The sequence below is a fragment of the Ruegeria sp. AL12 genome (assembly GCF_056540885.1).
Genome location: NZ_JBQFXN010000001.1, coordinates 1,517,871 through 1,574,437 on the forward strand (window position 1 = coordinate 1,517,871; position 56,567 = coordinate 1,574,437).

A 56,567-nucleotide genomic window follows, 5' to 3' on the forward strand; every position below is an offset into this window, starting at 1 on the left:
CCGGGCCTTCTGATTTCCGCCCCGTCTTCGGGTACGGGCAAGACAACGGTAATGCTGGGCCTGTTGCGCGCGTTGGCCGAGGATGGCCTGACCGTTCAACCGTTCAAGAGCGGACCGGACTATATCGACCCCGCCTTCCACCGAGCCGCGTCCGGGCGGGCTTCGTTCAATCTTGACAGCTGGGCGATGGGCGATCCTTTGTTGAACGCGATCTCCGCGCAGGCCGAAGGCGCCGACATCGTCGTGGCGGAAGGTTCGATGGGCCTGTTCGATGGCGTGGCCAAGCCGGGTGAGTTGGGTCATGGGTCCAGCGCCGAGACCGCTGCACGGATGGGTTGGCCGGTTGTGTTGGTGCTGGATGTCGGCGGCCAGGCGCAGTCTGCGGCGGCAACCGCGCTGGGGTTCAGGATGTACAACCCCGATCTGCCCTTTGCTGGCGTCATTCTAAACCGCTGTGCCAGCCCCCGGCACGAGCGCCTGACCCGGCTGGGGATGGAACGCGCCGGCCTGCCGGTTCTGGGTGTGCTGCCGCGCCGAGGCGATCTGACCCTACCCGAGCGGCATCTGGGGTTGATCCAGGCCGTCGAACACCCGGATCTGGAAAGCGCCATTGTGGGCTATGCCGCATTTCTGCGTGAACATGTGGATCTCGAGGCGATCAAACGGGCGGCTTCCTCAGGCCCCATTGGGCCATCGTCAGACGCGCTGCCGCGCCCTCCGGCCCAGCGGATTGCATTGGCACGGGATGCGGCTTTTTCTTTTACATATCCACATTTGCTGGAAGGCTGGCGCGCCGCCGGGGCCGAAATCCTACCCTTCTCGCCACTGGCTAATGAAGCCCCGGCGGCGGATGCCGATCTGGTCTGGCTTCCCGGCGGATATCCTGAACTGCATGCCGGGACATTGGCTGCTGCCCAAACCTTCCTCGCGGGTCTGCGCAAGCACGCGGAAACAAGGCCTGTGCATGGCGAGTGCGGTGGATACATGGCGCTGGGTCATGCGCTGATCGACAAGGATGGCGTGCGGCATGAAATGGCTGGCCTGCTGGGGCTGGTGACGTCGTACCAAAAACGCAAATTCAACCTAGGCTATCGCAAGGCCGAACTTTTGGCCCCGATGCCGGGATTTGCACAGAATGCAGCGCTGCGCGGGCATGAGTTCCACTATTCCTCGATCGTGGATCAGCCTGACCCGCCGCTGGCACGCGTGTTTGATGCGGAAGGCGCAGAGGGACCTCAGACCGGCTCCGTTCGCGGCAAAGTCACCGGTACATTCTTTCACCTGATTGCGGAGGCAACTGCATGAGCGGATTTGTCTCTTTCATCGGCTCGGGCCCCGGCGATCCGGAACTGCTGACGCTGAAGGCCGTCGACAGGATGCAAAAGGCCGATGCAATTTTGTTCGATGACCTCAGCAGCGGGCCGATTCTGAGCCACGCGCGCGAAGACGCCGACCTTGTGGGCGTGGGCAAACGGGCAGGTCGCCCCTCGCCCAAACAGGACCATGTCAGCCGGTTGCTAGTGGACTACGCCCAGACCGGCCAACATGTCGTGCGGCTGAAATCCGGCGATGGCGGCATGTTCGGGCGACTGGAAGAAGAACTTGTTGCCCTTCGTGAGGCGGGCATTGAATTCGAGATCATCCCCGGCGTACCGTCTGCGGTGGCTGCCGCTGCTGCTGCAGGCATCCCGCTGACGCGTCGTCTGACCGCACGGCGGGTGCAGTTCGTGACGGGACATGACGTCAGTGGCGCGTTGCCGGACGACCTGAACCTGACAGCCTTGGCCGATTCTCAGGCCACCACTGTCGTATTCATGGGTAAACGTACTTTCCCGCTTCTGGCAGAAGCACTGCATTCACACGGCCTGCCTTTGGATACGCCTGCTTTGATGGCTGAATCTGTTTCGACCCCGGATCAGAAGCTGACGCGCGCCACCATCGGTGCCCTGGCCGAACAGCTGAAATCCGAGATCGGCACGGCTCCGGCCTTGATCCTTTACGGGCCGCTGGCGGAGTTCGAAGATGATTGACCTGAGCCTGATTGGCATCGGCACCGGCAACCCGGATCACGTGACCTTTCAGGGGGCGCAGGCGATCCGGTCGGCCGATCTGATCCTGATCCCCCGCAAAGGCGAAAACAAGGCCGATCTGGCCGGGCTGCGTGAGGAAATCATCGATCGGGTAACCGAGACACCACCAAGGATAGCCTATTTTGACATCCCCAGACGCCGGGCGGATGACGGCTATCTGCGTGGCGTGGACGAATGGCACGACGCCATTGCGCTGCGCTGGCAAGAGGCGATCGCGGCCCACCCGGAGGCGCAGAACATTGCGCTGCTGATTTGGGGCGACCCGTCCCTGTATGACAGTTCGCTGCGCATTGCGGCGCGGCTGGACCCCAAGCCCAACACCAGGGTGATCCCGGGCATCACGGCCTTGCAGGCTTTGACCGCGGCTCATGCGATCCCGATCAATGACCTGGGCGCACCCTATGTCGTGACCACCGGGCGTCGTATCCGGGAGGAAGGCTGGCCTGAAACCGCTTCGAAAGTCGCCGTCATGCTGGACGGGGAATGTTCGTTCCAGTCCCTCAGAATGGCAGAGTATGACATCTGGTGGGGGGCCTATGTGGGCATGAAAGAAGAACTGCTGATCAGCGGCCCTTTGGATCAAGTCGCGCAGCGGATCCTTGACACGCGCGCCCGCGCCCGAGCCGACCATGGCTGGATCATGGATATCTACTTGCTGAAGAAACGCGACGTGCAGCAGCGCGCGGCGAACACGGATTCGTGACTGCGCAGGACACTCAAGTCTGGCACACAGGTCAGAGCAAGATACCGGAGACGCGTTGATGAAAGCCTTCATTCCCCTGCTCTGCCTGATCGCGTTGCCTCTGTGGGCTCAGGATGCGCCCGAGGGCTGGGCCGTATACCCAACCCAGAAACCGTATGCAGAACTGGTTGACGCAACCAAAGCCGCGATCAAGGAAAACGGGCTGATCGTCGTGACTCAGGCGGGCCCGACCAAAGCGGCGGCAGCACGTGGGATATCGATTCCCGGAAATCGCGTGATCGGCGCTTTCAACAATGACTACGCCGTGCGGGTTCTGGAAACCTCGGTCCACGCGATGATCGAGGCCCCGATCCGGTTTTACGTTACCGAGAACAAAGACGGGACGGCAAACCTGTCGTATAAAACCCCCAGTTTCGTCTTTGCGCCCTACGCCTCGGAAGGCGGTCAGAACCTGATGGATATTGCCGCCGAGCTTGACTCGACGTTTCAATCGATCGCTGAACGCGCAGTCAAATAGTCACACTGGCGTGAACCGCCTTGCGTCCGGGAACGTCCTCCGCAATCTGCTTGAAACGGTTTTATCGGAGCATGACTGATGCAAGACCCCTCGCCCCGCGCTGCGGATATTCTGGCCCAACGCCTTTATGAAGCGGGGTGCCGACACGCATTCGGGATGCCGGGGGGCGAGGTCCTGACGCTGGTCGATGCGCTGGAAAAGGCTGGGATCACCTTTCATCTGACCAAGCACGAAAACTCTGCCGGGTTCATGGCCGAGGCCGTTCATCATCGCGACGGTGCACCTGCAATTCTGGTCGCCACTCTGGGTCCGGGCGCAATGAACGGGATCAATGTGGTGGCGAACGCTTTGCAGGATCGTGTGCCGATGGTCGTTCTGACCGGATGCGTCGATGCGGACGAAGCGTTGACCTATACCCATCAGGTCATGGATCACAGCCGGGTTTATCGCGCGATCACCAAAGGCACTTATACGCTGACAGCCAAAGGCGCGGATATCATTGCCGACAAGGCGGTGTCGCTGGCCATGCAGCCACGACCCGGCCCGGTTCATATCGATGTCCCGATCTCGGTTGCCGACACGCCTGTTACCGGCGTGAAACGCCGCCGGCTGGCCAAGGTCGCGCCGGTCAGCCCCGGTGGTGAATGCCTTGAGAAGGCCCGCCGCTGGGTGGCCGAGGCCGAACGCCCCATCGCCATCATCGGCCTGGATGTCCTCTATGACGACTCGCGCAGTGTCGTGCAGGCGTTCCTGGAGCATTTTGGCATTCCTTTCGTAACGACCTACAAGGCCAAAGGCGTCGTGCCCGAGGATCACGCGCTGTGTCTGGGCGGCGCGGGGCTGTCGCCGCTGGCTGACAAGCATCTTGTGCCTCTGATCGAACAATCGGATCTGGTATTGTGTCTGGGATATGACCCGATCGAAATGCGCCCCGGCTGGCGTGAGATCTGGGATCCGGAAGAAAAGCGCGTCATCGATATCTCTGCCGTGGTCAACGACCACTACATGCATCAGGCTGGATTGAACCTTGTTGCCCACACGGGCGAGACATTGGAGGCAATAGCCAAAGGCAACCCGGCCCGTGAAACATGGCCGGGCAACGAACCCGAGCAGATCAAAGCCGCGCTGGCAAAGGACTTCCCCACCGATGAAAGCTGGGGGCCCGCTGCCGTCATTGTCGAAACCCGTGCTGCCCTGCCGCCTGAAACACTGGCCACGGCCGACAGCGGCGCACACCGCATTCTGCTGAGCCAGATGTGGGCGTGCAACGAAGAACGCGGGCTGATCCAGTCCTCGGCGTTGTGCACGATGGGATGTGCCGTACCCATGGCCATTGGCCTGAAACTGGCCGAACCCGACCGCCCGGTGATCAGCTTCTCGGGGGATGCGGGGTTCCTGATGGTTGCGGGCGAGTTGTCGACAGCGGCTGAAATGGGCGGCAACCCGATTTTTCTGGTCTTCGTGGATGCCAGCCTTGCCCTGATCGAGCTGAAACAACGCCAGCGACAGATGCGCAACACGGGCGTGGATTTCGGCCATCATGATTTCGCCGCAATGGGCCGCGCCTTTGGCGGCAATGGCCATACGGTTCGTAACAGGACAGAGTTGCGCGCCGCACTGGAAGCTGCTGTAAAGGCTGAGACATTTACGGTGATTGCTGCTGAAGTTGAGCGTGGAGGCTATGATGGCCGCATCTGAAGGCCCATTGAAGGGTGTCAAGGTTCTGGACCTTAGCCGGATCCTGGCGGGCCCAACATGCACACAGCTTCTGGGCGATCTGGGCGCAAGCGTCATCAAGATCGAAAACCCGGCAACCGGGGGCGATGACACGCGGCAATGGGGCCCGCCCTACGTAAGCGATGCCGAGGGCAACCGCTCGGATCTGAGCGCCTATTTCATGTCTGCCAACCGCAACAAGAAATCCGTCGCGCTGGATATCTCCTCGGTCGAGGGTCAGGCGGAAATCAGACGCTTGGCGTCACATGCGGACATCCTGATCGAGAACTTCAAACCGGGCGGGCTGGCCAAATACGGGCTGGACTATGCCACCCTGTCGCAACAGTTTCCAAGCCTCGTGTACTGTTCGATCTCGGGCTACGGCCAAACCGGCCCGAATGCCAGCAAGCCCGGCTATGACCTGATGGCGCAGGGCTATGGCGGGATCATGTCGCTGACCGGCGACCCCGAGGGCGCGCCCATGAAAGTGGGTGTTGGCATCGCCGACGTGATGTGCGGGATGTATGCAACCGTGGGTATCCTGGCCGCGCTGCGCCACCGCGACTTGACCGGCGAGGGCCAGCAGATCGATCTGGCGCTGGTGGATTCCCAGATCGCCTGGCTGATCAATGAAGGCGTCAACTATCTGACGTCAGGCAATGTTCCGCAACGACGCGGAAACGGGCACCCCAACATCGTCCCTTATGACGTCTACGAAACCGCCGATGGGCACGTGATTCTCGCGGTTGGAAATGACGGCCAGTTCAGAAAACTCTGCAACTTCATCAATGCTCCTGAACTGGCAGACGATCCGAGATTCGCGACCAACCCGGCCCGATTGGAGCATCGTGACGCGCTGAATTCGATTCTTCGCCCCGCTGTGAAGGCGCTGGATACCCTGACCGTCATTTCCGGTCTGGAGGCTGTCAAAGTGCCCGTCGGCCCGGTGCAGACGCTGGATCAGGTGTTCAACACGGAACAAGTGGCCGCAAGACAGATGCAGATTGCCATGCAGGCCCAGCCGGGTCAGGTCAACCTGATCGGGAATCCTCTGAACCTGTCTCGGACGCCTGTAACATATCGCAGCGCCCCACCGGTCTGCGGGGCCGATACTGAGGCTGTTCTGAGCGCCGAAAACCCGTTCGAGGATTGAAATACTTGCACATTTAGGCGGCAAGTCGCTGAAACATGCCCTTGAATCGGCGGTTTTTTTCATCTTTTTCGCACACGTCATTTCACCAATTCGAGAGCAGCGTCGATACTGTTACGTCCCTCTCGCACACTCTGGTACATCGAACAGTGTCAAATATCGCAATCAGATTGGACCCAAGTATGAAACAAGACGTTTTCGGACAGATGAACACCCTGACCCAGCCGGCGGCCGTCGAAGCGTGGAATGGTGTTCTGCTTGGGTTCATGGCTCATGCCGCTGTCACGCCGCAGCACTTGGGCAAAGTGCTGGAACTCGAGCCCGACTTCGCGCTGGGTCAAGCGGTCAAAGGTCTGTTCATGGCGCTGCTTGGGCGGCGCGAGATGATGGCGGTTGCTGTCGAAGCGCTGGCTGCTGCCAACGCGGCGATGGAACGTCAACCTGCAACTGAACGCGAACGTCTCTACGTGGATGCGCTGGCCCTGTATCTGGCTGGACAGCAGGCACAGGCGGTTCAGAAATTCGAAGCGATTCTGCGTGACCATCCGCAGGACACGCTGGCGATGAAACTAAGCCATGCGACCCGCTTTGTTCTGGGCGATGCAAACGGAATGCGCCGCTCGATCGAGCGGGTGATGCCCGCATATGAGCCGGACCACCCCGGGCGCGGCTATCTGCTGGGCTGTCATTCCTTCGCGCTGGAAGAAACAGGCGCTTATGAAAAAGCCGAAATCGCGGGCCGTCAGGCGCTATGGATGGTGTCCGATGATGCCTGGGGCCTGCACGCTGTGGCCCATGTCCATGAGATGACGGGCAATGCGCAGCTGGGCCTAGACTGGCTGGCCGGGCGCGAGGCGGCCTGGGCCCACTGCAACAACTTCCGGTACCACGTGTGGTGGCACAAGGCGCTGATGCATCTGGATCTGGGTCAGGTCGATCAGGTGATCGAGCTGTATGACAATCACATCCGCAAGGACAAAACCGACGATTATCGCGACATCTCGAACGGTACTTCGCTGCTGATGCGGCTTGAACTTGAGGGCGTGAATGTCGGAAATCGCTGGGAAGAGCTGGCTGATCTGAGTGCCGCACGAACGGAAGATGGCTGTCTGATCTTTGCGGATCTGCATTATCTGCTGGCGCTTACCGGTGACAATCGCGCCGATGCCACGGCCAAGATGCTGAACCGCATGAACAAGGATGCGGCCCGCGCCGACGACGACACCACCCGCCGCATGGCAGACCCCGGTATCGCTGCGGCCATGGGCCTAGAGGCCTTTGGTGACGGCCACTATGGAACGGCGTTTGATCATCTGCTGGCGGCGCGCGATTCCATGCAACTGGCCGGTGGCAGCCACGCGCAACGTGATGTATTTGAACGCATTACCATTGATTCCGGCCTGCGCGCGGGTCGCCTGGACGCGGTGGAACGCATTCTGGATGACCGTCGCGCCAAGCGCGCCGGGGGCGAAGACAATTATGCCATCGCGCGTCGCGCCCTGATCGACGCGGCCCGCGACAGCGGTGACGTCCAAAGCGTCCCCGCCGAATAACAAGAAGACCAAGAAGGACAGAAAACGTATGGCGACCATATCGCCCGCTTCTGATTTTGTACCCGCTGCGGCCCCGGCCGCAGCCCCTGCCAGTGCGCGTGACCCGCGTCTGGATTTCTATCGCGGCATCGCGATGTTCATCATCCTGATCGCCCATATTCCCAACGATCCCTGGGCAAAGTGGATTCCTGCCCGCTTTGGGTACTCGGACGCGACCGAGATTTTTGTGTTCTGCTCGGGCATGGCCTCGGCCATCGCCTTTGGCGGGGCATTTCTGCGCAAGGGATGGTGGATGGGCACCGCCCGAGTGGCCTACCGCATCTGGCAGGTCTATTGGGCGCATATTGCCCTGTTCTTCTTTGTTGCAATGACAATGGCCGCGTTGGATCAGACCGGCGCGTTCGAGAAAACCTATGTCTCGTCGTTGAACCTTCAACATTTCTTCAATGATCCGGCCCCGCAAATGGTCGGGATTTTCACACTGACCTATGTGCCGAACTACTTCGATATCCTGCCGATGTATCTGGTCGTACTGGCGCTTATGCCGCTTTACATGGCGCTCTACCGCGTCAGTTTCTGGCTGATGGCGGCAGTTTGCGTGGCCATCTGGTTCATCGCACAAACCGGCGCGCTTGCCCTTCCCGCAGAACCCTGGTCCCAGCGCCAATGGTTCTTCAACCCCTTCGGATGGCAATTGCTGTTTTTCACCGGCTTCGCCTTCATGCGCGGTTGGATTCCGGCCCCGCCCGTGTCGAAATCCTTGATCTGGGTGGCGATTGCCTTTGTCGTTTTGTCAGCCCCGTTCGGGTCATGGAAAGTCTTCACCTGGATCAACACGGCTGCACCCGAGCTTGGCGCAGTGATCCGCAAGGGCTGGCCCCTGACCGAAGAGCTGCGTGGCAAAACCGAGTTCGGCCTTCTTCGATATGTCCACTTTCTGTCGCTGGCCTATCTGGGATGGGTTGCAGCGGGCGAGCACGGCCACCGCCTGATCGCGACGGGTCATGGTGTGGGCGCACGCACCTGGCAATTCCTGCTGGCCGTTATCACCAAGGTCGGCCAGCAATCCCTTGCCGTTTTCGTGTTTTCCATGGCCGCGGCCCGGTTGATCGGCGTCGCGCTGGATCAGGCTGGGCGGGATGTCGCCACTGTCTTTATCGCCAACATGATTGGGTTTGCGATGATCATCGGCGTTGCCTATCTGGCAGCTTGGTTCAAGTCACAACCCTGGAAGTCGAAGAAATGAATTTTACCCGTCGCGCATTCCTCGTCTCGACGACTGCTTTGGCCTTCGCTCCATCCGCCTATGCGACGGGCGGTGAGACGCCTTTTGACCGCGACTATGTGATCGAGATGGCCCGCGATCTGGCCAGCCGCCCCTATGTGGAACGCGAGATGGTACCGCAAGAATGGCAGGACCTGACCTATCAGCAATACCGTTCCATCCGGTTCCGGCTTGACCGGGCGCTGTGGTATGAAACCGAGACGCCCTTCAACGTGGATTTCTTCACCCCCGGCCTGTATTTCCCACGCACCGTCAAGGTGGAAACGGTCGAGAACGGCATGACCAAGCCGGTCGCCTTCGATCTGGATATGTTCGACAAGTCCGAAGACGTGCCGCAACTGCCAATCGATGACACGCTGGGCTTCTCGGGCCTGCGTCTGCGCACTGAAATGCACCGCCCCGGCAAGACAGATGAATTCTGCGTCTGGCAGGGGGCCAGCTATTTCCGCGCCATTGGCCTGCACGAGGTTTACGGACTGTCCGCGCGGGGTCTGGCGTTGAAAACCGGCGACCCGGATGGCGAGGAATTTCCCGAATTCATCCGTTTCTGGCTGGAACGTCCCGAACCGGGCCAACGCAACATGGTCGTGCACGCATTGTTGGACAGCCCCAGCGTGACCGGCGCCTATCGTTTCAACGTCACGGCGGGCGCGGATTGCATCATGGACGTCGAGGCAACGCTGTTCCCGCGCGAAGACCTGCCCCATGTGGGTATCGCTCCGGGAACTTCGATGTTCCTGTTCGACCAGACCAACCACAGCCGGTTCGACGATTTCCGCCCTGCTGTGCACGACAGCGACGGGTTGATGATCCGCAATGGCGCGGGCGAGGTCCTGTGGCGTCCACTGGCCAATCCGACCCGATTGCAGGTCTCATCCTTCGTCGACACAAACCCGCGCGGGTTTGGTCTGATGCAGCGCAAACGACAGTTTTCGGACTATGCCGATCTCGAGGCCAATTACCACAAGCGCCCGGGCCTGTGGGTCGAGCCCCAGGAAGACTGGGGCAAAGGCTCGGTCACGCTGGTCGAGATTCCGGCAGATCAGGAAATCTATGACAACATCGTCGCCTATTGGAGGCCCGCTGAACCCTATGCGGCAGGCAGTCAGGTTGATCTGTCCTATCGCCTGATCTGGGGTGAAGAACCCCAGCGCACACCGATGCCGCGCGTGATCAACACCGCGATGGGCGAGAACACCTTTGGCGAAGGCCGGCTGGCCGTCATCGATTTTGAAGACAGCGAGCTGTTCGAGGACCTGGGCGCAATTACGATCTTTGTGGATTCGCCACATGCGGAAACTTCAGAAGGCGTCTTGCAGCGCAACCCGGATACCGGTGGTCCACGCCTGGCGTTTTCGTTCCAGCCCGGCGAACGCAACCATGTCGAGTTGCGCGCGCAATTGTTGAAAGACAAACAGCCCGCCTCGGAAGTCTGGCTGTACCGTTGGACCACATGAGCCGCGATCTGCATATCATGCCGCCCGAGGCCCCTCTGGCGATGCCGGCGCAGAACTTCAGCGCACGGTTCCGGGATGCCGATGCGCCTTCTGGTCAGCACAAATCCTCTGCCGGTTTCTGGCGCGCGCTGGTTTTTTCGCCTGCTATGGCCGCCACTCTGGCCTTGCTGTGGGTCATGTGCGACTGGTTCGGCGCGGAAGGCATAAACGTGGTCGAAGCCATTCTTTTGGCTTTGATTTCGTTCAACTTCTTCTGGATTTCCTTCACCGTCTGCACCGTTTTGCTGGGCATGGTGTCGCTGGCGAAACAGGAACGCCCCGAGCGCCGGGCCGCGGCGCAACCCCTGCGGGTGGCCCTGCTGACCCCGGTCTACAACGAAGTCCCCTGGAACGTGCTGGGCAATGCCCGCACCATGCTGGAGGATCTTCAGGCGCGCGGCGGCAAACATCATTATGCCATGTTCATTCTGTCGGACACGCGCGATCCCGAGATTGCGGCGCAGGAACAGGCCAGCGTCGAAGCACTGCGCACCACGCTGGCACCCGGGCTCGAGCTGTATTATCGCCGCCGCGAACAGAATACCGACCGCAAGGTGGGCAATATCGCCGACTGGGTCAGCCGTTGGGGCGCGGATTGGGATGCCATGCTGGTGCTGGATGCCGACAGCCTGATGACCGGGCGCGCGATCCATCGCCTGACCGATGCACTGGCATGCGATCCGGGTGCGGGCTTGATTCAAAGCTATCCGCAGCTGATCGGCGCACAGTCGGTCTTTGCCCGGATGCAGCAATTTGCAAATGGCGTCTATGGCATCGCCTTTGCCGAAGGTCTGGCCCGTTGGTGCGGGCAAGAGGGCAACTATTGGGGCCACAACGCGATTATCCGCACCAAGGCCTTTGCCTCCAGCGCCGGCCTGCCCAAGCTGCGTTCGTTCAGCGGTCAGGACAAGCTGATCATGAGCCACGATTTCGTCGAGGCCGGCCTGCTGCGCCGCGCCGGATGGGCGGTGCGATTTCTGCCGCGTATTCGCGGGTCATATGAAGAAACACCGCCGACCCTCATCGATCACGCCATGCGGGACCGCCGCTGGTGTCAGGGCAACCTGCAACACCTGAAACTGCTGGGTTCTTCCGGATTCCGTGCCGTGTCGCGGTTTCACATGTTCCACGGCGCGGTCGGCTATCTGATGTCTCCGTTGTGGTTTGCACTATTGTTGATGTGGGCACTGATCGGTCAGGGTCAGGATGCCTCTGTCCTGCATTATTTCAGCCCCGACAATCCTCTGTTCCCGCAATGGCCCGAGATGTCGGAAACCCGTCACGTGCTGATCATTCTGGTCATGTACGCGATGTTGTTGGCCCCCAAGGTTCTGGGCGTTCTGGCCCTGCCGCTGAGCGGCGTACGCTACGCGGATTTCGGTGGCGGGCGCAAATTCCTTGCCTCTTTCCTGGCCGAGGTTCTGTTGTCGATCCTTTACGCTCCGATCCTAATGGTGCAACAGATGATCGCTGTATTCCGTACGGCTTTCGGCATTCAGCGCGGCTGGTCACCTCAGGCCCGCGACGGTGGCACCTATGGTCCGCGAACGCTGATCCTGTGCCATGCGCTTGAAACCATCATTGGAGTCGCGCTGAGTGTCGGTATCCTGTCCGGTCTGGTGTCGATCTGGCTGGCCCCGATCGCAATCAGTCTGGCGCTGGCTATCCCGTTGTCAGCGCTCAGCGGTGTCTCGGCAGGTGCCGCGCGCAAGATGGTCGGAATGCGGGAAGACTTCAGCGAACCCGCCATTACCCGGTCGGCGCGCCGCTATCGCGATGAACTGAAGCGACTGGTCGAAGGCAAAGGCAACATGACCCCGGCCGAGTGATCAACTGCCGGGAAGCCCTTCGTACCAATCGACTATCATATCGGCCCAGCCCGCGGGAACGGTGTGCCCTCCGGGGAACAGAGCAAATTCCAGCGCGCTGCCTTCGGCACAGGTGGTCCACCGGCGGCGCATGAAATCCCCCGTCGTGCTGAACCCGGTCGGTTTGTGATCGACACAACCGTTCGCATCGCGCCAGATTTCGAGACCCGCATAGATATCACCCTGCTGAAAGCTTCCTCCGCCCAGCAAACGCCCTTCCAGCGGCACCACATTGTCGGTCCAGCCATGCGTATGGAACATGCGGATCGGACCATTGCAGGTTTCAGGGTGCGGACGCCAGAAACCACCGGACACCGGGACATAGGCCGAAAACGTATCGGGGCTCTCGCAGGCCAGATAGTTGACCATGAAGGCTCCGGCGGAAAACCCGCCCAGCAGGACACGGTCAGCGTCGATGCCAAACCGCCGTGCCGCATCTTGCACCGCTTCGGTCAGAAAGGCGGTTTCGTCCCTCTCACCAAAACCGGGATAGAAATTCCAGCTTTTGGTGCCGCCCCGGTCGGGCCGTTCCAACCCCTCAGGGGCCATCACCGCATAGCCGCGTTCCAGCAGCGGCTCGACCATCCCGCGATTGCGCATCGTGCCCGACCCGCTGCCGCCATACCCATGCAGGAACACCACCATGGGCGCATTGTCCGCGTCGGGCAGTTCGATGTGATAGGCACCCATGGGCGTCTCACAGGTATCCTCTTGTCCGGCACACCCCGCGAAAGCGGTCTGCCCGGTCACTGCCAAGGCCAAAACAAGGCTGAATTCCCGGATCATCCTGCATCCTTATCATATTTGCGCACCGGCAATCCGGCCCGAACCCATCCCGGCCCTGCGGCCGAACCCAACATACCCTCGGGCACGTCGATCACATTGGTGAATCCAGCTTCGATCAGGCGGTTGCTCAGGCGTGCCGAGCGCACGCCGCGCGCGCAAATCAAGGCCACCGGGGTCGTCGGATCGCCGCCAGCCAATTCCGTCAGCGCCTTGACAAAATCCTGGCGCCGCATGTCCAGCGGCACGGCGCCCTCGCCTATGCCCGATGCGCGCCATTCGCGCGGCGTGCGGATATCGATCAACAGAACGTTCCCCTTCGAGGCCTGCTCATGGGCCTCGGCAACCGTTATCCGGCCGCCGCCGTGGTCTTCGGGGATCAAACGGTATTCCCTGATCGCAAACCCGCCTGCAATCGCCGCGCATGCGCCGATCAACATCCATCTTCGGGCTCGGTTCACTTTCTCGGCCAAGATTCAGCCTCCTGTTCGCTGACATGTGTTCTATCACAGATGGTCAGAAACCGGGGCGTCGAAAAACCCGGCCCACATCAAGATCACGTCATTTTCTCGAATCCTTGCAGAGTTTTTGATGGGGCCAATAGGACTCTGTAAAAAAGTTACAATATCTGGACAGTCGGGAAAATATCCTTACAAAATTGGCTTCACACTGACCGCCCAGACCGGAGTATCGCACTTGTCCCTATTCCTTATCGCGGCCCTTCCCTTTCTCGGCGCTGTTTTTCCTGCCCTGCTGATCCGGGCAGGCCGGAACGCAGCCGCATCCGCCGCCGGGTTGACCACATTCCTGGCCCTGATGGGCCTGTTGATCCATATCCCTGCGGTGATGCGCGGAGACGTCGTGACCGCCCGGTTCGACTGGATACCGGGGCTGGGGCTGAACGCGAATTTCATGCTGGACGGCCTGGGATTTTTGTTCGCGTTGCTGATCCTGGGCATAGGGCTGCTGATCATCCTTTATGCAAGGTTCTATCTGTCGCGCGAAGATCCGATGGGGCAGTTCTTTACCTATCTTTTGCTGTTTCAGGGCGCGATGGTCGGGATCGTCCTGTCCGACAACATCCTGCTTCTGCTTATATTCTGGGAGCTTACATCGCTCAGCTCATTCCTGCTGATCGGCTATTGGAAGCACCTTCCCGAAGGTCGTCAGGGCGCGCGCATGGCTTTGGCTGTCACTGGCTCTGGCGGCTTGGCGATGATTGCCGGGATGCTGATCCTCGGCAATATCGTGGGGTCTTACGACCTCAGCGTCATTTTGCAGAACAAAGAACTGATCCAGGCCTCACCCTACTACATGCCTGCGCTGATCCTGATCCTGCTGGGCTGTTTCACCAAGTCGGCGCAGTTCCCGTTTCATTTCTGGCTACCGCACGCCATGGCCGCGCCAACACCGGTTTCGGCCTATCTGCACTCTGCCACAATGGTGAAAGCGGGCCTGTTCCTGATGGCACGGATGTGGCCGGTTCTGGCCGGCACGGATGCGTGGTTCTACATCGTCGCCACGACGGGGCTGATCACAATGCTGATTGGCGCGTCTATCGCGTTGTTCAAGGACGACCTTAAGGCGCTGTTGGCGTTTTCGACCGTTTCGCATCTTGGCCTCATCACCATGCTGCTGGGCTTTGGCACAAAAATTGCAGCTGTCGCTGCCGTGTTCCACATCATCAACCATGCGACGTTCAAAGCCGCCTTGTTCATGACCGCTGGGATCGTGGATCACGAAACCGGCACGCGCGATATCAAAAGGCTGGGTGGCTTGCGCCACCTGATGCCGATCACCTTCACAATCGGCACGATTGCCGCCCTCTCGATGGCCGGGCTGCCGCCTCTGAACGGTTTCCTATCCAAAGAGATGATGCTTGAAGAAACCGTGCACACCACATGGCTGCACTCTCATTACCTGGTGCCGGGGCTGGCGCTTTTGGCTGCGTTGTTCTCGGCCGCTTATTCCTTCCGCTTCGTCAGCCACGTCTTTCTTGGACCTCAGCGGGAAGATTATCCGGCACATCCGCATGATCCGCCCGTTGGGTTGTGGATTGCGCCCGCGTTCCTGGTCGTACTTGTCATCCTGATCGGCCTCTATTCCGCGGCCATTGTCGGCCCATTGGTCGCAGTGGTGTCCAGCGCGGTGATTGGCGGCGAGAAGCTTCCGTATTACTCGCTGAAACTCTGGCATGGCTTCACACCGGCCCTTTACATGTCGGTCGTGGCCACGCTGGGTGGTCTATTCCTGCTGGCGTTGCACAGACGAGGTGAGCAGATCTGGAACGCTCTGCCCCGCCCCGAAGCCAAGCAGATCTTTGAAGCAATCATAGAAGCGCTGACCAGGTTGAGCCGATGGATCACGGATGAGATGCACAACGGGGTCCTTAGCCGCTATGCGATCATCTTCGTCGCCTTTACCGTTGGCCTGGGTTATTACGCGTATTCGACCGGAACCATCGGCATTGAAACCCGCGTTCCGCTGCCGGCTCAGATCATTCCTATACTTGGCTGGATCTGTCTTGTGGGTGCGACGCTGGGCATTATGTGGTTCCACCGGAATCGTCTTTTGTCACTGGTTCTGATCGGTGTCGTCGGCCTGATCGTTTCGGTTGCCTTCAACTATCTCTCGGCTCCCGATCTTGCCTTGACGCAGATCTCGGTCGAAGTGGTGACAATGATCCTTTTGTTGCTGTCGCTGAACTTCCTGCCGACCGAAACGCCCTGGGACAGTTCGGCGGCACGGCGCTGGCGGGACGCGGCGATTTCCGTGGTCGCGGGCCTTGGCACCGGTGCGTTGATCTACGCGATGATGATGCGCGATTTCGCGTTCCCGACGATTTCAGAGTTCCATCTGGCCAATTCCTACAAAGGCGGCGGCGGCACCAATGTGGTCAACGTGATCCTTGTCGACTTCCGGGGTTTTGATACCTTTGGCGAGATCATCGTTCTGGGCATCGCCGCGCTGATCATCTTTGCGCTGACGGAATCCGTTCTCGGTACAAATGTCCGCAGCTATCTGCTGAACCGCAAACCGCATTGGCCGCAATCCGGGGATTCGCATCCGCTGATGATGGTTGTGGTCACCCGCGTCATGATGCCGATCGCACTGATGGTCGGGGCGTACATCTTCTTTCGCGGGCACAACCAGCCCGGTGGCGGCTTTATCGCCGGCCTGATCGTCGCCATCGCCTATCTGATGCAATACATGGCCAGCGGCTATACTTGGGCCATCGAGCGGCAGAGGTTCTATTACCACGGCACCATCGGCTGGGGCGTTCTGATCGCCGCAGCAACCGGGTTGGGTGCTTGGTTCAATGAACGCCCATTCCTGACCAGCGATTTCGGCTACATCAACTGGCCTCCGCTTGAGGAATTCGAATGGGCCACCGCCATGCTGTTTGATACAGGCGTATTCCTGGCGGTTCTGGGTGCGGTCATGCTGGCATTGGACAGCCTGTCCCGCTTTGCGTGGCAACCGGGGATGGCACAGGAATTCCCGATGGATATCAACCCCCTGCGAGACAACCCTCCGGAAGAACAACAAGAGAAGGAGCAGGCCTGATGGAAGCGCTCGTAGCCTCTGCCGTCGGTATCATGACCGCTGCCGGGATCTTCCTGATCCTGCGCCGTCGGACGTTTCCGGTCATTCTGGGCCTGTCTCTGATCACATACGCGGTGAACGTCTTCCTGTTCGCGACCGGACGACTGGCGCTGAACGCACCAGCGGTTCTGAACAAGTACGAGGACGTCCCCTATACCGACCCACTGCCACAGGCGCTGGTCCTGACGGCCATCGTGATCTCGTTCGGGATGACCGCCGTGATCGTGATGATCTCGCTCAGCGCATACCTGTCCGCCAAGAATGACCATATCGACATGACCGCCCAGGACAGTGTTGACGCGCCGGGAGATGACGCATGAACCACTGGATCGTTGCGCCGATCGTCCTGCCCGCGATTCTGGCCCCATTCATCATCATGGTCCTGCGATACCATCTGGACCTGCAACGCATCTTCTCGGTCGCGGGCGTCGTGGCTTTGCTTGGGATTGCGCTTACAATCACGGCTCAGGCCTCGGGCGGGGTCATTCAGGTGTACGAGCTTGGCGACTGGCCCGCCCCCTTTGGCATCGTCATGGTGCTGGATCGCATGTCCGCAATGATGGTTCTGCTGACCGCCCTGCTGGCCCTGCCGATCGTGCTTTATGCCATCGCCTCGGGCTGGGATGACCGGGGCAAGCATTTCCACGCGCTGTTTCATTTCCAGCTCATGGGCGTCTGCGGCGCCTTCCTGACCGGCGACGCCTTCAACCTTTTCGTGTTCTTCGAGGTGCTGTTGATCGCGTCTTACGGCCTTATGACTCATGGCGGTGGCGCGGTGCGGTTGAAAGCGGGTGTGCAATATGTGGCGTACAACCTGTTGGGGTCGACTCTGTTTCTGTTTGCCCTTGGCACGATCTATGGCGTGACTGGTACGCTGAACATGGCGGACATCGCCCTGCGCGTTGCAGAGATCCCAGCCGAAGATACCGCATTGCTGCGGGTTGGTGCGGTGCTGTTGCTGCTGGTCTTCTGCATCAAGGCTGCCGTTCTGCCCCTGCACTTCTGGCTGCCCGCCAGCTATGCCAACGCCCCGCTGCCTGTTGCGGCCCTGTTTGCAATCATGACCAAGGTAGGGGCCTATTCGATCCTGCGAATGTACACTCTGGCCTTCGGCCCCGACGTCGAAGTCACGCAGGGTCTGGTTGGCGACTGGTTGCAACCCGCGGCGCTGCTGACGCTTGCCGTCGGTGCCATCGGCATTCTGGGATCGAAGCATATTGCCCGCATGGTTGCCTTTTGCGCCATCGCGTCCATGGGGACTTTGCTGATCGCGATTTCTCAGTTCACGCCCGGCGCGACGGCAGCCGCCCTTTATTATGTGTTCCATTCGACACTTGCGACCGCGTTGCTGTTCCTCATTGCTGACCTGGTCATGGAACGGCAGGGAGGGGCCATAGCCCCCAAGCCGCCGATGCCGCAAAGCGGATTGATTGCTGCCCTGTTCTTTGTCGGCGCCATCGCGATGGCTGGAATGCCGCCGTTGTCCGGCTTTGTTGGCAAACTTTTGGTTCTGGACGCTTCGCGTGATGCATCCGATGCCACCTCGGTCTGGGCCGTTATCCTGATTGGATCATTCGTCACCATCGTCGGGCTGGCCCGTGCCGGGACGCTGATTTTCTGGAAAAGCTACGACGCTGAGGTTGTCACGACCGATGAAACCGCCGAAGGCGAAAACGCGTCTGCCGCGGCCCCCGAACCGCAACCCGGCCTTGCTTTTACGGCTGTGTTCGGGGCCGTGGCAGGTCTGGTCCTTCTGACCCTGTTCGCGGGTCCGGCCCTGGAGTACACGAGCAAGACCGCAGAGCAGTTGTTTACGCCTGAAAACTACATCTCTGCCGTCTTGGGAAGGGAGGAGTGATGAAACTGCTGCGCCGAATTTTTCCGCACCCCCACCTGACGATTTTGCTGACGCTTGTCTGGATTCTGCTGGCGAACAAGCCGTCGCTGAATTCTTTGATCTTTGGTCTGATCCTCGGGATCATCATTCCGTTCGTCACGCAACCCTACTGGCCGGATCGTCCCAAGCTTCGCAACTGGCCAATGGTCGTGGAATACATGCTGGTGGTGCTTTGGGATATCGTGGTTGCGAACGTGACGGTGGCCCGGATCATCCTGTTCAAACGCAATGACAACCGCCAGCCCAACTGGATCTGCGTCCCGCTTGAACTGCGCACACCCGAAGCGATCACGGTTCTTGCGGGCACCATCACGATGACTCCGGGCACCGTCAGTTGTGATTTGTCAGCTCAGGGGCATAATCTGCTGGTGCACTGTCTTGATGCCCCCGACCCCGAAGCCGTGCGGGACCAGATCAAACAGCGCTATGAACGTCGCCTGAAGGAGATTTTCGAATGATCGACTACGCGATTTATTTTGCATTTGCCTGTTTCGGTGCGGCGATCATGATGTGTCTGTGGCGTATCATAACCGCTGACGGGGTCGGCACCCGGGTTCTGGCCTTGGACACTATGGTGATCAACACCATCGCCCTGATGATCTTATATGGGTTGGATCAGGGGACCGAGATTTTTTTCGAGGCCGCCATGATCATTGCCATGCTCGGTTTTGTTTCCACCGTGGCCTATGCGCGCTTCATGTTGCGCGGCAACATTATCGAATGAGGGCGGGATGACATTCATCGTGGAACTGCTGATCGCCTTTTTCCTGATCGTCTCGGGTATCTTCGGCTTTGTCGGCTCTTTTGGCATGATCAAGCTGAAAGACCCGATGTCCCGCCTGCACGCCCCGACCAAGGCAACGACGTTGGGGGTGGGCGGCGTGCTTCTGGCTTCGATCGTGCATTCTGTTCTTCTGGAAGGAAAGCTGTCCCTGCACGAGCTGCTGATCACTCTGTTCCTGTTCCTGACCGCTCCGATCACGGCCCTGTTCATTGCAAAGTGGCACATACACCGGCATGAAAAACCCGAAGACCTGCCGGATGCCGGCGAGGATGAACTTTGGGCCACCCACGCCGTCGAGCAGGTCGAAGACGTTCCGGATCATAGCGCGAATTGAAACCGATGCATATTCCTCCGCTGCCCCTGACCCGCGATCTGGTTCTTGTTGGCGGAGGTCACACCCACGCGCTGCTGCTGCGCAAATGGGGGATGGACCCGTTGCCGGGGGCGCGTGTGACCGTGATAAACCCCGGCCCGACGGCCCCGTATTCCGGGATGCTGCCAGGCTATGTCGCCGGGCATTATGACCGGTGGGAGCTGGACATCGATCTGGTCAGACTGGCCCGCTTCGCAGGCGCGCGCGTCATTCTGGGCGCGGTCGATGGAATCGATACCGATCGTCAGGAAATCCATGTTCCCGGGCGTCCTCCGGTAGGTTTCGATGTGGCGTCGGTCAATGTTGGGATCACTTCGGACATGCCCGCAATGCCCGGCTTTGCGGAACATGCCGTACCGGCCAAACCACTGGGACCATTCGCGGCAGAATGGGCTGCTTATCTGGCGGGCAGCGGCCCTGCCTCGGTCGTCGTGATCGGCGGTGGAATCGCCGGGGTTGAACTGGTCATGGCGATGGCTCATGCGCTCAGGGCCAAGGGGCGGTCAGCGCAGGTTGCTCTGATCGACAATGCCTTTGCCCTGACGGCCACCAGACCCAAAGCGGCAGAGACGATCCGCAGTGCAATGCAGAATCTTGGTGTAGAGGTGATCGAAAACGCCGCGATCAGCCGGATCGCTTCGGATCACGTCGCATTGCAGGACGGGCGCAAAATCCCGGCCGGTTTCGTGACAGGTGCGGCCGGAGCCCGCCCGTATGGCTGGATCGAAAAGACCGGGCTGGACCTTAAGGATGGCTTCATCCGGGTAAACAGCTACCTGCAATCCAGCGATCCCGTGGTTTTTGCCGCCGGTGATTGCGCCCATCTGGCGGACAATCCCAGACCCAAAGCCGGTGTTTATGCAGTGCGCGAAGCACCAGTTCTGTTCGACAATCTGCGCGCGGCGCTGGGGGCTGGACGGATGCGCAAGTACGTCCCGCAGAAAGATTACCTGAAGCTGATTTCGCTGGGCGGCAAATCAGCGCTGGGCGAGCGGTTGGGGTTGTCCCACAGCGGAGCGATGATGTGGAAATGGAAGAACCACATCGACCAGACTTTCATGAACAAGTTCCGGAACCTGCCGCAGATGAAACCCCCTGCGCTGCCGCGCGCACATGCCGCCGGGCTTGTCGAGGCGCTGGGCGAAAAACCGATGTGTGGCGGATGCGGTGCCAAGGTCGGGCGCGGAGCATTGCAGGTGGCGCTGAAATCGCAGCCCGATCCCGTTCGCCCGGATATCATCCCCCTGCCCGGCGACGACGCGGCTCTGCTTCAGATGGGCGGGGTTCGGCAGGTCATGACGTCAGATCACCTGCGGGCTTTTACCAATGATCCCACACTTATGGCGCGCATCGCCGCTGTACATGCCCTGGGGGATGTGTGGGCCATGGGGGCCACGCCTCAGGCTGCCACGGCAACGATCATCCTTCCGCGCATGTCTGTTGCCCTGCAACGCCGTACCATGTCGGAAATCATGTCGATCGCAGGAGACGTCATGCGGGACGCCGGTGCCGATATCGTGGGCGGGCACAGTTCCATGGGTGACGAGATGACAATCGGTTTCACACTGACCGGCCTGTGCGACGCCGCCCCGATTACGCTGGCCGGCGGGCAACCGGGCGACTGTCTGATCCTGACCAAACCCATAGGAAGCGGCGTTCTTATGGCGGCCGAGATGGCAGGCCAGGCCAACGGTGCCTGGGTCGCCGCAGCCTACCGGCACATGGCGCAGCCGCAGGGCAAGGCGGCCCGCATATTGGCCGGGGCCCATGCGATGACCGACGTGACCGGGTTTGGTCTGGCCGGACATCTGCAAGGTATCTGCGACGCTTCCGGATGCGGGGCCATTATGGATCTGGATGCCGTGGAGTTGATGGAAGGCGCGCAGGAACTGACGGACCAGGGTGTTCGATCAACCCTTTTTGCAGACAACCGGGCAATAGGACCTGCCCTGCCCGCCGAGGGCAAAGCCGCCCTGATATTCGACCCGCAGACAGCAGGCGGCCTGCTGGCCGCGGTGGCGGCAAAGGATGCCGATACCGTCTTGAAAGACCTCAGGAACGCCGGATATCCGGCCATGGCAATCGGCGAGCTCACCGATGCACCGGAACTGCGCCTTCAGGACTGATCCAGCAGGGTTTCGATCCGGGTGGCCGCCTCGCTCAGGCCGGCATCGTTTAGAACGGCGATCTCAATATCGGCCAGAACCTCGACGGAACGGGACCGCCGCGACTTTGCGTATGCCGGGTCGTAATGCTGCTCCATCAGGGCCTGGGTCAGCACCTGTTTTTGACCTGCTTCGATCAGCTGCATCCAACCATTCACGACCTCGTGCCCGCGATGAAAGCGCAGCGGCGACAACCGGTCCCGCAAACGGTCGCCGTCAGACAGGATGTCGTCATAGGCCTGAACGAGATAGGCGGCGCGCGCCTCGAGCGGAGCCGTGATGTTCACCCGTGGGGCTGCGCACAAAGCGTTCCACAGGCTGGGCGGCAATATCAGGCTGCCGATCTTGGACGATTCCGCTTCGATGACGACCAGGCGCGCCGTATCCATCGCACACAGCGCCCCTGCCAGGGCCGATTCAAAAGCTTTCTGGCTGGGCTGGCCGCCCGGTCTTTCCCCCAGCAGAGACCCTCGGTGATTGGCCAGTGCTTCGAGGTCAAGAACCTGCACCCCGCGTGACTGCAAAAGTGCCAGCAATTCTGTCTTGGCCGTTCCGGTATAGCCATCCAGCGCCACCAACCGATGCGGCAACGGATCATCGTACAAATACGCATTCACCAGCCTGCGGTAGGTGCGATAGCCGCCCTCGATCATATCCGCGCGCCAGCCGATTTGTTGCAGCATCCATGTAAACGACCCCGAACGCTGTCCGCCGCGCCAGCAATAGACCAGAGGGCGCCAGCTTCCTTCGTGGTGGCTTAGATGTTGCTCGATGTGGTTGGCCGCATTACGGAACACCAAAGCGGCCCCGAGTTTACGCGCCAGAAACGGGCTCTCCTGTACATACATGGTTCCGACACGGGCGCGTTCCTCGTTGTTCAGAACCGGCAGGTTGATCGCGCCTGGCAGATGATCTTCAGCGAACTCTGCCGGGCTGCGCACATCGATGACAGTGTCAAAACCATGCGCATAAAGCTGTGTCAGATCAGAAAAATTCAGGGCCATGCCGATGGTCTAGCTTGCCGCGTCTGCAAAGAAAAGGCCGCACGCCCTCACTCGTGCAAAGGCGTGATCAGATCAGGTCCGCTGGCCCGGTTCGAGTTCACGACCAGATCAACGCGATGAAACGTCAGCACATCCTCTGCCCCCGGCTGCATCAGACGAGCAGCGCCCTTTCCCGCTTCTCCCAGCCACAATGACCAGTGCTCAGGCTCGAGGATCAGGGGCATCCGATGATGGATGGTGCCAAGGTTTTCGTTGGCCGCCGTCGTCACGATGGCACAGGTGCCCTGACGGTTTTCATCCACCCCCCAATCCTGCCAGATCCCCGCAAAGGCAATGGGGGCGCCGTCCCTGCGATGGATGTACCATGGCAAGCGCGTTCCCTCGTCCGTCTTGGTCCATTCGTAGAACCCTGTTGCGGCAATCAGACAGCGACGCAACCGGCAGGCATCGCGAAAGGCAGGCTTTTCCGCCAAAGTCTCGGCGCGGGCGTTGATCAGCAAAGGCCCGGCGGTTTCCGTCTTGTACCAATGTGGCAAGAACCCCCAACGCAGCGCATCCAGACGCCGACCCGAGTCACCACCCCGAACCACATGCACCTGATTTGTCGGACAAACATTGAAGTTCGGCACGGTCGGCAACGCGTTTGCCGGACGCGCGGAGAACAGCTGCGCCATCGCGTCATTGGGAAGAGTTATTGCAAACCGTCCGCACATGGGTAATGAACCACCGGTACTACATTGATACTGGCGCAGGATCTTACGGGGTCATATGGAAAACCAAATAACGCAATCCCTCAAGAGCAAAGCAATGGCCCTTTTGGATGCGGGCAAGTTGCCGCAGGCGCTGAAAAAGGCCCAGCTGGGTATCAAGAAATTCCCGAAGGACTCGGACTACCAAGCCATCGCCGGTTTCGTTTTGACCGAGATGAAGCAGTACAGGAAATCCATTCCGTATTTTGTTGAAGCCTCGCGGATGAAGCCCGATGATCCGCAATTTGCCGAGAATCTGGCTAACGCCTTGATGCAAACGGAACAGATCGCGCGGGCTTTGGCCTATGCCGAGAAAAAGATTGAACAATTTCCTAACAACCGGGAACTCATGCGAGTCATTGACGAGATTCAGCGTGAGGGGAAAAACTGGCGGTCTATCGTTGAATTCACAACGCATAAGCTTGCTTCGGACCCCGACAATCCGGAATTGCTTGCGAAACGCGCCCGGGCTTACGATCAAATGGGTTTTGTCGAAGAGAGTACGCTTGACATTCAACGCGCGTATGAACTTGCCCCTGAAAACACCGTCGTTGCGTTCCAAAAAGCCGTCAATCTGCATCAGGCAGGTGACAAAAAAGGCTCGCTCAAGATTTTTGAGGATATTCTTGCAGCCAAACCCCATCACCCGAATGCGCTCTTGCAGGTGGCAATAATGTCGGCAAAAGAAGAAGTTCCGCAGTTCCTTGCCGCCGTAGAAGACTCCATGGCCGAGCATGACGAGCCTTTGCAAGAACTTGAATTTGCCAAGGCACACCTGATCCAGAGGAGCGACGGTCTTGCCGCAGCGATGCCTCAGTTCGAAAAGGCGAACGCTGTTCAGCACGCGACGCTGCCATATGATTTCCCCGCTGAAGAAGAAAAACTGAACCGGATCCTAAGCATTTTCTCGGACGCATCGATTGAATTCACCGGGGTCGAGAGCAAGACGCCAGTTCCGATCTTTGTCGTCGGGCAACCAAGATCCGGAACCACTTTGATGGAGATGATGCTGAGCTCTACACCTGATATTGCAGGCTGCGGCGAACTGACGTTGATGCCCGAATTGTCGTCCAGGTTTCACACAGCGGACAAGAAATTCGATGCCGAAGCTGCAAATTGGATAGCGCTTCGCTATCGAGAACAGATGCCTCAGGTTACTGCTGGCTCTGTCGCATTCGTCGATAAACTGCCGCACAATTTTCAGCGCGTTGGTTTCATTTTGGCAGCCTTCCCCAACGCCAAGATCATCAACATGCTGCGCGACCCGCGTGATGTAGGTTTGTCGAAATGGATCAGACGGTTCCCTGCCGGCGGCATGAACTACGCCTCAAACCTTGAAGCGATCGCGCATACAGCAAATCTGTATCGCCGCTACATGTCCCATTGGGACAAGCTGTTCGGAGACCGCATTCTGACAATGCCCTATGAAGATCTGGTGGCGGACCCCCTGACCCACAGCCAGCGCGTTGCCGAGTTTTGCGGTATTGACTGGTGCCAATCCATGGTACATCCCGAAAAGAACACCAGACAGGTGCGTACGGCCAGCGTAGATCAGGTGCGCAACAAGATCTCGACCAAGTCAATCGGGGGGTGGCGCGAGGTCGCGGATCAGATCAAACCGATGCTGGATGGCTTTGACCCGGAACTTTGGCCGGAATACGATTTCAGTTGATCCGCAGAAGCAGAAAAGCCGCATCATGATGACGCGGCTTTTTTCATTTTCAAAAACAGAGTCACTTCTGCTGGATGCGTCCGTCGACATAAGGCTGGTACGGCGCGTTTTCGGCCAGATATTCCGCGGTTACATCCGCAAGATCCGGACCGAAGTCATAGGCGTTCTTGTCATCGCCCTCGAACATCGAATACCCATCGCCACCGTTGCGGACGTAGTTGTTGGTTACGACCAGGTAGGTTTTGTTCGGGTCAATCGGAACGAACCCATCACCCTCGGCGACCATCACATCAATGATGCGCCCTTCGTTCGGCGCTACGCTGGGATCCCAGGTAAAGCGCAGGCCCGCCACTTGCGGGAACCGGCCCTTGACCTCTTCCACCTGGCTTACACCGTTTTCCAGCGCGTCAATGACGGTCTGCCCGGTGATCTCAAAAGTGGACAGCGTGTTCTGGAACGGCAGCACGGTTAGCACTTCGCCCATGGTCACTTCGCCTTCATCAATCGACGCGCGCAGACCGCCAGAATTCGCAATCGCAATCTGAGCGCCCTGATCGGCAACCCGCGCCAGCATGGCGTCGGCGACAAGGTTACCCATTTCGCATTCTTGTACACGGCAAACCGCCCGATCGCCTTCAATTGCAGCGGCTGAGCTGGCAACGACGCGTTGCTTCATTTCTTCGATCGGTGCGCCCATTTCGGCCACGCGTGCAGCGATATCCGCATCGGGCGTGACAGACGCATCAAGCAGGATAGGCTCACCTTCCGCTGAAATCAGGTTGCCGTCATCATCAAAGGTCAGTGTGATCTCGCCCAGATATTTGGAATAGGCATAGGCCTGCACGATCGGGACATCACCGACCATCATCGGATATGACCCAGCGGCACCTTCCTGCGTGTTCGAGAGCAGCGTGTGCGAATGGCCGCCGACAACAAGGTCAAGCCCCGGCACCTGCTCTGCGATCTCTAGGTCCTTGGCCAATCCAACATGGTTCAACGCGATGATGATATTGACACCTTCATCGTGCAACGCAGCCACATCAGCCTGCAGGCTTTCTATCTCATCCTTGAAAATTATGTCCTTGCCGGGGCTTGACGTTTCAACCGTGTCCGTTGCCAGTGCTGAAATTATGCCGACCTTCTGACCGCCAACGTCAAGCACAACGTGGTTGCCGACCTTGTCCTTCAACTCGGCCGACGACGACAGGTCCAGATTGCCCGAGATCACTGGGAAACTGACCGCGTCGATGAACGTCGCCAGACCTTCCGGGCCATCGTCGAATTCGTGGTTGCCAACAGCCATGACATCGTAACCGATGGCTTCCATGAACTCGGCCTCTGCCGCGCCCTTATATGTTGTGTAGAACAGCGATCCCTGGAACGGATCCCCCGCATCCAGCAGCAGCACATTCTGATCCGCCAGCGCATCGCGTCGGGCGTCTACCATGGTCTTGAGGCGGGCAACGCCGCCAAAACACTTACCTTCGGCTTCGCCTTCTGCGTCACAGGTCGAGTCGTATTTGTTGATCGACTCGATACGACTGTGAATGTCGTTAGTATGCAGAATGGTCAGCTTGTATTCTGCCGCCGCCACGCCAGCGGTCAGGCCAAGAATTGCAGCCGAAGCCAGGAAACGCGTCAACATATTGAATCTCCCTGTTTTAATTTGCAGGGATCGTGCGCCGATGACGCCAAAGAGTCAAAGAAGAAATCCGGCTTGATTCCAACGCGTACGCGGGGCATCAGGTCCGTATGCTGATTTACAAGATTTTCCGAGCCGAAGAGTGGGCCACCTTGCAGAACCAGGGTGCCTCGGACGGTGCTCCGATCGACGTCGCTGACGGGTTTGTCCACTTTTCCACCGCTGAACAAGCAGCTGAAACCGCAGCCAAACATTTTGCCGGTGTCGATGGTCTTGTTTTGCTGGCCTGTGACGCAGATGCGATGGGCGACGACCTGAAATGGGAGGTCTCGCGCGGCGGTGCCCTGTTCCCGCATCTCTATCGCCAGATCCGGATGAGCGATGTTGTCTGGTCACGCCCTCTGCCGTTTGACGGCACCGCGCACCAGTTCCCAAAGGACATGTCATGACATCCTATATCGACCCGGACCGCGACCAGTTCGAGGCCTTCAAGGCATTGGATCGGGACCAGCCGATCGAAATGCTCAACCTGGTGAAGTTTCGGGCCAAGGCGCAGTACCCACCCGCGCATGAACTGGCGAATGCAGACCTGACCGGAGCGCAATCCTACAAGAACTACGGGGTTGAAACCGCTGCGATCATTGAACGTATCGGGGCGCGCATCCTTTGGCGTGGGGTGTTTGAATCAACCCTGATTGGCCCGGCGGACGAGGCGTGGGATGCCGTCTTCATCGCCCGCTATCCGACGGCACACGCATTTCTGGAAATGGTCACCGACCCAGCCTATCGGACGGCGGTGATCCACCGTCAGGCGGCGGTGGAAACGTCGCGCCTGATCCGATGCGGTTCAGGTGAAGCCGGGGCGACGTTCGGATGAAACTGACAGAGAAACTGGGCCTTGCCGCCCTGCACCGCATGGACCCCGAGACAGCCCACGGGATGTCGATTAGGGCGTTGAAGTCAGGGCTGGCACCCGCACCCGGGCCGGTAACGACGCCGCGCCTGAAAACGGTCGTTGCCGGGCTGACCCTGCCGAACCCGGTTGGGCTGGCTGCCGGGTTCGACAAGAATGGTGAGGTTTTGGCCCCGCTGTCCCGCGCCGGGTTCGGTTTTGTCGAGGTCGGGGCGGTCACGCCGCGCCCGCAACCGGGAAACCCCAAACCCCGTCTTTTTCGCCTGACCAAGGACAAGGCAGCCATCAACCGCTTTGGCTTCAACAACGAAGGCATGGAGGTGATGGCCAAACGGCTGGCACACCGCCCCAAAGACGCGGTCATCGGCCTGAATCTGGGGGCGAACAAGGACAGCGAAGACCGCGCCGGCGACTTTGTCAAAGTGCTGGCCCATTGTGCCGAATATCTGGATTTTGCGACCGTCAACGTATCATCCCCGAACACGGAAAAGCTGCGGGATTTGCAGGGCAAAGCCGCTCTCACCGCGTTGTTGAGCGGTGTGATCGAGACACGTGATGCGCTGCCGCGCCCGCTGCCGATCTTCCTGAAAATCGCTCCGGATCTCACCGAGGCGGAATTGCAGGACATCGCCGAGGTCGCACGCGAAACCGGGGTGGACGCTGTGATTGCCACCAACACCACCCTGTCCCGCGACGGGTTGCGCAGCGCGCAGAAAGACGAAAATGGTGGTTTGTCGGGCGCCCCGCTTTTTGAAAAGTCCACCCGCGTGCTGGCTCGGCTGAGCAAACTGACGGATGGGGAAATCCCCCTGATCGGCGTGGGCGGCATCAGCAATGCCGAGCAAGCCTATGCCAAGATCTGTGCCGGGGCATCGGCCGTGCAGTTCTATACCGCGATGGTGTATGGCGGCATTTCCCTGGCGGCCGACATCGCCAAAGGGCTGGATGACTTGCTGGCGCGTGACGGTTTTGACACCGTATCGCAAGCCGTCGGCAGCAAACGAGAGGATTGGCTGTGATCGAATACTGGCACAACCCCCGCTGTTCCAAATCCCGCGCCGGTCTGGCGCTTTTGGAAGAAAACGGTGCGCAGGTCTGCGTTCGAAAGTACCTGGAAGACGCGCCTTCAATCGACGAGTTGCGCGCTGCGCAATCCGCCCTTGGGCTGCCGCCCATCGAAATGATGCGCACAGGAGAAAAACGGTTCAAGGAACTGGGGCTGGCCAAAACCTCGCCCGACGAAGACCTGATCCGTGCCATGGCCGAAAACCCGATCCTGATCGAGCGCCCTCTTGCAATTGCCGGAGACAAAGCCGCCATCGGACGTCCGCCGGAAAACCTGTTGACGTTGCTCTAGGCCACCTGGGCTTCAAGCTTGGGATAGCGCCAGCCCATTGTCACACCACGTGCGATATTGAGAACCATCAGCGCGGCCCACAGGCCGTGATTGCCGAAGACAGGCACCAGCATGAACAAAGCGACCACATAGATCGCCACCGACTGAACCATCGCGTTTCGCATGGCGCGGGTCCAGGTGGCGCCGATGTAGATACCGTCGAACATCCAGCTTGCCACCCCGATCACCGGGGCGATCGCGGCCCAGAACAGGTATTCGCGCCCGGCTTCACGCACCTGCGGTGAAGTTGACATCAGATCGATCAGCGCCGGACCGGCAACGAAGAAAACCGCAGCCAGCAACAGCGCCCCCCCAACACCCCATTGCGAGGCCATGACAGAGGCGCGACGCACCTGATGCCTGTCTCTGGCACCGACTGCGCCTCCGACCAGCGCTTCGGCGGAAAAGGCGAACCCATCAAGCGCAAAGGCGGTGATTTCAAGAAATTGAAGCAAGACTTGATTGGCCGCCAGATTCACGTCACCCAGATCCGAGCCAACAAAAAGGAATGTCGTGAACGATCCGGTCAACAGAACCGATCGCAGCATGATATCACCGTTGACCTGCAACATGCGCCGCAGCCGGGCGGCATCGAAAACCCGAGCCCAATCGCGCCAGATTCCATCTGCGAACCCATCCCGGCAAAGCCACACCCCCAAGGCCAAACCGGTCCATTCTGCGATCAGGGTGGCAATGGCAACCCCTTCGACCCCCCAGCCAAGGCCCAGAACGAACCACAGGTCGAGACCGATATTCAACCCGTTCATCCAGACCTGAAGGATGAACACGCCGCGCGTACGCTCGACGGCGATCAGCCAGCCGGTAACGGCATATAACGCGATGGTGGCGGGCGCCCCCCAGATGCGGATTTCCAGATAGGATCGGGTCAGTGCTTCGACTTCGGGGCTTGCCGGGGAAAGCGCGAATGCACCCGCAAACACAGCCACCTGCGCAAGGATAAAGAACAGTCCCGCCGCGCCTCCAAGGATCAGGCCGCGCATCAGCAGCGCCCGGGTTTCCACGGTGTCGCCTGCCCCGCGTGCCTGCGCCGCCATCCCGGTTGTGCCCATCCGCAGGAAACCGAATATCCAATAAATTGTGGACAGGATCACAGCCCCGATGCCGACCGCCCCGATCGGGGCCGCCTCGCCCATCTGACCGACAACGCCCGTGTCCACCGCACCCAGTATCGGCACGGTGGCATTCGACAGAACTATGGGCACCGCGATCTTCAGCACCCGCCTGTGCGTGATGGGCGCCGAGGCGTCCTGCACGGTCAGCTCTTGTCTCTGGGAGGTTGCGGCATCAGGAAATGTCCGGAAGCCTGCGCAAACAGTTTCGCATGGTTATCCTGCCAGGCTTCGACCCGGACCGAGGCGTACCGCCGCCCGGATCTGCTGATGAAGGCCCGTGCATATGCGTCCCGTGGAAGGCCCGAACGCAGATAGTCGACGGTAAAGTCGATGGTCTTGGGAAAGCGGATATTCGGGTCGGTCACAATGGCCTCTCCGTCGATCTCGCCACTTTCGATACGCGGGAACATATGTTCCCAACTAAGGGTGATGACAGCGGTCACTTCGAGGAATGCCGCGGTTACACCGCCGTGAATCGCTGGCAGGAACGGGTTGCCGATCAACTTGTCATCGAAGTTCAGAACGCCGGTCAGTTCATCCCCGCGCCGGTCGAAGCTGATATTGAGAAATCGGATATAAGGGACACCGTCAACCAGCGCACGCAACGCTGCGTCGCGTCGCTGCTTGACCACCTGCATTGGTTCGGGACGAGGTCTTGCCATGTTATTTCCCCTCAACCGTAAAGGACCCCGAGGCCGTGGCCACCGGCAGGTCTTGGTCATGGTCCATAGCCGTGGCTCGTACAAACGCCACGTTCCGCGTGATGTGATAGCAGACGGCATGCGCTGTCACCGTCTGACCCGGTGTCGCTGCGCGCATGTAGTCAATGCGCAGATCGATCGTGGCTGTCCCGCCGGGGGCCGACGGGTGGCTCATCACAGCAGCCCCGCAGCATGTGTCGAGAATTGTGGAAATCGCCCCACCGTGAATCACCCCTGTGCGCGGATCCCCGATCAGATCCTCATTGTAGGGCAACGTGATCTCTGCCTCGCCCTCACCGATCTGCGTGAGCTTGAGGTTCAATGCCCGCGCATGGGGTATCGCCTCAATAAACTGGCGGGCTAAAACTGTCTTGTCGACCATTGGTTTGCGTCCTGTTCTCTGCCCGTCCTTTATGAGCCGCTGTTTCCGCAAAGGGCAAGCCCACCTGTTGCGCTTGGGATCGGGACCGCCTAGGTTGCTGACAAGGAGATCGGGAATGTCCAACAACCGTTTGTCATTCAAAGAGATGTGCGCCGAGTTCGACGTGACCCCGCGCACTCTGCGCTATTACGAATACATCGAACTTTTGCAACCGGACCGTGAAGGTCGGTCCCGGTTTTACGGCCCGCGCGAATGCGCGCGGATGAAGCTGATCATGCGCGGCCGCAAGTTCGGATTTCCCCTGGAAGAGATCCGCCAATGGCTTTTGATCTACGAAGATCAGGGCAATGAGGCGCAAATGGCCACCTTCGTCGAGATGGCGGATCGCCAGATGAACGAGCTTCAGCAGCAGCGCCAGCAACTGGACGAAGCCATGGACGAACTCAAGCGTCTGCGCGACCAGACGGCCAAGTCCTTGGGATAGCCGCCCCCCATCCGAAAAATCGAATTGATCACCCTGAATCTGCGCAAGCAGATGCGCGGTGTTTCCGCAATTGCGACAGCTTTGGCGGGAAATTCCGCATGACGCTACGGAAAGAAAATTGCGTCAGACCGTGCTTACGTGACCGGATGTTACGTCAACTTTGAAATGACGCAGCGTCTGGATTACGTAAACGTCACTCTCATGTTGTAAAGCGCGTACCAACTGCGCAACTCATATCTCATGACGCCAGTGACGAGAGTATGACGAATGACCGAAGATGTGATGACCATCCGTGAGATGTGCGAGACCTATGATGTCACGCCACGCACCTTGCGGTTCTATGAGGCCAAGGAACTTCTGTTCCCGATCCGTGAAGGCCAGAAACGTCTGTTCACCAAGCGTGATCGGGCGCGGCTCAAACTGATCCTGCGCGGCAAACGATTTGGGTTCAGCCTGGAAGAAATTCGGCAACTGCTGGATTTGTACCATGTCGGCGACCAGCAGGTCACGCAGATGACCCGCACCTATGAAATCGCGTGCGAGCGTCTGGAGGACATGGAAGCGCGCCGCGAAGAGCTGACGCAGGCCATCGACGATCTGAAAGAGCAGTTGCGCTGGGGCGAGAAAGTCATCGCCTCGATGAAACAGGAAAAGAAGGCAGCCGAGTAACCTCGACCTGTCATCCGGACATATGAATTAAGGGAGCTTCACATGCCCGTTTACAACGCGCCAACCAAAGACATGCATTTCATCCTGCACGACGTGCTGAATGTCTCAAAGTCGGACATACCCGGCTATAACGAACTGGAAGCCGAGTTTACCGGCGCGGTTCTGGAAGAAGCCGGCAAGGTTGCCACAAATGTTCTGCATCCGCTGAACGTTGTCGGCGACACCGAAGGATGCCGGTTGGAAAACGGTATTGTGTACACCCCGACCGGGTTCAAGGAAGCCTTCGAGCAGATGAAGGAAGGCGGCTGGACTGGCCTCGACATGCCGGAAGAGTATGGCGGCCAAAACATGCCCTATGTGTTGGGCACTGCTGTGGGTGAGATGTTCTCGGGCTCAAACCAGGCTTTCACCATGTACCAGGGCCTGACGCACGGCGCGGCCTCGGCGATTCTGGCGCACGGAACGGACGAGCAGAAGAACAAGTACCTGCCCAAAATGGTCAGCTGTGAATGGACCGGTACCATGAACCTGACCGAACCGCATTGCGGCACCGATCTGGGCCTGATGCGCACCAAAGCGGAACCGCAGGGCGACGGCAGCTATAAAATCTCGGGCCAGAAGATCTTTATCTCGGCTGGCGATCACGACATGGCCGACAACATCATCCACCTGGTGCTGGCAAAAATCCCCGGCGGACCCGAAGGCATCAAGGGCGTTTCGCTGTTCATCGTGCCCAAGTTCATCGTGAACGAGGACGGTTCGCTGGGCGAACGCAACGGCGTCTCGGTCGGCAAGATCGAAGAAAAGATGGGCATCCACGGCAACTCGACCTGCGTCATGAACTATGACGAGGCCACCGGCTGGCTGCTGGGCGAAGAGCACAAAGGTATGCGTGCGATGTTCACCATGATGAACGAAGCGCGTCTGGGTGTGGGCATGCAAGGCCTGTCGCAGGCCGAAGCGGCGTATCAGAACGCTCTGGAATACGCCAAAGACCGCCTGCAGGGCCGCGATGTAACCGGTGTAAAGAACCCCGATGGCCCGGCTGATCCGCTGATCGTTCACCCTGACATCCGTCGCAATCTGATGGATCAGAAAAGCTTCACCGAAGGCGCACGCGCGTTCATCCTTTGGGGCGCGACCATGATCGATAAAGCGCACCGATCGGGTGACAAGGACGCGGACGGGCTGATCTCGCTTCTGACCCCAGTCATCAAGGGCTTCCTGACGGATGAAGGTTACGACATGACCGTTCAGGCGCAGCAGGTCTATGGTGGGCACGGCTACATCGAAGAATGGGGCATGTCGCAATACACCCGCGATGCCCGGATCGCCATGATCTATGAAGGCGCCAACGGCGTTCAGGCGTTGGACCTTGTTGGCCGCAAACTGGCGCAGGATGGCGGCAAGCACGTCATGGCCTTCTTCGATATGGTCAAAACCTTCTGCAAGGAAAACGCAGGCCAGAACGAGGCTTATGACAAAGCCTTTATCGAACCGCTGAAGGCTGCGTCCAAGGATCTGCAGGCGGCTGGCATGTATTTCATGCAGGAAGGCATGAAAAATCCGAACAACGCGCTGTCCGGTTCCTATGACTTCATGCACATGTTCGGTCATGTCTGCCTGGGCCTGATGTGGGCGCGTATGGCCAAGGCCGCACAAGAAGCGCTGGACAGTGGCACGTCGGACAAAAAGTTCTACGAGACCAAGATCAACACCGGCCGCTTCTACATGGCCCGCCGTCTGCCCGCCACGGCGTTGCATCTGTCGCGCATTCAAACCGGCGCAGATACGGTCATGGCGCTGGAGGCTGCAAACTTCTGATCTTTCTCCGGTTCCGGGGTCCCGCCCCGGAGCCGGTTTTCGGAGGAGATACAATGCCAAAACGATTTCGCCTGACCCGCCGATTCCCGGTCGCCATGACCGAGGACGGATATCGCAAGCTCAGGGCTTTTGCCCGTGAGGCAGGATTAGATGAAGGCGAAGCGCTGTCTTTTCTGTTCGAAAATTTCAACAGCGTCATTGATGAGGACAACCTTACCCACCGATTGCGTCTTTTCAATTCCGAGCTGGAGGCGCGCAAGCGCTAGGCACCAAAACCGCCGAGCTAGGGTGAAAGACGCACAAAACGCCACGGGAGGGGCGATTGCATGACCATTAAACTGCACTGCTTCGGAGAAAGCGGCAATTCCTACAAGGCCGCTCTGGCGCTGGAAATGTCTGGCCTCGATTGGGAACCGGTCTTTGTCGATTTCTTCAACGGCGTCACCCGCAGCCCCGAATTCCGTTCGGAAATCAACGTGATGGGCGAAGCGCCCTTCATGGTCGATGGCGATTTCCAAACCTCCCAATCCGGTGCCATTCAAGCCTATGTGACTGAAAAATCCGGCAAGTTCGGCGGCAAGAGCCGGGAAGAGAATTATGACATCCTGCGCTGGGTGCTGTGGGACAATCACAAGCTCAGCTCGATGGCGGGCCTGACCCGGTTCCTGATCAACTTTCTGCCCGAACAGCACCGCAACCCGGATGTGATCGCCTTCAACCAGGGCCGCCTGAAGGCTGCCTATCAGGTGCTGAACGCGCATCTGGAAGGCCGCGACTGGATCGTCGGCGACGGCGTGACCAACGCCGATCTCAGCTGCTGCGGCTATCTGTATTACCCCGAACCATTCGGCTTTGACCGTGCCGACTGGCCCAACATCGACGCCTGGCTGACTCGCCTGTCCGAACAGCCCGGCTGGAAACACCCCTATGACCTGATGCCCGGCAACCCGTCGGATCGAGCTTGAGGAGAAGACCCATGACCGAAGCTTATATTTATGACGCCCTGCGCACCCCGCGCGGCAAGGGCCGCAAGGATGGCAGCCTGCACGAGGTGACCTCGGTACGCCTGTCCGCCCTGACCCTGAACGCGATGAAGGAACGCAACAACCTGGAAGGCCACGCCGTCGAGGACGTGATCTGGGGCAACGTCACGCAGGTGATGGAGCAAGGCGGCTGTCTGGCGCGCTCGGCTGTTCTGGCCTCGGATCTGGACCAGTCGATCCCCGGCCTGGCGATCAACCGCTTCTGCGCGAGCGGGATGGAAGCCGTGAACCTGGCCGCAAACCAGGTCAAGGGCGGAGCTGGCGACGCCTACATCGCCGGTGGCGTCGAGATGATGGGCCGTGTTCCCATGGGCAGCGACGGGGCGGCGATTGCCGTTGACCCCTCTCTGGCGATGGAGACCTACTTTGTGCCGCAGGGCATCTCGGCCGACATCATTGCCACGGAATACGGGTTCAGCCGCGATGACGCGGACGCTCTGGCGGTTGAGTCGCAAAAGCGCGCGGCGGAAGCCTGGGCGGAAAACCGGTTCGAAAAGTCGATCATCACGGTCAAAGACCAGAACGGCCTGCCCATTCTGGACCGCGACGAGTACATGCGGCCGGGCACCGACATGCAAAGCCTTGGCGCGTTGAACCCGTCCTTCCAGATGATGGGCGAGCAGATGCCCGGTTTCGACAAGGTGGCGATGCTGAAATACCCACATCTTGAGCGTATCAATCACATCCACCATGCGGGCAACAGCTCGGGCATCGTGGATGGGGCTGCGGCCGTGCTGATCGGCAACAAGGAATTTGGTGAAAAATACGGCCTGAAACCCCGCGCACGCATCAAGGCCACCGCCAAAATCGGCACCGACCCGACCATCATGCTGACCGGCCCGGTTCCTGTGACCGAGAAGATCCTGGCCGATAACGGCATGAAGATCAGCGATCTGGACCTGTTCGAGGTCAACGAAGCCTTTGCCTCGGTCGTGCTGCGGTTCCAGCAGGCCTTTGATGTGGATCCGGCGCTGGTCAACGTCAACGGCGGCTCGATCGCGATGGGTCACCCGCTGGGCGCAACCGGTGCGATCATCATCGGCACCTTGCTGGATGAACTGGAGCGTCAGGACAAGGAAACCGGTCTGGCCACGCTCTGCATTGCGTCCGGCATGGGTGCGGCAACGATTATCGAGCGGGTCTGATGCCCAAGCTGGATCTCTCTCAGATCCCGTTCAAGGGGGGCTCGTCCTATCCGGGCAAGCTGGCCGAGGCGACCGCTGGTCGTTTTGTGCAGCGCGTCGGGGATGCGGGCGGGCTGACCCAGTACGGGGTCAACATCGTGCGGCTGGAGCCTCGGGGCCTCTCGTCGCTGCGCCACTACCATATGGAGCAGGACGAGTTTGCCATCATGCTCAGCGGCAAATGCGTGCTGATCGATGACGATGGTGAGCATGAGATGCTGCCCGGTGACTGCGCCGCTTGGCCCGCTGGTGAGGCCAATGGCCACCACCTTGTGAACAAGACCGATGCGCCCGCGACCTTTCTGGTGGTGGGCACACGGACCCCGACCGAGACCGGCTATTACAGCGACATAGACATGATGGTGAAGGATGATGAAAACGGATTCTCTTTCACCCGGAAAGACGGCAGCCCGCTGACGGCTGACCAGATTGGAGATGACAATGACTGATTTCACTCTGACCAAAGACGCGGACGGCGTCGCCTTTGTGACCTGGGACGCCCAGGGAAAATCCATGAACGTGCTGACCCGCGAGGCTTTTCAAGAAGTCAGCCAACTGATTGATCAGGCCCTGAGCGACGACGAGATCAAAGGTATTGTCATTACCTCGGGCAAGGAAGGCTCGTTTGCCGGCGGAATGGACCTGAACACATTGGCCACCATCCGTCAGGAAGCCGGGGACGAACCTGCGCAGGCGTTGTTTGATTTCGTCATGGGCGGACATCACATCCTGCGCAAGCTGGAATTGGCGGGCATGGACCCCAAGACCAAGAAAGGTGGCAAGCCCATCGCCTGCGCGATCAACGGAACCTGCGCCGGGATCGGGACCGAGATCGCACTGGCATGTCATCACCGCGTCATGACAAGCAATCCAAAGTCCAAGATCGGGCTGCCCGAAATCCTGCTGGGCATCTTCCCCGGCGGCGGCGGCACCATCCGTTACAGCCGCATGGTGGGCGCCATGGCGGCGGCCCCGGTGCTGCTTGAAGGCAAGATGATGGATCCGGCCAAGGCCAAGGGCGCGCAGTTGATCGACGCAGTTGCCGACGATCCGGTCGCTGCGGCCAAGGAATGGGTTCTGAATGCCAAGGACGCCGACCTGGTGAAACCCTGGGACGCGAAGGGCTACAAGATGCCCGGTGGCGCGCCCTACCACCCTGCCGGTTTCATGACCTTCGTTGGCGCGAGCGCCATGGTTCATGGGAAAACGCAAGGCGCCTTCCCTGCGGCCAAAGCCCTTCTGAGCGCGATCTATGAAGGCGCGCTGGTCGACTTTGACACCGCTTTGAAAATTGAAGCCCGCTGGTTCACCAACGTTCTGATGAACCCGTCCTCGTCGGCGATGATCCGGTCACTGTTCCTCAACAAGGAAGCGCTTGAAAAAGGCGCGGTCCGCCCGAAAGATGTGCCCGATCAGCGTGTCAAGAAGATCGGCGTTCTGGGCGCTGGCATGATGGGGGCCGGTATCGCGCTGGTTTCTGCCCAAGCTGGCATGGAAGTCGTTCTGGTCGACCGCGATCAAGAGGCAGCCGACAAAGGCAAAGCTTATACCGAAACCTATCTGGACAAGGGTATCAAGCGCGGCAAGGTCACGGCCGATAAGAAAGAGGCCATGCTGGCCCGCATCACGGCGACACCGGATCTGGACCATCTGAAAGGGTGTGACCTGATCATCGAAGCCGTGTTTGAAGACATGGGCGTAAAGGCCGAGATGACCAAAAAGGTCGAGGCGATCATCCCGGAAGACTGCATCTTTGCCTCGAACACCTCGACCCTGCCGATCACCGATCTGGCCAAGGCAAGCGTGCGTCCCGATCAATTCATCGGCATCCACTTCTTCTCGCCGGTCGAGAAGATGTTGCTGGTCGAGATCATCAAGGGCAAGGAAACCGGTGATCGCGCCGTTGCCAAAGCGCTCGACTACGTGCGCCAGATCCGCAAGACGCCGATCGTGGTCAACGATGCGCGCTTCTTCTACGCCAATCGCTGCATCATTCCTTACATCAACGAAGGCGCACGGATGATCACCGAAGGCGTGAGCCCCGTGCTGATCGACAACGCCGCACGTCAGTTGGGCTTTCCGGTTGGTCCGATCCAGCTGACCGATGAAACCTCGATTGATCTGGGCGCCAAGATCGCCCGTGCGACCAAGGCAGCCATGGGCAATACCTATCCGGAAAGCCCCTCGGACGATCTGATCTTCTGGATGGAAGAACAGGGCCGCCTGGGCCGCAAGGCAAACGCCGGCTTCTTCGTCTATGACGAAAAGGGCAAACGCGTCGAATACTGGAAGGGTCTTCAAGAGAAGTATCCACTTGCCAAAGACCAGCCCGACCTGATCGAAGTACAGGAGCGCCTGATGTTCGCGCAGGTTCTGGAAGCGGTTCGGGCGCTGGAAGAAGGTGTGCTGGAAGACATCCGTGAAGGCGACGTGGGCGCCATTCTGGGCTGGGGCTTTGCGCCGTGGTCCGGTGGCCCACTCAGCTGGCTGGACATCATCGGCACGACCTACGCAGCCGAAAGATGTGATCAGCTGGCCGAGAAATATGGCGAACGCTTTGCCTGCCCGCCGCTGCTGCGTGAGATGGCCGAGAAGGGTCAAACCTTCTACGGGCGCTTCAACCCCGAAGCAAAAGCTGCCTGAAACAGTGATGCAGGCGCGTGAGTTCACACGCCTGCATCGTTTTTGTCAGTGTTTGGTTAGATCTGCCATTCGGGCCGCAAAAACAGCACCGGTGCGTTTGGACGCCCCGGTCGACCCGGCCGCCTGACCCCAGAGGGCGGACGGATCGGAAATATCGGTTCCTGCGGAATGGGTGCAGGCAGGGCACCCAATGGATTGGCAAGGGCCGACATATCGCCCCTGCTTGCAATCTGGTTGACCAACTCTGTGCCGGTCTCTTCATCGGCGACATCGTAACCGGCCCCGCTGACCCTGCCGCGCATGTTGAACAGGCCGGAAGGGCAGTAAGCTTGCAGGCCGCCCTCGACAAAAATCACCTGATCTTCGTCGAAAAACAGGGACCGGACCTCAAACGACGATCCCGGTGCCTGCGACATAAACCGACCCACGCCATTCAGCAGTCTTGCGGATACGACGGAACACCCGCTGACATCGGCATCAATCTGCGACAGGTTCAGAGCGATGCCCTGTTCGGGCATCAGCCAAACGGGGCGCCCGTTATACGCGGCGCGTGCAGGTACGAAAACCGGCAAATACTCGGAACGGCGCTCTTCGGCAGGAATGACCACGACGCTGGTCGAGATGCGGCGCACCTCTTTGAACCCGTGATCCAGAGTTCGGACCAGATCGCCGACTGCAATGCGCTCAACCGGTTTCCACCCGCTGGTCGTCGCAACCTTCGTGCCGTTCAAAAAGCCACCACGGCGCGCGTTCACGGCGTGGTTCAAACCGGATGGATCAGTTTCCGACGACTGATCAAGATAAACAGAAATACTCGTAACTTCAGACACGTGCCTAACCCCCTTTGGCACAAACTCACTATGCAAAACAGCTAACATCAAAAATCGAGGCCGTCTTATTTCGGACATATTTATGCCCAATTTGAGCCGTCTCAGCGCGTTCCCAGGGCGATTTGGTGAACACTCACAAGGCATAAACAGGCTTTTGTGCAATTTTCGAAACGGTCAGCATGCATGGATCTTGCGAATCCATCTGCACCTGATCCGTTGAAATGCCCCCCTTGTTGAGGTTGCAGCGCGCAAAATCCGTTGGCAGTGCGCGGTTGTACGTGTCAGGCAAGTTCCTGCTGGGTGGATGACCGCCTGGCCCGCCAGCCCAGCAAAACCCCAGCCGCCGCGATCAGGACAATCCCGAACACCTGCATCAAATCGAGGGTCTGACCCAGTGCGACGAATGCAAAGAGCGGCCCGAAAATCATCACTGAATACTCGAACACGGCCACGTAAGAGGTCTCGCCTACCTGATAGGCTTTGATGAGCATGAAGACCGCAATGGTCGACCCGACGGCCTGAACGACAATCCATGGCAGCGCGGGCCCCACTTCCCAGACCCAACCCCGTGTAACAAAGCCATCCGGCCCGTCCAGCGTGGCAACGGGTGCAACCGTGAACAAGGCGGCGCCCACGGACCCTGACAGCCCAAGGGTAATGACCATGGCTGCCAGCATCGCAACCGTGCTTTCGCGCGCGCAATATGTCCGCGTCATGATCGAACTCAAGGCATAGAAAAAACCTGCGGCGACTGGAAAAACCGAACGCATGTCGAATTCGACCGGGTTGGGTTGCAAAACCAGAAGGGTGCCCGAAAAACCGACCAGCACAGCCAGAATGCGCCAGGGCCCGATCTTTTGCCCAAGCGCAAAGGACGAAATCAGCAGCACGAAAATCGGCGAGGTGAACAACCCTGCCAGGGCTTGCGCAATCGGCATCATCGACAGCGACGCAAAATAGAAAAACATGGCCGTCGCAATCAGAAGACTGCGTAAGATGACCGCCCTCCACCGTTGCGGCCTCAGCCCGCCCAGCCCCATAAGGGACAGGCCGACAATCAGCGGCAGCATCAGCAATGCCCGCATGAAATGGAATTGCCACAGCCCGACCGTCTCGGCCAGCAGGATCACAACACTGTCGATCACGCCGATAATAGCCATTGCTGCGACCATAAGGGCTGAAGCCAGCACCGGAGAGGTGGTCGTGTCTGCCTGCATGTTCGCGCCCTTGTTGCGATCAAAGATCGGCGATCTTATTCCTGACAGGTATCCAGCACAAATCGGAATACCTGCGCAACAGGTTTGCGCACGGCGTTTTCACCATGCTAAGCTGCGGCAAAACTATTTCGAGCAGACCCCAACCAGATGACGGCCCTGAAACAGTACCAGCGGATCGAAGCCACCGGTCTGTGGCGCCCTTCGCCCGATGAACAGCGGCGCGAAGTCGTGGTATCGATTGGCAAGGCGACCCTGACCATTTCCGATTTCAATGACAGGGCTTTGACGCATTGGTCTTTGGCGGCGCTTGAACGGCAGAACCCCGGCGCCTTTCCGGCTGTTTTTTGCCCCGACGGTGATCCGGATGAGACACTGGAACTGGGAGAATCCGAAACCACGATGCTTGAAGCGATCGATCGGCTGCAACGTGCCATCGAACGCTCGCGCCCCCATCCCGGCCGTTTGCGCTGGATGAGCGTCGGAGGCGTTGTGGCCGCGGTTCTGGCCGTATTGTTGTTCTGGCTGCCCGGTGCGTTGCAAAACCATGTTGTCTCGGTCGTGCCCGAAATCAAACGGCAGGAAATCGGAGACACGATCCTGCGTCGGATCGAACGCGTCTCGGGACCGGCCTGTTCTTCCGTGGATGCGCAGGCTTCACTGGATCGCTTGGCCAGTCGTACGGGCGTGCGGCAGATCGTTATTCTGCCCGCCGGCGTTCAGGACAGCCTCAGCTTGCCGGGTGGCACCGTTCTGTTGAACCGGGCGCTGGTTGAAGACCACGAAGACCCTGCTGTCGCAGCAGGCTATGTTGTTGCAGAGCGCGCGCGGACGGCGCTCAACGACCCGCTGGATGATCTGCTGGACAGAACCGGGGCGGCGTCGGCCTTTCGGCTGTTAACGACCGGGGAACTGACACCTGAGATCATCGACACCTATACCGAACAGGTCCTCTCGCAGCCCCGACCTTCCCTTCCGGACGAAGACTTGCTGGCGATGTTTTCGCAAAGCGCGCTGCCTTCCACCCCTTACGCCTATGCTCAGGATATTACCGGAGAGTCAGTATTGGGCCTGATCGAGGCTGATCCCATGGCCGGCCGGACACTGGAACAGGTGTTGCCGGACCGTGATTGGGTCCGGCTGCAAAACATATGCGGTGAATAAGCCGGTTTACTTGGTTCCAAACATCCGGTCGCCCGCATCGCCCAGTCCCGGCATGATATAGCCTTTCGAGTTCAGCTCGCGGTCCAGTGCAGCGGTGACGATGTGCACATCCGGGTGCGCCTCTTTCATACGCGCCACACCTTCCGGCGCGGCCAACAGGCACAGAAAGCGGATATCTGTCGCCCCCGCCTCTTTCAGCAGGTCAATCGCCGCGGCCGAGCTGTTGCCGGTGGCCAGCATCGGATCCACCGCGATAACCAAACGGTCTTTCAGGCTCTCGGGTGCCTTGAAGTAATACTGCACGGGCTTCAGCGTTTCTTCGTCGCGATACAGACCGACAAAACCGACGCGCGCAGAAGGAACAAGCTCCAGCACCCCATCCAGCATCCCGTTTCCAGCACGCAGGATCGACACCAGCGCCATTTTCTTGCCCGCCAGAATGGGTGCATCCATTTCTTCCATCGGTGTTTCGATATGGCGCGTGGTCAACGGAATTTCGCGCGTGACCTCATAGGCCAGCAGCAGCGTTATTTCGCGCAGCAACTGCCGGAACACGGCGGTCGATGTGCCCTTGTCCCGCATGAGCGTCAGTTTGTGTTGCACCAGAGGGTGATCGACGATGGTCAGATGTTCGCTCATGTTATCTCCAGTCTTTTCTTGATCCGCGCGCGGGTAGCGTCATCGCAAAAGGCCGCTTCCAGAGCGGTTTCGTTCAGGGCCGCAAAATCTTCGGCCTTCCAGCCAAAAGCTGCGTTCAGCATTTCATATTCCCGCCGCATGGTCGTGTGAAAAAATGGCGGGTCATCCGTTGAGACGGTGACCTTCACGCCCGCATTACGCAAAGCCGCGATTGGATGTGTCGCAAAATCCGGGAAAAGCCCCAGAACCACATTCGATCCCGGACAGACCTCAAGAGTGATGTCCCGGTCGACCAGTTCGCGAACAAGGTCCGGATCCTCGATGGCGCGAACACCGTGCCCGATGCGCTCGACCCCCAGATCACGGACGGCATCGCGCACGCTTTGAGGGCCTCCGAACTCACCGGCATGTGTCGTCAGCCGCAGGCCGGCCTCGCGCGCGCAGTCGAACGCCCATTTGAAATCGCCCTGAGCGCCAACGGATTCATTGCCACCCATGCCAAAACCGGTGATCCAGTCGCCCGCAGTCTCTGCCGCGCAATAGGCGCTGCGCTTGGCTTGATCGGGGCCGAAATGGCGCACACAGGTAATGACGCCGCGCAGGGTGATGTCAAACTTGCGCTCGGCCTCGTCCGCCGCGTCCTGAATGGCGTTCAGATAGTCCCGCCAGGCGTGCAGGTCGCCGCCGCCACAAAAATCGGGGCTCAGAAAAGTCTCAGAATAGACGACACCGTTTTCGGCGCTTTCTTCGAGAATGGCCAATGTCAGCCGCCGAAAGTCTTCGGGCGTCTTCAGGACTTCGCAAGCAGCTTCATACACATTCAGGAAATGCGCGAAATCGCGGAAATCATAGGATCCGTCCGGCTTGAAGATACCGCTCAGATCCACCCGTTTTTCATGCGCAAGCTGACGTATGAATGCCGGGGGGGCGGCGCCTTCGTGATGCAGGTGCAGTTCTATTTTCGGCAGATCGGCGACGCTCATAGAAAGTTCCTTCCCGGCCCTTGCGCCGGAATGTTCAGGTGATGGGCGATGCTGGCGGCAATATCGGCAAAGTCTACCTGGCCGATCTGCCCCGTGCCCGACCCGGAAATCAGAACCGGCACTTGTTCACGTGTGTGATCTGTCCCGGTCCAGCTGGGATCATTGCCATGATCGGCGGTCAACACCAACAGGTCGCCGGGGCGCAGCCTGGCCAGAATCTTGCCGATCTCGTGATCGAACCATTCCAATGCTCGGGCATAGCCGCTGATATCGCGACGGTGGCCGTAAAGGCTGTCGAATTCAACAAAGTTGGCAAAAGTCAGGCTGCCCTCTTCGGCGTCATCCACCAGATCTGAAAGGTGCCGCATGAGTTCAGCGTCCGACCCTTTGCGCAGCGTGTCGATACCCTGCATGGAAAAGATGTCGCCGATCTTGCCCACCGCGTGCACCGTCCGCCCGGCATCCTGCACCCAATTGGTCAGAACCGGTGCCGGCGGCAGAATGGCGAAATCCTTGCGGTTGGTTGTTCGTTCGAATCCCGCCTCTGGCGAGCCGACAAAGGGGCGCGCGATGACACGGCCCACTTTCATTTCGTGCAAGCGCGGTGCAAGGGCGCGGCACATGTCCAGCAAACGGTCCAGCCCGAAACTCTCTTCATGGGCTGCGATCTGAAACACACTGTCGACTGAGGTGTAGCAGATCGGCCAGCCGGTTCGCATATGCTCGGCACCCAGTTCAGCGATGATCGCCGTGCCCGAGGCGTGGCAATCGCCAAGGATGCCTTCGGTTCCGGCGGCCTGGGCCGCTGCGCGGCTCAGGTCAGCAGGAAAAGCCGGAACCGTATCCGGGAAATAGTGCCAATCCCACGGCACCGGCAGACCTGCCAGTTCCCAGTGGCCCGAGGGCGTGTCTTTGCCGGGCGAATGCTCGCGCGCGCAGCCCCACAGCCCATTGGGTTTCGCGTTCAATCCGGGGGTTGCGTCCCCAGACGCCAGCCGCGCAGCCGCACCCAAACCCAGCGCGTCGAGGTTCGGCAGGTTCAAGGGGCCCGAGCGCCCGTCTTCGGCCCGCCCTTCGGCACAGGCCTGCGCGATATGGGCCAGCGTATTTGCCCCGCTATCCGGGACGTCGCCATTGAAAAAGCGATCGGCATCAGACGCACCGCCTATTCCAACGGAATCCATGACGACGAGAAATGCACGGCTCATACGCTGATCCTTTCGTGGATCAGATCCGGAAGCGCCGGGGCCGTATCGCTGATCTCAATCGCGCTCAGCACGGTTTCTGCGGCTCGGCGCGCGGCATCTTCCCGAGCAGCATGGATCACTGCAATCGGCGCTCCCTTTGACACGCGGTCCCCAAGCCGAAGAATACTGGATATCCCGACGGAGGGGTCGATCTCATCACTTTCGACCTGACGGCCACCGCCCAGCGCAACCACGGCAAGACCCAGAGCTTCTCCGTCAACGGCCGAGATGAAGCCGTCCCGCGGGGCCGGAACCTCTTGGATGACATTCGCCTCAGGCAGGAACCGGGCCCAGGTATCGACAAACTGAACCGGGCCACCGACCGCTGCCATCATGCGCCCGAACCGTTCGGCAGCGCGGCCGTCACGGATGATTTCAAAGATCTTCTCACGCCCTTCCTCGACCGTTCCGCACATTCCTGCATCGGTCAGCAGGACCCCCCCCAGCTCGGCGGAAATGTCTGCCAAAGGGGACGCATTCGACATGGTCAGCACCTTCATCACTTCCGCGACTTCCAAGGCATTGCCCAACGCCGGGGCCAATGGTTGGTTCATATCCGTGATCACCGCCGACGTGCGGCATCCTGCTGCGTTTGCGGTCTGGGTCAATGCGGTGGCCAATTTGCGGGCATCTTCCATCGTTTTCATGAAAGCACCGCTGCCGGTTTTGACATCCAGAACCAGTGCATCCGGGCTGGCGGCCAGTTTCTTGGACAGGATCGACGCTGTGATCAGATCCAGGCTCTCGACCGTCGCGGTCACATCCCGCACTGCATAAAGGCGCTTGTCTGCCGGCGCGATCTGGCCCGTCGCCCCGACGATGGCCGCGCCGGTATCGCGTAAAATCTGCGCAAGACGGTCCTGCCCGATCTGAGTGCTGACCCCCGGTATCGCCTCAAGCTTGTCCAGCGTTCCGCCGGTATGCCCAAGACCCCGGCCCGAGATCATTGGGACATACGCCCCACATTCCGCCAACGCCGGAGCAAGAACCAGGCTGACGCTGTCCCCGACCCCTCCGGTCGAGTGCTTGTCGATCACCGGCCCATCCACGTCCCAGGTCAGAACGTCACCGCTGTCGCGCATCGCAATCGTCAGATCCGCACGCCCCCGAGGGCCCAATCCGCCCATGCAGACAGCCATGGCGAATGCCCCGGCCTGCGCGTCGCTGACGCTTCCATCCGCAAGCCCCTGCGCAAACCAGATCAGCTCCTCGCGCCCGGGCACTTCCTGCCTGCGCAGTTTTGCTATGATCGAGCGGGCATCCATGCGTTCAGACATCCTCCATATGTGACGCGTCGAATGCGCCCGGCAACAAATCCCCGATGGTTGTCTCGAATTCAGCGCCGTCCACGGTTGCAAGGGTAACCTTCACATCGCGCTTGCCAAACTCGGCCAGTTTCTGGCGACACCCACCGCAAGGCGGCACAGGCTGAGGGCTGGAGGCGACCACATAGACCTCGGTCAGTTCCTGCTCTCCTGCGGCGACCATCGCGGCGATTGCGCCGGCCTCGGCACAAGTGCCTTCGGGATAGGCCACGTTTTCAACGTTGCACCCGGAAAAGATCTGACCCGTCGAAGCCCGAAGCGCTGCGCCAACCTTGAAATTCGAATAAGGCGCATAGGCGTTTTCGCGGACTGACAAGGCAGCGTCTTTGAGCGACATGGCGATTCCCCGTTTTTTATCATCCGGTCAGAAATTTGGATCGTTACGTAAAAAGGCCGAGGAATTGAAGCCCCCAGCCAATGTTTTTCCGTCAGCCCAGTGTTGTCGTGAACGTACCGGGCAAGGTGACTTCCAGCAACTCGATGTTGTCCGAGGGCGAGGACAAGCGCGTGCGCATCCCGGGCGGGATGACAAAAGCGTCTCCTTGCTCCAGCCGGCAGGGCTCGCGCCCCTCGCCTTCCAGCGTGACCGCCCCGTTCATCACGAAGGTAAAGTGAATGTCCGTATCGTGACTGGCCCATTCGGTATCGCCCTGCCCCTTGCGGACGACCTGGACGCCAGCGACCCCTTTGGTGTTCTCGGCAATCGTCGTATCGCGGCAGATGTAACCCGGAAGACGGAATGGCACCCATTCAGCGCCCTTGGCCTGGTTGAAGACAAAGCGTTGTCCCTGCCATTCACGGTCCGGGCGAAAATGCGGCGTGGGAAGCTGCATGTCATGGTCGATTTCCGTGACATGTTCCGCTGGCACACCTATCTCGATGACCTGAACATTGTCTGACGCCTCGAGCACGCGATGACGAATTTCCGGCGGCTGGATAAAGCAATCCCCTGCGGTCAGGCGCATTTTTTCTCCCTGATCCTCGTAGACGACATCCACCCAGCCATGAATGCAGAATATCAGCTGGAAACCGACTTTGTGAAAATGCACCATATCGGGCACCGGGCCCCCGTCCGGGATGCGGATATGGCTGGCGATGATCGATCCGCCCAGACGATCCGGCACCAGATCGCGATAGTGCATCCCCGCCCGACCGATGATCCATGGCGCCTGATCCTTGAGCCTGCGCACCACGAAGGAATGAACCGTTTCAGGCATCACCAGCGGCGGGTTACGCTCTTCGATTTCGATCCGGGTCCCATTCGGCGCGACAAGAACGCGTTGGCCATCTGCAAAGCTTTCCGGGTCATCTGTCAGGATGCGCAATGTTCCCGGACCTTCGGGCGCGTCTTTTTCAATCCGCAGCCGCAGACCGTGCCCTGAAAACACTGCGACGCGCGGATCGTCCGCGGGATAGATCATGTCCATCTGCATCCCCAACACCTTGGTATAAAAGGGGATGTCGTTTCGAATTTCCTGGGTAGGCAAACGAAATTCAGCTTGGGTCCGGGAAGGCTCGGATGTCTTTGTCATGAGATGTCTCGTCAGAACTCGATTTGGACCATCCGATCAGAACAGAGGCCAAAATGCCAATCGAAAAGAACATCTCGAGCGTTTCTTCCATCACGAAAAGCCGCGTCTCCATAACTGACGACAAAGCTTGGCCGTGCAGCCCGGTTAATTCTTCAAGAAGCTGAGCGATGACGGCAAGACAGCCAGCCGCAATGAACACGATCATAAAGGACGCGCGCCGCTTGACCGCACGCCATCCCGTCGGGATCCCGTGCCAGATGACACCTCCCAGGACAACGCAGGCCAGCAAAACCCTGACCAGAGTGACGTCCAGCACCGCATCCAGACCGTCAAGGATAAGAAACGGCAAGCTGCCTTCAGGATAAACGCCTGCTTCCAGCTCACGCTCGGCCAACAAAAGGAATGTCAGCCCGATATACAGCCGGGTGACACCCGGATATCGCCACAAAGCGGCCACACCCGCTGCAAACAAACACGCCGCGGAAATTGTTTCAAACAACCCGCCTTCCTGATTGAAAACCAGTACCTGTTCTGGCCAGATGCCAACAGCACCAAGAAGCACAACACACGACAGCACCGCAAACCAAAGGGTTAGCCGCACAACTTCGGTATCCGCCACAGAACCGGAGAACAGGCCATCGACCTGATCATTTGCCTTGAAAGTCATTACTGCTTCGTCTTGCCTGAGTGTTTGTTCGTTTCGCAAAGTTGCTTAGATGTAAAAAAAATATGTCAAAATTCAACCCATTTCGGGTGTGCAACTGCGCCACGTCGGCAAAATTACGCAACGTAGCCAAGCTTGGACGAATAGTTTAATGTTAAATCAAATTCTAAGAGGGAACTGAAACTTCAATGTCTGACACCCCCAGCCTGCGACAGGCCGCGCTTGACTATCACGCCCATCCGAAACCCGGAAAACTTGAGATCAAGGCCACGAAACCGATGGCCAACGGTCGCGATCTGGCGCGCGCCTATTCGCCCGGCGTGGCCGAGGCCAGCCTTGAAATCAAAGCCGACGCCGCAAACGCGGAAAAGTACACGGCACGCGGCAACCTTGTCGCCGTGGTATCCAACGGCACCGCGGTTCTTGGTCTGGGCAACATAGGGGCGCTGGCCTCGAAACCGGTGATGGAGGGCAAAGCCGTCCTGTTCAAGAAATTCGCTGGCATTGACTGTTTTGATATCGAAGTAGACCAGCCTGATCCTGAAAAGCTGGCGGATATCGTCTGCGCGCTGGAACCGACATTCGGGGCCATCAACCTGGAAGACATCAAGGCACCGGATTGTTTCATTGTCGAAAAGCTGTGCCGCGAGCGTATGAACATTCCCGTTTTTCACGACGATCAGCACGGAACCGCCATTGTCGTCGGGGCCGCAGCCAAGAACGCTTTGCATGTGGCGGGGAAATCCTTTGCGGACATCAAAGTCGTATCAACCGGTGGCGGGGCTGCGGGGATTGCCTGTTTGAACATGCTGGTGAAACTGGGTGTGAAACAGGAAAACATCTGGCTGTGCGACATTCACGGGCTCGTCTACGAGGGGCGCGCCGAGGATATGAACCCGCACAAGTCGCAGTTTGCGCAGAAAACGGAATTGCGGACTCTGGATGATGTCATCGGCGATGCGGATCTGTTTCTGGGCCTGAGCGGTCCGAATGTCCTGAAGCCTGAAATGGTTCAGAAAATGGCAGATCGTCCGATCATCTTCGCACTGGCCAACCCAACGCCAGAAATCCTGCCTCAGGCCGCGCGTGAGGTTGCACCAGACGCGATCATTGCCACCGGGCGCAGCGATTTTCCCAATCAGGTCAACAACGTATTGTGCTTTCCGTTCATCTTCCGGGGTGCTCTGGATGTGGGCGCGACAGAGATCAATGACGCGATGCAGATCGCCTGCGTCGACGGTATTGCGGAAATGGCCCGCGCGACGACAAGCGCCGAGGCCGCAGCCGCCTACAAGGGCGAGCAACTGACCTTTGGGCCGGATTACCTGATTCCGAAACCTTTTGATCCGCGTTTGGTGGGTGTCGTCTCATCTTCCGTTGCCAAGGCAGCCATGGAAAGCGGCGTCGCTAAGCGCCCCATTAAAGATCTTGAGGCCTATAAGGAAAAACTCAACCAGTCTGTTTTCAAGTCGGCGCTTTTGATGCGCCCCGTATTCGAGGCCGCGGCCGTCGCATCCCGTCGCATCGTATTTGCCGAAGGCGAAGATGAAAGGGTGCTGCGGGCTGCACAAGCCATTCTTGAGGAAACGACGGAAACGCCGATCCTGATCGGACGTCCCGAAGTCATCGAATCCCGATGCGAAAAACTGGGCCTGACCATACGCCCGGGCACAGACTGCCAGATCGTGAACCCGGAAAACGATCCGCGTTACTACGATTACTGGAGCTCATATCATCAGATCATGCAGCGCCGAGGTGTGACCCCGGATCTGGCCAAGGCGATCATGCGCACAAATACAACCGCCATCGGCGCAATCATGGTGCATCGGGGCGAGGCTGACAGTCTGATCTGCGGCACGTTCGGCGAATATCGCTGGCATCTGAACTATGTTGAACAGGTGCTTGACGATGGCAACCTGCGTCCGCACGGCGCGTTGTCGCTGATGATTTTGGAAGACGGCCCCCTGTTCATAGCCGATACGCATGTCCGGCAATTGCCGACGCCCGAAGAACTGGCGGAATCCACCATTGGCGCCGCGCGGCATGTTCGCCGATTTGGGATCGAACCCAAGATCGCATTCTGTTCGCAATCACAATTCGGCAATCAGGCGGAAGGATCGGGAAAACGCCTGCGCGCTGCATTGGACATCCTGGACCAGAAACCGCGCGACTTTGTCTATGAAGGCGAAATGAACCTGGATGCGGCCCTTGATGCGGATCTTCGGGCGCGGATTTTTCCGGGATCTCGCCTACAGGGCGCGGCAAATGTGCTGATCTTTGCTCATGCGGATGCGGCCAGCGGCGTACGCAATATCCTGAAAATGAAAGCGGACGGGATCGAAGTTGGCCCCATTCTGATGGGGATGGGCAACAAGGCGCACATCGTCACCCCGTCCATTACCGCACGCGGATTGCTGAACATGGCTGCCATCGCGGGGACCCCGGTGGCGCATTACGGGTAAGCCGGCCGCCCGACGCCCAAAACCGCATCCCCCACGGGGGTGCGGTTAACACAATTCTCACCTTTTGACTGCTATATGCCGTTGCATCTCCGTGGGAGCCATAGGGCACGCGGAAGAAGGACGAATTGGCATTGCGCCGAGTCGCCTCGGACGTGATCTTTTGCACGGTTGAATTTGCAAGTTTGCAAAATGGCCTCTTCGGCGCAGAAAATCCAATGCTGGAAAAGAAGTTTGCAAAAATTTGCAAGCTGTTGCGCGAATTACTGCAAATATTTTGCGATAAACTGACGCGTCGTCATTTGACTCGCTTGCCGGATAGTTTTCTGGGTCCTAACACAAAGACCAAGTCGTTGTGAGGAGGACGAGATGGCGTATCAGGACGTTTATGACAGTTGGAAGAAAGACCCCGAGGCGTTCTGGATGAGCGCCGCCAAGGGGATCGATTGGGTCAAAGAACCCAGCAAAGCCCTTTTCGACGACAACGCGCCTTTGTATGAATGGTTCAGCGACGCACGGGTCAATACATGCTGGAACGCCGTGGACCGCCACGTGGAAAACGGGCGCGGCGAGCAGACCGCCATCATCTATGACAGCCCGATCACCCATACCAAGCGCGAGATTTCATATGTCGAGCTGCGCAACCGCGTGGCCAATCTGGCCGGTGCGCTGCGGGCGAAAGGCATCGAGAAAGGTGACCGCGTCATCATCTACATGCCGATGATCCCCGAGGCGCTTGAGGCGATGCTGGCCTGCGCTCGTCTCGGTGCTGTGCATTCCGTTGTGTTCGGCGGATTTGCCAGCAACGAACTGGCGGTCCGTATCGACGACGCCAAACCCAAAGCCGTCATTGCGGCGTCCTGCGGTTTGGAACCTGGCCGGGTCGTGCACTACAAGCCGCTTCTGGACGGCGCCATCGAACTTGCCGAGCACAAGCCGGATTTCTGCGTCATCTTTCAGCGCGAACAGGAAGTTGCTCAGTTGATCGAAGGGCGCGACTACAACTGGCACGGGTTCCAGTACGGTGTCGAACCGGCGGAATGTGTTCCCGTCGACGGCAACGATCCGGCGTACATCCTGTACACTTCGGGCACCACGGGGGCGCCCAAGGGCGTCGTGCGCCCCACTGCCGGGCATCTGGTGGCACTGAACTGGACCATGAAGAACATCTATGACGTTGATCCCGGTGATGTATTCTGGGCGGCATCTGATGTGGGTTGGGTCGTTGGACATTCCTATATCTGCTATGCCCCCCTGATCCACGGCAACACGACGATTGTGTTCGAAGGCAAACCAGTCGGCACCCCTGATGCGGGAACCTTCTGGCGCGTGATCTCTGAACATAAGGTGAAAAGCTTCTTCACCGCCCCTACGGCGATCCGTGCCGTGAAACGAGAAGACCCCAAAGGCGAATTGATCGCCAAGTATGATCTGTCTCATCTGCGGGCACTGTATCTTGCGGGGGAACGGGCTGACCCCGACACCATCATCTGGGCGCAGGATGCGCTGAAGGTTCCGGTGATCGACCATTGGTGGCAGACAGAAACCGGATGGGCCATCGCCGGAAATCCGCTGGGCATCGAAGAGCTTCCGATCAAGCTGGGTTCGCCCGCGAAACCGATGCCCGGCTATGACGTGCAAATTCTCGACGAAGGCGGCCACCCGATGAAAGCCGGCGAACTGGGGGCCATCGCGGTCAAACTGCCATTGCCTCCGGGCACCCTGCCGACCTTGTGGAACGCCGAGGAACGGTTCAGGAAATCCTATCTTGAACATTTCCCCGGGTATTATGAAACCGGCGATGCCGGCATGATCGACGAGGACGGATATCTTTACATCATGGCCCGCACCGATGATGTCATCAACGTCGCGGGCCACCGTCTGTCGACCGGGGGGATGGAAGAAGTGCTTGCCGCTCACCCGGATGTGGCCGAATGCGCGGTGATCGGTGTATCGGATCAGCTAAAGGGTCAGATGCCCGTTGGGTTCCTGTGCCTGAATGCTGGCGCTGATCGGGATCATTGCGACGTGGTTCAGGAGGTCGTCAAGATGGTGCGGGAAAAGATCGGCCCGGTGGCGGCCTTCAAACTGGCCGTCGTCGTCGATAGGTTGCCCAAGACACGTTCGGGTAAAATCCTGCGGGGTACGATGGTGTCGATTGCAGACGGTCAGGATTACAAAATGCCTGCAACGATCGATGATCCAGCCATTCTTGACGAGATCAAAGAGGCCTTGCAGACAATCGGTTACGCCAAGTAACCCGGGGGGCGGCATTAGCCGCCCATTTTTTTGTCTTCTCTTGCAACCCGAAGCAGCGCCTCTACTGTCACGTTAAGACAGTGAGGACCCATGACACAGACCGATATCTGGCGTCTCAGCGCCACAGACCTGACCACCCTGACCAGACGCGGCGACCTTAGTGCGACCGAGGCGGTTCGGGCCTCGATCGAGCGAATGGATGAGGTCAACCCGCATTTGAATGCGGTGGTGGAAGACCTGCGCGAGCAAGCGTTGGAACGTGCCGAAGCGCTGGACAATGCGCGGGCCGGTGGCAAACCCACGGGTCCGCTGCATGGTGTGCCGGTCACGATCAAGGTGAACGTTGATCAAAAAGGCCATGCCACAACCAACGGTGTCGTCGCATTGAAAGATGTGATTGCACCGGATGACGCCCCGGTTGTGAGCAATCTGCTAAAGGCCGGGGCTGTTGTTGTCGGGCGGACCAACACGCCCGAGTTCTCTTTCCGCGCCGACACGGACAATCCGCTGTATGGCCGCACGCACAACCCCTGGGGTCGGCATATCTCGCCCGGCGGCTCTTCCGGTGGGGCTGGCGCTGCGGTCATGGCCGGAATCGGCGCGCTGGCCCACGGCAACGATATCGGCGGCAGCCTTCGCTTTCCCGCAGCGGCCAACGGAGCCGTGACGGTGAAACCCGGGCTGGGGCGTGTCCCAGCATGGAACCCAAGCCAGAAAGTCGAACGCGGTTTGCTGGCGCAGTCGATGTCAGTTCAGGGCCTGATAACCCGGTCGGCTGCTGACCTGCATCTGTCCATGCCCAGCCTGATCGCCGCCGACGCGCGTGACCCGTTTCACGTGCCGATGCCCTGGCGTGGTCCTGATCCCGACGCGCCCGTCAAGGTGGCCTTCACCAAGAACACATTCGGCTATGCCCTGCACCCCGAGGTGGAAAAAGCGCTCGACACGGCGCGGGACGCACTGACCGATGCGGGTTATGTGGTGCAAGAGATTGAACCGCCTGATGTATTTGAATGCGGTCGGATCGGTTACCGTACCCTGATGGGCGAAGTGCTCACGCTCATGCAGTCAGATATCGAAGCGGCCGGTTCGAAAACCATTCAGAATATCTTTGCGGTCTATTTCCAGGAATTCCCGCCTATTGTCGAAACCGAGATGGTTCAGATGCTGGCCAAGCGAAGCCACTATGCGCGGGAATGGTCCCTGTTTATGCAGGATTACCCTTTGGTGCTGTCGCCTTTCCTGCCACAACCGTTCTTCAAACCTGACCGGGACACCGAAGGCGCCGATGGAGTGCATGAGGTTCTGGGGTGCGCCGTTTATTCCTATGCCATGAACTTTCTGGGCCTGCCTGCGGCATGTGTCCCGGCCCGGCTGGCTGAATTGCCTAAGGGCCCCCAGCCGATCAATGTTCAGATTGCGGCACAGCGTTGGCGCGAAGATCTGGCGGTGGATGCGGCCGCGGCAATCGAGGCACGCGTGGGCCAAATGTGCCTGCCGCTTTGGGAGAAGTCAGAGTAGCAGGGCTGCTGCAAAAAATAGACCCCGGGACATTGTACCCGGGGCCCGACTGCTAAAATAAGCCCGGATTTCTGATGACGAGCGTAGCACCACCCACCCTCGCCAGCGCAAAATCTGCGCAATCATTCGAATACGCCGTTCAGGTGGCCACTCACTCCCACCTTGGCGTGTTCTCCGGGCAATTTCACATTAGCCAATTGCCAATAGATTCCCTGTGAACTGCTTCACACAGCTTCAAAAAATCCTCGCAGAGACGCAAATTTATGTGAATTGCTCGGAAATCAGTCGTTCTTCCAAACCGTGCCCGGGGTCGAAAAGAATGCGATGTGAAATCGTAGGCTCGGACCGGATTTCGACCCAGTCAATGTCTGGGAAAGCTACGGAATCAGCGGCAACGATAACGGGTCGCTTGTCCGCATCCAGCACATCGAACCGTACCTTCGCGATTTTTGGCAACAAGGCACCACGCCATCGGCGGGGGCGGAATGCGGCGATTGGGGTCAACGCGAGAACGTCCGAACCAATCGGCAGAATAGGCCCGTGTGCCGAGTAGTTATACGCCGTGGACCCCGCCGCTGTGGACAGCAGCGCTCCATCGCATACAAGTTCATCCATTCGCTCGCGGCCATCAACGCTGATCTTCAGCCGCGCGGCCTGCGGGCCTGCCCGCAACAATGACACTTCGTTGATCGCCAACGCCTCGTGCAGCTTTCCGGACTGATCCATCGCCCGCATCGCCAGCGGATTGATGACCTCTTCCTCGGCATCCTCCAGGCGGGCCATCAGGTCGTCTTCGTGATACTCGTTCATCAGGAACCCGATTGTGCCACGGTTCATCCCGTATACCGGTGTATCAAGATGCTGCATGTTGTGAAGGGTATGCAACATGAAGCCATCCCCCCCAAGAGCAACCACAACATCTGCGTCGCGGGGCGCCGCATTACCGTGTTTGGACACCAGAGCATCCCGGGCCGTTTGCGCCACTTTGACCTCACTGGCAAGAAAGGCGATTCTTTTTTTCATGTTTTCCGGTTTCCGGTGCTGCACATTTGGTTCCGAAACAAACATACCTTTCCCCGATAGGCCAGTCTTGACGCCGCAGCGGGCCAAATCGTCGCTTTAAGCCTTTTGCAAATGTGGCGTTTCCGATAGGAAATCCGCAAGATTTTTACCCAGCCATGTGGAGCGCCCATGAACGCCAATCTTCGTGATACCGGATTTTTCACCCAGTCCCTTTCTGATCGTGATCCCGAGCTTTTTGGCTCGATCACGTCGGAACTGGGTCGTCAGCGCGACGAGATCGAG

The 56,567-nt window shown here is 59.2% G+C and carries 53 protein-coding genes (1 of these 53 only partly in view); 35 read left to right on the forward strand and 18 right to left on the reverse strand.

All coding sequences use genetic code 11. The features are described from left to right. The 10 genes from ACR0C6_RS07635 to mdoH all read left to right on the forward strand — a co-directional run. A protein-coding gene (locus ACR0C6_RS07635; protein ID WP_480444636.1) for a cobyrinic acid a,c-diamide synthase CobB crosses the window boundary here: on the forward strand, positions 1-1,305 show its 3' portion. 18 nt of this gene lie to the left of the window's left edge; only the last 1,305 of its 1,323 coding nucleotides appear in the window; its start codon lies beyond the left edge, outside the window; the stop codon is at positions 1,303-1,305. Further along, entirely contained in the window at positions 1,302-2,030 is a 729-nt protein-coding gene (gene cobA, locus ACR0C6_RS07640; RefSeq protein ID WP_480618781.1) for a uroporphyrinogen-III C-methyltransferase, read from the forward strand. The genes ACR0C6_RS07635 and cobA overlap by 4 nt, the downstream gene beginning before the upstream one ends. Beyond that, complete coding sequence (cobF, locus tag ACR0C6_RS07645) at positions 2,023-2,793, forward strand: precorrin-6A synthase (deacetylating) (protein ID WP_480618782.1); 771 nt, start codon at positions 2,023-2,025, stop codon at positions 2,791-2,793. Before cobA ends, cobF begins: the two co-directional genes overlap by 8 nt. A 58-nt stretch (positions 2,794-2,851) precedes the next feature. Beyond that, positions 2,852-3,310, forward strand: a complete 459-nt coding sequence (locus tag ACR0C6_RS07650; RefSeq protein WP_480444631.1) for a DUF302 domain-containing protein — start codon at positions 2,852-2,854, stop codon at positions 3,308-3,310. 78 nt (positions 3,311-3,388) lie between these two features. Beyond that, on the forward strand, positions 3,389-5,008 hold the full coding sequence (locus ACR0C6_RS07655; protein ID WP_480444630.1) for a thiamine pyrophosphate-binding protein: 1,620 nt from the start codon (positions 3,389-3,391) through the stop codon (positions 5,006-5,008). Continuing rightward, on the forward strand, positions 4,995-6,179 hold the full coding sequence (locus ACR0C6_RS07660; protein ID WP_480444628.1) for a CaiB/BaiF CoA transferase family protein: 1,185 nt from the start codon (positions 4,995-4,997) through the stop codon (positions 6,177-6,179). Before ACR0C6_RS07655 ends, ACR0C6_RS07660 begins: the two co-directional genes overlap by 14 nt. 179 nt (positions 6,180-6,358) lie before the next feature. Then, positions 6,359-7,729 (forward strand): tetratricopeptide repeat protein, encoded by a 1,371-nt coding sequence (locus ACR0C6_RS07665; protein WP_480444626.1) that lies wholly within the window; start codon positions 6,359-6,361, stop codon positions 7,727-7,729. Positions 7,730-7,757: 28 nt separating this feature from the next. Further along, a complete protein-coding gene (locus ACR0C6_RS07670) occupies positions 7,758-8,975 on the forward strand; it encodes an OpgC family protein (protein WP_480618783.1) in 1,218 nt (405 codons plus the stop codon). Continuing rightward, the gene (locus tag ACR0C6_RS07675) at positions 8,972-10,471 is read left to right on the forward strand and encodes an OpgD/OpgG family glucan biosynthesis protein (RefSeq protein WP_480618784.1); all 1,500 of its coding nucleotides are present in this window, start codon (positions 8,972-8,974) and stop codon (positions 10,469-10,471) included. The genes ACR0C6_RS07670 and ACR0C6_RS07675 overlap by 4 nt, the downstream gene beginning before the upstream one ends. Continuing rightward, the gene (mdoH, locus tag ACR0C6_RS07680) at positions 10,468-12,339 is read left to right on the forward strand and encodes a glucans biosynthesis glucosyltransferase MdoH (RefSeq protein ID WP_480618785.1); all 1,872 of its coding nucleotides are present in this window, start codon (positions 10,468-10,470) and stop codon (positions 12,337-12,339) included. The genes ACR0C6_RS07675 and mdoH overlap by 4 nt, the downstream gene beginning before the upstream one ends. Here the strand turns inward: mdoH and ACR0C6_RS07685 are convergent, their stop codons facing one another. Then, positions 12,340-13,164 carry a CE1 family esterase gene (locus ACR0C6_RS07685; protein ID WP_480618786.1) on the reverse strand — a complete coding sequence of 275 codons (825 nt, stop codon included), beginning with the start codon at positions 13,162-13,164 and terminating at the stop codon, positions 12,340-12,342. It lies immediately after the preceding gene. After that, entirely contained in the window at positions 13,161-13,601 is a 441-nt protein-coding gene (locus ACR0C6_RS07690; RefSeq protein WP_480618824.1) for a rhodanese-like domain-containing protein, read from the reverse strand. The genes ACR0C6_RS07685 and ACR0C6_RS07690 overlap by 4 nt, the downstream gene beginning before the upstream one ends. 256 nt (positions 13,602-13,857) lie before the next feature. Here ACR0C6_RS07690 and ACR0C6_RS07695 point away from each other — a divergent pair, with 256 nt between their 5' ends. Genes ACR0C6_RS07695 through selD form a run of 7 tightly spaced genes read left to right on the forward strand, consistent with a single transcriptional unit; the run spans position 13,858 to position 21,947 of the window. Then, positions 13,858-16,728, forward strand: coding sequence for a monovalent cation/H+ antiporter subunit A (locus tag ACR0C6_RS07695; protein ID WP_171119437.1), 2,871 nt, complete (start codon positions 13,858-13,860; stop codon positions 16,726-16,728). Next, the gene (locus ACR0C6_RS07700; RefSeq protein WP_152457442.1) at positions 16,728-17,087 is read left to right on the forward strand and encodes a Na+/H+ antiporter subunit C; all 360 of its coding nucleotides are present in this window, start codon (positions 16,728-16,730) and stop codon (positions 17,085-17,087) included. The genes ACR0C6_RS07695 and ACR0C6_RS07700 overlap by 1 nt, the downstream gene beginning before the upstream one ends. Next, on the forward strand, positions 17,084-18,625 hold the full coding sequence (locus ACR0C6_RS07705; RefSeq protein ID WP_480618787.1) for a monovalent cation/H+ antiporter subunit D: 1,542 nt from the start codon (positions 17,084-17,086) through the stop codon (positions 18,623-18,625). Before ACR0C6_RS07700 ends, ACR0C6_RS07705 begins: the two co-directional genes overlap by 4 nt. Next, positions 18,625-19,122, forward strand: a complete 498-nt coding sequence (locus ACR0C6_RS07710) for a Na+/H+ antiporter subunit E (RefSeq protein WP_171119435.1) — start codon at positions 18,625-18,627, stop codon at positions 19,120-19,122. Before ACR0C6_RS07705 ends, ACR0C6_RS07710 begins: the two co-directional genes overlap by 1 nt. Continuing rightward, positions 19,119-19,388, forward strand: coding sequence for a K+/H+ antiporter subunit F (locus ACR0C6_RS07715; protein ID WP_152457439.1), 270 nt, complete (start codon positions 19,119-19,121; stop codon positions 19,386-19,388). The genes ACR0C6_RS07710 and ACR0C6_RS07715 overlap by 4 nt, the downstream gene beginning before the upstream one ends. Positions 19,389-19,395: 7 nt before the next feature. Continuing rightward, entirely contained in the window at positions 19,396-19,782 is a 387-nt protein-coding gene (locus ACR0C6_RS07720) for a Na+/H+ antiporter subunit G (protein ID WP_152457438.1), read from the forward strand. A 5-nt stretch (positions 19,783-19,787) separates the two neighbouring features. After that, positions 19,788-21,947, forward strand: a complete 2,160-nt coding sequence (gene selD, locus ACR0C6_RS07725; protein WP_480618788.1) for a selenide, water dikinase SelD — start codon at positions 19,788-19,790, stop codon at positions 21,945-21,947. On the opposite strand, the gene mnmH is transcribed toward selD, so the two are convergent. Further along, entirely contained in the window at positions 21,938-22,990 is a 1,053-nt protein-coding gene (mnmH, locus tag ACR0C6_RS07730) for a tRNA 2-selenouridine(34) synthase MnmH (RefSeq protein WP_480618789.1), read from the reverse strand. The genes selD and mnmH overlap by 10 nt on opposite strands. A 47-nt stretch (positions 22,991-23,037) precedes the next feature. Then, complete coding sequence (locus tag ACR0C6_RS07735) at positions 23,038-23,703, reverse strand: SOS response-associated peptidase (RefSeq protein WP_480444607.1); 666 nt, start codon at positions 23,701-23,703, stop codon at positions 23,038-23,040. A gap of 94 nt (positions 23,704-23,797) precedes the next feature. Here ACR0C6_RS07735 and ACR0C6_RS07740 point away from each other — a divergent pair, with 94 nt between their 5' ends. After that, the gene (locus tag ACR0C6_RS07740; protein WP_480618790.1) at positions 23,798-25,411 is read left to right on the forward strand and encodes a tetratricopeptide repeat-containing sulfotransferase family protein; all 1,614 of its coding nucleotides are present in this window, start codon (positions 23,798-23,800) and stop codon (positions 25,409-25,411) included. 61 nt (positions 25,412-25,472) lie between these two features. Here ACR0C6_RS07740 and ACR0C6_RS07745 read toward each other — a convergent pair whose 3' ends face one another. Continuing rightward, positions 25,473-27,056: a bifunctional metallophosphatase/5'-nucleotidase gene (locus ACR0C6_RS07745; RefSeq protein WP_480618791.1), complete on the reverse strand. Its 1,584-nt coding sequence runs from the start codon at positions 27,054-27,056 to the stop codon at positions 25,473-25,475. A 107-nt stretch (positions 27,057-27,163) separates the two neighbouring features. On the opposite strand from ACR0C6_RS07745, the gene ACR0C6_RS07750 reads away from it, so the two are divergent. From ACR0C6_RS07750 to arsC, 4 genes are read left to right on the forward strand one after another with little or no spacing between them, the layout of a single operon-like run. Further along, positions 27,164-27,502 carry a DUF952 domain-containing protein gene (locus ACR0C6_RS07750; RefSeq protein ID WP_171633684.1) on the forward strand — a complete coding sequence of 113 codons (339 nt, stop codon included), beginning with the start codon at positions 27,164-27,166 and terminating at the stop codon, positions 27,500-27,502. Next, on the forward strand, positions 27,499-27,930 hold the full coding sequence (locus tag ACR0C6_RS07755) for a DUF1330 domain-containing protein (RefSeq protein WP_480618792.1): 432 nt from the start codon (positions 27,499-27,501) through the stop codon (positions 27,928-27,930). The genes ACR0C6_RS07750 and ACR0C6_RS07755 overlap by 4 nt, the downstream gene beginning before the upstream one ends. Beyond that, the gene (locus tag ACR0C6_RS07760) at positions 27,927-28,985 is read left to right on the forward strand and encodes a quinone-dependent dihydroorotate dehydrogenase (protein WP_480444599.1); all 1,059 of its coding nucleotides are present in this window, start codon (positions 27,927-27,929) and stop codon (positions 28,983-28,985) included. Before ACR0C6_RS07755 ends, ACR0C6_RS07760 begins: the two co-directional genes overlap by 4 nt. Further along, entirely contained in the window at positions 28,982-29,323 is a 342-nt protein-coding gene (gene arsC / locus ACR0C6_RS07765; protein WP_480446163.1) for an arsenate reductase (glutaredoxin), read from the forward strand. Before ACR0C6_RS07760 ends, arsC begins: the two co-directional genes overlap by 4 nt. On the opposite strand, the gene ACR0C6_RS07770 is transcribed toward arsC, so the two are convergent. Genes ACR0C6_RS07770 through ACR0C6_RS07780 form a run of 3 tightly spaced genes read right to left on the reverse strand, consistent with a single transcriptional unit; the run spans position 29,320 to position 31,578 of the window. Continuing rightward, positions 29,320-30,636: an MATE family efflux transporter gene (locus ACR0C6_RS07770; protein WP_480618793.1), complete on the reverse strand. Its 1,317-nt coding sequence runs from the start codon at positions 30,634-30,636 to the stop codon at positions 29,320-29,322. The two genes, arsC and ACR0C6_RS07770, sit on opposite strands and share 4 nt — an antisense overlap. 2 nt (positions 30,637-30,638) lie before the next feature. Next, on the reverse strand, positions 30,639-31,157 hold the full coding sequence (locus tag ACR0C6_RS07775; RefSeq protein ID WP_152457427.1) for a PaaI family thioesterase: 519 nt from the start codon (positions 31,155-31,157) through the stop codon (positions 30,639-30,641). Between the two features lies 1 nt (position 31,158). Then, positions 31,159-31,578, reverse strand: a complete 420-nt coding sequence (locus ACR0C6_RS07780; RefSeq protein WP_171119426.1) for a PaaI family thioesterase — start codon at positions 31,576-31,578, stop codon at positions 31,159-31,161. 115 nt (positions 31,579-31,693) lie between these two features. Here ACR0C6_RS07780 and ACR0C6_RS07785 point away from each other — a divergent pair, with 115 nt between their 5' ends. The 8 genes from ACR0C6_RS07785 to ACR0C6_RS07820 all read left to right on the forward strand — a co-directional run bounded on the left by ACR0C6_RS07785 (position 31,694) and on the right by ACR0C6_RS07820 (position 39,425). Further along, a complete protein-coding gene (locus ACR0C6_RS07785; RefSeq protein WP_152457425.1) occupies positions 31,694-32,062 on the forward strand; it encodes a MerR family transcriptional regulator in 369 nt (122 codons plus the stop codon). A 267-nt stretch (positions 32,063-32,329) separates the two neighbouring features. Further along, positions 32,330-32,731, forward strand: a complete 402-nt coding sequence (locus tag ACR0C6_RS07790) for a MerR family transcriptional regulator (protein WP_152457424.1) — start codon at positions 32,330-32,332, stop codon at positions 32,729-32,731. Between the two features lie 42 nt (positions 32,732-32,773). Then, positions 32,774-34,555 (forward strand): acyl-CoA dehydrogenase C-terminal domain-containing protein, encoded by a 1,782-nt coding sequence (locus ACR0C6_RS07795; RefSeq protein WP_480618794.1) that lies wholly within the window; start codon positions 32,774-32,776, stop codon positions 34,553-34,555. A gap of 53 nt (positions 34,556-34,608) precedes the next feature. Beyond that, entirely contained in the window at positions 34,609-34,821 is a 213-nt protein-coding gene (locus tag ACR0C6_RS07800) for a hypothetical protein (RefSeq protein ID WP_152457422.1), read from the forward strand. 60 nt (positions 34,822-34,881) lie between these two features. After that, complete coding sequence (locus ACR0C6_RS07805) at positions 34,882-35,520, forward strand: glutathione S-transferase family protein (RefSeq protein ID WP_480444591.1); 639 nt, start codon at positions 34,882-34,884, stop codon at positions 35,518-35,520. Positions 35,521-35,531: 11 nt separating this feature from the next. Further along, complete coding sequence (locus tag ACR0C6_RS07810; RefSeq protein ID WP_152457420.1) at positions 35,532-36,743, forward strand: acetyl-CoA C-acetyltransferase; 1,212 nt, start codon at positions 35,532-35,534, stop codon at positions 36,741-36,743. After that, complete coding sequence (locus tag ACR0C6_RS07815) at positions 36,743-37,231, forward strand: cupin domain-containing protein (protein WP_170347235.1); 489 nt, start codon at positions 36,743-36,745, stop codon at positions 37,229-37,231. The genes ACR0C6_RS07810 and ACR0C6_RS07815 overlap by 1 nt, the downstream gene beginning before the upstream one ends. Beyond that, positions 37,224-39,425, forward strand: a complete 2,202-nt coding sequence (locus tag ACR0C6_RS07820) for a 3-hydroxyacyl-CoA dehydrogenase NAD-binding domain-containing protein (protein ID WP_480444589.1) — start codon at positions 37,224-37,226, stop codon at positions 39,423-39,425. The genes ACR0C6_RS07815 and ACR0C6_RS07820 overlap by 8 nt, the downstream gene beginning before the upstream one ends. 56 nt (positions 39,426-39,481) lie before the next feature. Here the strand turns inward: ACR0C6_RS07820 and ACR0C6_RS07825 are convergent, their stop codons facing one another. Next, positions 39,482-40,255 carry a Hint domain-containing protein gene (locus tag ACR0C6_RS07825; RefSeq protein ID WP_480618795.1) on the reverse strand — a complete coding sequence of 258 codons (774 nt, stop codon included), beginning with the start codon at positions 40,253-40,255 and terminating at the stop codon, positions 39,482-39,484. A gap of 281 nt (positions 40,256-40,536) precedes the next feature. Next, positions 40,537-41,472, reverse strand: a complete 936-nt coding sequence (locus ACR0C6_RS07830) for a DMT family transporter (RefSeq protein ID WP_480618796.1) — start codon at positions 41,470-41,472, stop codon at positions 40,537-40,539. A gap of 147 nt (positions 41,473-41,619) precedes the next feature. Here ACR0C6_RS07830 and ACR0C6_RS07835 point away from each other — a divergent pair, with 147 nt between their 5' ends. Continuing rightward, positions 41,620-42,633, forward strand: coding sequence for a hypothetical protein (locus tag ACR0C6_RS07835; protein ID WP_152457416.1), 1,014 nt, complete (start codon positions 41,620-41,622; stop codon positions 42,631-42,633). Between the two features lie 6 nt (positions 42,634-42,639). Here ACR0C6_RS07835 and upp read toward each other — a convergent pair whose 3' ends face one another. The 7 genes from upp to ACR0C6_RS07870 all read right to left on the reverse strand — a co-directional run bounded on the left by upp (position 42,640) and on the right by ACR0C6_RS07870 (position 49,026). Further along, positions 42,640-43,272 carry a uracil phosphoribosyltransferase gene (upp, locus tag ACR0C6_RS07840; RefSeq protein ID WP_152457415.1) on the reverse strand — a complete coding sequence of 211 codons (633 nt, stop codon included), beginning with the start codon at positions 43,270-43,272 and terminating at the stop codon, positions 42,640-42,642. Beyond that, the gene (locus ACR0C6_RS07845; RefSeq protein ID WP_480618797.1) at positions 43,269-44,255 is read right to left on the reverse strand and encodes an adenosine deaminase; all 987 of its coding nucleotides are present in this window, start codon (positions 44,253-44,255) and stop codon (positions 43,269-43,271) included. Before ACR0C6_RS07845 ends, upp begins: the two co-directional genes overlap by 4 nt. Further along, the gene (locus ACR0C6_RS07850) at positions 44,252-45,463 is read right to left on the reverse strand and encodes a phosphopentomutase (protein WP_480618798.1); all 1,212 of its coding nucleotides are present in this window, start codon (positions 45,461-45,463) and stop codon (positions 44,252-44,254) included. Before ACR0C6_RS07850 ends, ACR0C6_RS07845 begins: the two co-directional genes overlap by 4 nt. Further along, complete coding sequence (locus ACR0C6_RS07855) at positions 45,460-46,767, reverse strand: thymidine phosphorylase (protein ID WP_480446162.1); 1,308 nt, start codon at positions 46,765-46,767, stop codon at positions 45,460-45,462. Before ACR0C6_RS07855 ends, ACR0C6_RS07850 begins: the two co-directional genes overlap by 4 nt. 4 nt (positions 46,768-46,771) lie before the next feature. Next, entirely contained in the window at positions 46,772-47,164 is a 393-nt protein-coding gene (locus ACR0C6_RS07860) for a cytidine deaminase (RefSeq protein ID WP_152457412.1), read from the reverse strand. A gap of 91 nt (positions 47,165-47,255) precedes the next feature. Beyond that, positions 47,256-48,359 (reverse strand): cupin domain-containing protein, encoded by a 1,104-nt coding sequence (locus tag ACR0C6_RS07865; RefSeq protein WP_480618799.1) that lies wholly within the window; start codon positions 48,357-48,359, stop codon positions 47,256-47,258. After that, a complete protein-coding gene (locus tag ACR0C6_RS07870; RefSeq protein WP_480618800.1) occupies positions 48,322-49,026 on the reverse strand; it encodes a hypothetical protein in 705 nt (234 codons plus the stop codon). The genes ACR0C6_RS07865 and ACR0C6_RS07870 overlap by 38 nt, the downstream gene beginning before the upstream one ends. Before the next feature lie 185 nt (positions 49,027-49,211). Between ACR0C6_RS07870 and ACR0C6_RS07875 the strand changes: the two genes are divergently transcribed. The 4 genes from ACR0C6_RS07875 (at position 49,212) to ACR0C6_RS07890 (ending at position 55,262) form a co-directional block, all read left to right on the forward strand. Beyond that, positions 49,212-51,485, forward strand: a complete 2,274-nt coding sequence (locus ACR0C6_RS07875; RefSeq protein WP_171329025.1) for an NADP-dependent malic enzyme — start codon at positions 49,212-49,214, stop codon at positions 51,483-51,485. A 125-nt stretch (positions 51,486-51,610) separates the two neighbouring features. Continuing rightward, on the forward strand, positions 51,611-51,841 hold the full coding sequence (locus ACR0C6_RS07880; protein ID WP_152457408.1) for a hypothetical protein: 231 nt from the start codon (positions 51,611-51,613) through the stop codon (positions 51,839-51,841). Positions 51,842-51,851: 10 nt separating this feature from the next. Beyond that, positions 51,852-53,741 carry a propionate-CoA ligase PrpE gene (gene prpE, locus ACR0C6_RS07885; protein WP_480618801.1) on the forward strand — a complete coding sequence of 630 codons (1,890 nt, stop codon included), beginning with the start codon at positions 51,852-51,854 and terminating at the stop codon, positions 53,739-53,741. A gap of 90 nt (positions 53,742-53,831) precedes the next feature. Further along, positions 53,832-55,262 carry an amidase family protein gene (locus ACR0C6_RS07890; RefSeq protein ID WP_480618802.1) on the forward strand — a complete coding sequence of 477 codons (1,431 nt, stop codon included), beginning with the start codon at positions 53,832-53,834 and terminating at the stop codon, positions 55,260-55,262. Between the two features lie 261 nt (positions 55,263-55,523). Here the strand turns inward: ACR0C6_RS07890 and ACR0C6_RS07895 are convergent, their stop codons facing one another. Next, positions 55,524-56,285: an NAD kinase gene (locus tag ACR0C6_RS07895; RefSeq protein WP_253282455.1), complete on the reverse strand. Its 762-nt coding sequence runs from the start codon at positions 56,283-56,285 to the stop codon at positions 55,524-55,526. Between the last annotated feature and the right edge of the window lie 282 nt (positions 56,286-56,567).

Excerpts from the sequence above, each read along its gene's own strand:
- ACR0C6_RS07815 (WP_170347235.1), top strand. The coding sequence starts at position 36,743 with ATGCCCAAGCTGGATCTCTCTCAGATCCCGTTCAAGGGGGGCTCGTCC.
- ACR0C6_RS07805 (WP_480444591.1), top strand. The coding sequence starts at position 34,882 with ATGACCATTAAACTGCACTGCTTCGGAGAAAGCGGCAATTCCTACAAG.
- ACR0C6_RS07705 (WP_480618787.1), top strand. The coding sequence starts at position 17,084 with ATGAACCACTGGATCGTTGCGCCGATCGTCCTGCCCGCGATTCTGGCC.
- ACR0C6_RS07685 (WP_480618786.1), bottom strand. The coding sequence starts at position 13,164 with ATGATCCGGGAATTCAGCCTTGTTTTGGCCTTGGCAGTGACCGGGCAG.
- cobF (WP_480618782.1), top strand. The coding sequence starts at position 2,023 with ATGATTGACCTGAGCCTGATTGGCATCGGCACCGGCAACCCGGATCAC.
- ACR0C6_RS07755 (WP_480618792.1), top strand. The coding sequence starts at position 27,499 with ATGACATCCTATATCGACCCGGACCGCGACCAGTTCGAGGCCTTCAAG.
- ACR0C6_RS07750 (WP_171633684.1), top strand. The coding sequence starts at position 27,164 with ATGCTGATTTACAAGATTTTCCGAGCCGAAGAGTGGGCCACCTTGCAG.
- ACR0C6_RS07800 (WP_152457422.1), top strand. The coding sequence starts at position 34,609 with ATGCCAAAACGATTTCGCCTGACCCGCCGATTCCCGGTCGCCATGACC.
- ACR0C6_RS07735 (WP_480444607.1), bottom strand. The coding sequence starts at position 23,703 with ATGTGCGGACGGTTTGCAATAACTCTTCCCAATGACGCGATGGCGCAG.
- prpE (WP_480618801.1), top strand. The coding sequence starts at position 51,852 with ATGGCGTATCAGGACGTTTATGACAGTTGGAAGAAAGACCCCGAGGCG.
- ACR0C6_RS07860 (WP_152457412.1), bottom strand. The coding sequence starts at position 47,164 with ATGTCGCTCAAAGACGCTGCCTTGTCAGTCCGCGAAAACGCCTATGCG.
- ACR0C6_RS07795 (WP_480618794.1), top strand. The coding sequence starts at position 32,774 with ATGCCCGTTTACAACGCGCCAACCAAAGACATGCATTTCATCCTGCAC.
- ACR0C6_RS07895 (WP_253282455.1), bottom strand. The coding sequence starts at position 56,285 with ATGAAAAAAAGAATCGCCTTTCTTGCCAGTGAGGTCAAAGTGGCGCAA.
- ACR0C6_RS07715 (WP_152457439.1), top strand. The coding sequence starts at position 19,119 with ATGATCGACTACGCGATTTATTTTGCATTTGCCTGTTTCGGTGCGGCG.
- selD (WP_480618788.1), top strand. The coding sequence starts at position 19,788 with ATGCATATTCCTCCGCTGCCCCTGACCCGCGATCTGGTTCTTGTTGGC.
- ACR0C6_RS07775 (WP_152457427.1), bottom strand. The coding sequence starts at position 31,157 with ATGGCAAGACCTCGTCCCGAACCAATGCAGGTGGTCAAGCAGCGACGC.
- ACR0C6_RS07855 (WP_480446162.1), bottom strand. The coding sequence starts at position 46,767 with ATGGATGCCCGCTCGATCATAGCAAAACTGCGCAGGCAGGAAGTGCCC.
- ACR0C6_RS07660 (WP_480444628.1), top strand. The coding sequence starts at position 4,995 with ATGGCCGCATCTGAAGGCCCATTGAAGGGTGTCAAGGTTCTGGACCTT.
- ACR0C6_RS07890 (WP_480618802.1), top strand. The coding sequence starts at position 53,832 with ATGACACAGACCGATATCTGGCGTCTCAGCGCCACAGACCTGACCACC.
- ACR0C6_RS07745 (WP_480618791.1), bottom strand. The coding sequence starts at position 27,056 with ATGTTGACGCGTTTCCTGGCTTCGGCTGCAATTCTTGGCCTGACCGCT.
- ACR0C6_RS07830 (WP_480618796.1), bottom strand. The coding sequence starts at position 41,472 with ATGCAGGCAGACACGACCACCTCTCCGGTGCTGGCTTCAGCCCTTATG.
- mnmH (WP_480618789.1), bottom strand. The coding sequence starts at position 22,990 with ATGGCCCTGAATTTTTCTGATCTGACACAGCTTTATGCGCATGGTTTT.
- mdoH (WP_480618785.1), top strand. The coding sequence starts at position 10,468 with ATGAGCCGCGATCTGCATATCATGCCGCCCGAGGCCCCTCTGGCGATG.
- ACR0C6_RS07710 (WP_171119435.1), top strand. The coding sequence starts at position 18,625 with ATGAAACTGCTGCGCCGAATTTTTCCGCACCCCCACCTGACGATTTTG.
- ACR0C6_RS07670 (WP_480618783.1), top strand. The coding sequence starts at position 7,758 with ATGGCGACCATATCGCCCGCTTCTGATTTTGTACCCGCTGCGGCCCCG.
- ACR0C6_RS07665 (WP_480444626.1), top strand. The coding sequence starts at position 6,359 with ATGAAACAAGACGTTTTCGGACAGATGAACACCCTGACCCAGCCGGCG.
- ACR0C6_RS07780 (WP_171119426.1), bottom strand. The coding sequence starts at position 31,578 with ATGGTCGACAAGACAGTTTTAGCCCGCCAGTTTATTGAGGCGATACCC.
- ACR0C6_RS07650 (WP_480444631.1), top strand. The coding sequence starts at position 2,852 with ATGAAAGCCTTCATTCCCCTGCTCTGCCTGATCGCGTTGCCTCTGTGG.
- ACR0C6_RS07870 (WP_480618800.1), bottom strand. The coding sequence starts at position 49,026 with ATGACTTTCAAGGCAAATGATCAGGTCGATGGCCTGTTCTCCGGTTCT.
- cobA (WP_480618781.1), top strand. The coding sequence starts at position 1,302 with ATGAGCGGATTTGTCTCTTTCATCGGCTCGGGCCCCGGCGATCCGGAA.
- ACR0C6_RS07835 (WP_152457416.1), top strand. The coding sequence starts at position 41,620 with ATGACGGCCCTGAAACAGTACCAGCGGATCGAAGCCACCGGTCTGTGG.
- ACR0C6_RS07760 (WP_480444599.1), top strand. The coding sequence starts at position 27,927 with ATGAAACTGACAGAGAAACTGGGCCTTGCCGCCCTGCACCGCATGGAC.
- ACR0C6_RS07785 (WP_152457425.1), top strand. The coding sequence starts at position 31,694 with ATGTCCAACAACCGTTTGTCATTCAAAGAGATGTGCGCCGAGTTCGAC.
- ACR0C6_RS07820 (WP_480444589.1), top strand. The coding sequence starts at position 37,224 with ATGACTGATTTCACTCTGACCAAAGACGCGGACGGCGTCGCCTTTGTG.
- ACR0C6_RS07740 (WP_480618790.1), top strand. The coding sequence starts at position 23,798 with ATGGCCCTTTTGGATGCGGGCAAGTTGCCGCAGGCGCTGAAAAAGGCC.
- ACR0C6_RS07720 (WP_152457438.1), top strand. The coding sequence starts at position 19,396 with ATGACATTCATCGTGGAACTGCTGATCGCCTTTTTCCTGATCGTCTCG.
- ACR0C6_RS07700 (WP_152457442.1), top strand. The coding sequence starts at position 16,728 with ATGGAAGCGCTCGTAGCCTCTGCCGTCGGTATCATGACCGCTGCCGGG.
- ACR0C6_RS07865 (WP_480618799.1), bottom strand. The coding sequence starts at position 48,359 with ATGACAAAGACATCCGAGCCTTCCCGGACCCAAGCTGAATTTCGTTTG.
- ACR0C6_RS07690 (WP_480618824.1), bottom strand. The coding sequence starts at position 13,601 with ATGTTGATCGGCGCATGCGCGGCGATTGCAGGCGGGTTTGCGATCAGG.
- ACR0C6_RS07810 (WP_152457420.1), top strand. The coding sequence starts at position 35,532 with ATGACCGAAGCTTATATTTATGACGCCCTGCGCACCCCGCGCGGCAAG.
- ACR0C6_RS07845 (WP_480618797.1), bottom strand. The coding sequence starts at position 44,255 with ATGAGCGTCGCCGATCTGCCGAAAATAGAACTGCACCTGCATCACGAA.
- ACR0C6_RS07790 (WP_152457424.1), top strand. The coding sequence starts at position 32,330 with ATGACCGAAGATGTGATGACCATCCGTGAGATGTGCGAGACCTATGAT.
- ACR0C6_RS07850 (WP_480618798.1), bottom strand. The coding sequence starts at position 45,463 with ATGAGCCGTGCATTTCTCGTCGTCATGGATTCCGTTGGAATAGGCGGT.
- ACR0C6_RS07655 (WP_480444630.1), top strand. The coding sequence starts at position 3,389 with ATGCAAGACCCCTCGCCCCGCGCTGCGGATATTCTGGCCCAACGCCTT.
- upp (WP_152457415.1), bottom strand. The coding sequence starts at position 43,272 with ATGAGCGAACATCTGACCATCGTCGATCACCCTCTGGTGCAACACAAA.
- ACR0C6_RS07675 (WP_480618784.1), top strand. The coding sequence starts at position 8,972 with ATGAATTTTACCCGTCGCGCATTCCTCGTCTCGACGACTGCTTTGGCC.
- ACR0C6_RS07875 (WP_171329025.1), top strand. The coding sequence starts at position 49,212 with ATGTCTGACACCCCCAGCCTGCGACAGGCCGCGCTTGACTATCACGCC.